The organism is Micromonospora sp. WMMD812 (assembly GCF_027497215.1).
Taxonomy (GTDB): Bacteria; Actinomycetota; Actinomycetes; order Mycobacteriales; family Micromonosporaceae; genus Micromonospora.
The window spans coordinates 5982501-6038962 of the sequence record NZ_CP114904.1 but is presented as its reverse complement, the minus strand read 5'-3'; the positions used below and the strand labels follow the sequence as shown (position 1 = coordinate 6038962).

Annotated in this window: 49 protein-coding genes, 2 rRNA genes and 3 pseudogenes (2 of these 54 cut by a window edge); 21 read left to right on the top strand and 33 right to left on the bottom strand. The window is 72.1% G+C overall.

Going from position 1 to position 56462, the window contains the following annotated elements:
* Together lepA and O7603_RS27970 are read right to left on the bottom strand one after the other, a co-directional pair.
* Positions 1 to 1298, bottom strand: partial view of a translation elongation factor 4 gene (gene lepA / locus O7603_RS27975; RefSeq protein ID WP_281572716.1) — the 5' portion only. Its footprint begins 580 nt before the window's first position; 1298 of the gene's 1878 nt are visible here — the first part of the coding sequence; it begins with the start codon at positions 1296 to 1298; the stop codon falls past the left edge of the window.
* Between the two features lie 87 nt (positions 1299 to 1385).
* Positions 1386 to 1922 (bottom strand): DUF4240 domain-containing protein, encoded by a 537-nt coding sequence (locus O7603_RS27970; protein WP_281572715.1) that lies wholly within the window; start codon positions 1920 to 1922, stop codon positions 1386 to 1388.
* Positions 1923 to 2061: 139 nt separating this feature from the next.
* Here O7603_RS27970 and O7603_RS27965 point away from each other — a divergent pair, with 139 nt between their 5' ends.
* Complete coding sequence (locus O7603_RS27965) at positions 2062 to 3054, top strand: phosphotransferase (protein ID WP_281572714.1); 993 nt, start codon at positions 2062 to 2064, stop codon at positions 3052 to 3054.
* Between the two features lie 160 nt (positions 3055 to 3214).
* Positions 3215 to 3481 (top strand): 30S ribosomal protein S20, encoded by a 267-nt coding sequence (gene rpsT, locus O7603_RS27960; protein WP_281572713.1) that lies wholly within the window; start codon positions 3215 to 3217, stop codon positions 3479 to 3481.
* A 336-nt stretch (positions 3482 to 3817) separates the two neighbouring features.
* Here the strand turns inward: rpsT and O7603_RS27955 are convergent, their stop codons facing one another.
* The 3 genes and pseudogenes from O7603_RS27955 to O7603_RS27945 form a co-directional block, all read right to left on the bottom strand.
* Positions 3818 to 4267 (bottom strand): hypothetical protein, encoded by a 450-nt coding sequence (locus O7603_RS27955; RefSeq protein ID WP_281572712.1) that lies wholly within the window; start codon positions 4265 to 4267, stop codon positions 3818 to 3820.
* Positions 4264 to 5247, bottom strand: coding sequence for a DNA polymerase III subunit delta (holA, locus tag O7603_RS27950; RefSeq protein ID WP_281572711.1), 984 nt, complete (start codon positions 5245 to 5247; stop codon positions 4264 to 4266). Before holA ends, O7603_RS27955 begins: the two co-directional genes overlap by 4 nt.
* A gap of 163 nt (positions 5248 to 5410) precedes the next feature.
* Positions 5411 to 7000, bottom strand: a pseudogene (locus O7603_RS27945) (ComEC/Rec2 family competence protein); the annotation flags it as partial.
* A 115-nt stretch (positions 7001 to 7115) separates the two neighbouring features.
* On the opposite strand from O7603_RS27945, the gene O7603_RS27940 reads away from it, so the two are divergent.
* From O7603_RS27940 to O7603_RS27925, 4 genes are read left to right on the top strand one after another with little or no spacing between them, the layout of a single operon-like run.
* Positions 7116 to 7688 carry a helix-turn-helix domain-containing protein gene (locus O7603_RS27940; RefSeq protein WP_281572710.1) on the top strand — a complete coding sequence of 191 codons (573 nt, stop codon included), beginning with the start codon at positions 7116 to 7118 and terminating at the stop codon, positions 7686 to 7688.
* Positions 7685 to 8020: a hypothetical protein gene (locus O7603_RS27935; RefSeq protein WP_281572709.1), complete on the top strand. Its 336-nt coding sequence runs from the start codon at positions 7685 to 7687 to the stop codon at positions 8018 to 8020. Before O7603_RS27940 ends, O7603_RS27935 begins: the two co-directional genes overlap by 4 nt.
* The gene (locus O7603_RS27930; RefSeq protein WP_281572708.1) at positions 8017 to 8826 is read left to right on the top strand and encodes an ABC transporter permease; all 810 of its coding nucleotides are present in this window, start codon (positions 8017 to 8019) and stop codon (positions 8824 to 8826) included. The genes O7603_RS27935 and O7603_RS27930 overlap by 4 nt, the downstream gene beginning before the upstream one ends.
* A gap of 3 nt (positions 8827 to 8829) precedes the next feature.
* Positions 8830 to 10593 carry a type IV secretory system conjugative DNA transfer family protein gene (locus tag O7603_RS27925; RefSeq protein WP_281572707.1) on the top strand — a complete coding sequence of 588 codons (1764 nt, stop codon included), beginning with the start codon at positions 8830 to 8832 and terminating at the stop codon, positions 10591 to 10593.
* A gap of 63 nt (positions 10594 to 10656) precedes the next feature.
* Here O7603_RS27925 and O7603_RS27920 read toward each other — a convergent pair whose 3' ends face one another.
* Positions 10657 to 10881, bottom strand: coding sequence for a hypothetical protein (locus tag O7603_RS27920; protein ID WP_281572706.1), 225 nt, complete (start codon positions 10879 to 10881; stop codon positions 10657 to 10659).
* Positions 10882 to 11511: 630 nt separating this feature from the next.
* On the opposite strand from O7603_RS27920, the gene O7603_RS27915 reads away from it, so the two are divergent.
* The 3 genes from O7603_RS27915 to O7603_RS27905 all read left to right on the top strand — a co-directional run bounded on the left by O7603_RS27915 (position 11512) and on the right by O7603_RS27905 (position 14876).
* Positions 11512 to 12606, top strand: a complete 1095-nt coding sequence (locus O7603_RS27915) for a hypothetical protein (RefSeq protein ID WP_281572705.1) — start codon at positions 11512 to 11514, stop codon at positions 12604 to 12606.
* 124 nt (positions 12607 to 12730) lie between these two features.
* Positions 12731 to 13288 carry a hypothetical protein gene (locus O7603_RS27910; RefSeq protein ID WP_281572704.1) on the top strand — a complete coding sequence of 186 codons (558 nt, stop codon included), beginning with the start codon at positions 12731 to 12733 and terminating at the stop codon, positions 13286 to 13288.
* Positions 13289 to 13367: 79 nt separating this feature from the next.
* Positions 13368 to 14876, top strand: coding sequence for a serine/threonine-protein kinase (locus tag O7603_RS27905; RefSeq protein WP_281572703.1), 1509 nt, complete (start codon positions 13368 to 13370; stop codon positions 14874 to 14876).
* Between the two features lie 78 nt (positions 14877 to 14954).
* Here the strand turns inward: O7603_RS27905 and O7603_RS27900 are convergent.
* From O7603_RS27900 to nadD, 6 genes and pseudogenes are all read right to left on the bottom strand, one after another.
* A pseudogene (locus O7603_RS27900) lies at positions 14955 to 15575 on the bottom strand (competence protein ComEC); the annotation flags it as partial.
* Between the two features lie 2 nt (positions 15576 to 15577).
* Positions 15578 to 16426: a helix-hairpin-helix domain-containing protein gene (locus tag O7603_RS27895; protein WP_281572702.1), complete on the bottom strand. Its 849-nt coding sequence runs from the start codon at positions 16424 to 16426 to the stop codon at positions 15578 to 15580.
* A 96-nt stretch (positions 16427 to 16522) separates the two neighbouring features.
* Positions 16523 to 17377 (bottom strand): DegV family protein, encoded by an 855-nt coding sequence (locus tag O7603_RS27890; RefSeq protein ID WP_281572701.1) that lies wholly within the window; start codon positions 17375 to 17377, stop codon positions 16523 to 16525.
* A gap of 43 nt (positions 17378 to 17420) precedes the next feature.
* Entirely contained in the window at positions 17421 to 18050 is a 630-nt protein-coding gene (locus tag O7603_RS27885; RefSeq protein ID WP_281572700.1) for a histidine phosphatase family protein, read from the bottom strand.
* Complete coding sequence (gene rsfS / locus O7603_RS27880) at positions 18047 to 18454, bottom strand: ribosome silencing factor (protein WP_281572699.1); 408 nt, start codon at positions 18452 to 18454, stop codon at positions 18047 to 18049. Before rsfS ends, O7603_RS27885 begins: the two co-directional genes overlap by 4 nt.
* 110 nt (positions 18455 to 18564) lie before the next feature.
* Entirely contained in the window at positions 18565 to 19161 is a 597-nt protein-coding gene (gene nadD / locus O7603_RS27875; RefSeq protein WP_281572698.1) for a nicotinate-nucleotide adenylyltransferase, read from the bottom strand.
* Positions 19162 to 19348: 187 nt separating this feature from the next.
* On the opposite strand from nadD, the gene O7603_RS27870 reads away from it, so the two are divergent.
* Together O7603_RS27870 and O7603_RS27865 are read left to right on the top strand one after the other, a co-directional pair.
* The gene (locus tag O7603_RS27870) at positions 19349 to 19996 is read left to right on the top strand and encodes a PadR family transcriptional regulator (RefSeq protein ID WP_281572697.1); all 648 of its coding nucleotides are present in this window, start codon (positions 19349 to 19351) and stop codon (positions 19994 to 19996) included.
* A gap of 161 nt (positions 19997 to 20157) precedes the next feature.
* Positions 20158 to 21363, top strand: a complete 1206-nt coding sequence (locus O7603_RS27865; RefSeq protein ID WP_281572696.1) for an NAD(P)/FAD-dependent oxidoreductase — start codon at positions 20158 to 20160, stop codon at positions 21361 to 21363.
* 114 nt (positions 21364 to 21477) lie between these two features.
* Here the strand turns inward: O7603_RS27865 and pepN are convergent, their stop codons facing one another.
* A complete protein-coding gene (pepN, locus tag O7603_RS27860) occupies positions 21478 to 23994 on the bottom strand; it encodes an aminopeptidase N (protein ID WP_281572695.1) in 2517 nt (838 codons plus the stop codon).
* 65 nt (positions 23995 to 24059) lie between these two features.
* Here pepN and O7603_RS27855 point away from each other — a divergent pair, with 65 nt between their 5' ends.
* Positions 24060 to 24278: a DUF397 domain-containing protein gene (locus tag O7603_RS27855; RefSeq protein ID WP_281572694.1), complete on the top strand. Its 219-nt coding sequence runs from the start codon at positions 24060 to 24062 to the stop codon at positions 24276 to 24278.
* Positions 24279 to 24384: 106 nt separating this feature from the next.
* On the opposite strand, the gene O7603_RS27850 is transcribed toward O7603_RS27855, so the two are convergent.
* Entirely contained in the window at positions 24385 to 24777 is a 393-nt protein-coding gene (locus O7603_RS27850; protein ID WP_281572693.1) for a hypothetical protein, read from the bottom strand.
* A gap of 283 nt (positions 24778 to 25060) precedes the next feature.
* Here O7603_RS27850 and O7603_RS27845 point away from each other — a divergent pair, with 283 nt between their 5' ends.
* A complete protein-coding gene (locus O7603_RS27845) occupies positions 25061 to 26308 on the top strand; it encodes a cytochrome P450 (protein WP_281572692.1) in 1248 nt (415 codons plus the stop codon).
* A gap of 112 nt (positions 26309 to 26420) precedes the next feature.
* Here O7603_RS27845 and O7603_RS27840 read toward each other — a convergent pair whose 3' ends face one another.
* Genes O7603_RS27840 through O7603_RS27830 form a run of 3 tightly spaced genes read right to left on the bottom strand, consistent with a single transcriptional unit; the run spans position 26421 to position 28334 of the window.
* Positions 26421 to 27071, bottom strand: a complete 651-nt coding sequence (locus tag O7603_RS27840; RefSeq protein ID WP_281572691.1) for a DUF3618 domain-containing protein — start codon at positions 27069 to 27071, stop codon at positions 26421 to 26423.
* On the bottom strand, positions 27068 to 27529 hold the full coding sequence (locus O7603_RS27835; RefSeq protein WP_281572690.1) for a phage holin family protein: 462 nt from the start codon (positions 27527 to 27529) through the stop codon (positions 27068 to 27070). Before O7603_RS27835 ends, O7603_RS27840 begins: the two co-directional genes overlap by 4 nt.
* 31 nt (positions 27530 to 27560) lie before the next feature.
* Positions 27561 to 28334 (bottom strand): hypothetical protein, encoded by a 774-nt coding sequence (locus O7603_RS27830; protein WP_281572689.1) that lies wholly within the window; start codon positions 28332 to 28334, stop codon positions 27561 to 27563.
* Between the two features lie 252 nt (positions 28335 to 28586).
* Here O7603_RS27830 and O7603_RS27825 point away from each other — a divergent pair, with 252 nt between their 5' ends.
* Both O7603_RS27825 and O7603_RS27820 read left to right on the top strand, forming a co-directional pair.
* Entirely contained in the window at positions 28587 to 29069 is a 483-nt protein-coding gene (locus O7603_RS27825) for a DUF4383 domain-containing protein (protein ID WP_281572688.1), read from the top strand.
* 121 nt (positions 29070 to 29190) lie between these two features.
* Positions 29191 to 29850: a DUF6766 family protein gene (locus O7603_RS27820; protein WP_281572687.1), complete on the top strand. Its 660-nt coding sequence runs from the start codon at positions 29191 to 29193 to the stop codon at positions 29848 to 29850.
* Positions 29851 to 29879: 29 nt separating this feature from the next.
* Here the strand turns inward: O7603_RS27820 and O7603_RS27815 are convergent, their stop codons facing one another.
* The 8 genes from O7603_RS27815 to O7603_RS27780 all read right to left on the bottom strand — a co-directional run bounded on the left by O7603_RS27815 (position 29880) and on the right by O7603_RS27780 (position 39307).
* Positions 29880 to 30329 (bottom strand): GNAT family N-acetyltransferase, encoded by a 450-nt coding sequence (locus O7603_RS27815; RefSeq protein WP_281572686.1) that lies wholly within the window; start codon positions 30327 to 30329, stop codon positions 29880 to 29882.
* A gap of 70 nt (positions 30330 to 30399) precedes the next feature.
* Entirely contained in the window at positions 30400 to 31920 is a 1521-nt protein-coding gene (obgE, locus tag O7603_RS27810) for a GTPase ObgE (RefSeq protein ID WP_281572685.1), read from the bottom strand.
* Positions 31921 to 32010: 90 nt separating this feature from the next.
* Positions 32011 to 32265 carry a 50S ribosomal protein L27 gene (rpmA, locus tag O7603_RS27805; protein WP_120678837.1) on the bottom strand — a complete coding sequence of 85 codons (255 nt, stop codon included), beginning with the start codon at positions 32263 to 32265 and terminating at the stop codon, positions 32011 to 32013.
* An 11-nt stretch (positions 32266 to 32276) separates the two neighbouring features.
* Positions 32277 to 32591 carry a 50S ribosomal protein L21 gene (gene rplU / locus O7603_RS27800; RefSeq protein WP_067312477.1) on the bottom strand — a complete coding sequence of 105 codons (315 nt, stop codon included), beginning with the start codon at positions 32589 to 32591 and terminating at the stop codon, positions 32277 to 32279.
* 166 nt (positions 32592 to 32757) lie between these two features.
* The gene (locus tag O7603_RS27795; protein ID WP_281572684.1) at positions 32758 to 33240 is read right to left on the bottom strand and encodes a hypothetical protein; all 483 of its coding nucleotides are present in this window, start codon (positions 33238 to 33240) and stop codon (positions 32758 to 32760) included.
* A 110-nt stretch (positions 33241 to 33350) separates the two neighbouring features.
* Positions 33351 to 36302 (bottom strand): Rne/Rng family ribonuclease, encoded by a 2952-nt coding sequence (locus tag O7603_RS27790; RefSeq protein WP_281572683.1) that lies wholly within the window; start codon positions 36300 to 36302, stop codon positions 33351 to 33353.
* 132 nt (positions 36303 to 36434) lie between these two features.
* Positions 36435 to 37154: a TIGR03936 family radical SAM-associated protein gene (locus tag O7603_RS27785; protein WP_281576838.1), complete on the bottom strand. Its 720-nt coding sequence runs from the start codon at positions 37152 to 37154 to the stop codon at positions 36435 to 36437.
* A gap of 167 nt (positions 37155 to 37321) precedes the next feature.
* Positions 37322 to 39307, bottom strand: a complete 1986-nt coding sequence (locus O7603_RS27780; RefSeq protein WP_281572682.1) for a TIGR03960 family B12-binding radical SAM protein — start codon at positions 39305 to 39307, stop codon at positions 37322 to 37324.
* A 227-nt stretch (positions 39308 to 39534) separates the two neighbouring features.
* Here O7603_RS27780 and O7603_RS27775 point away from each other — a divergent pair, with 227 nt between their 5' ends.
* On the top strand, positions 39535 to 41094 hold the full coding sequence (locus tag O7603_RS27775; RefSeq protein WP_281572681.1) for a hypothetical protein: 1560 nt from the start codon (positions 39535 to 39537) through the stop codon (positions 41092 to 41094).
* A gap of 67 nt (positions 41095 to 41161) precedes the next feature.
* On the top strand, positions 41162 to 42634 hold the full coding sequence (locus O7603_RS27770; protein WP_281572680.1) for a cryptochrome/photolyase family protein: 1473 nt from the start codon (positions 41162 to 41164) through the stop codon (positions 42632 to 42634).
* Between the two features lie 6 nt (positions 42635 to 42640).
* Here O7603_RS27770 and O7603_RS27765 read toward each other — a convergent pair whose 3' ends face one another.
* Positions 42641 to 43336: a lysophospholipid acyltransferase family protein gene (locus O7603_RS27765; protein WP_281572679.1), complete on the bottom strand. Its 696-nt coding sequence runs from the start codon at positions 43334 to 43336 to the stop codon at positions 42641 to 42643.
* 162 nt (positions 43337 to 43498) lie between these two features.
* Here O7603_RS27765 and O7603_RS27760 point away from each other — a divergent pair, with 162 nt between their 5' ends.
* Complete coding sequence (locus O7603_RS27760; protein WP_281572678.1) at positions 43499 to 44665, top strand: acyltransferase; 1167 nt, start codon at positions 43499 to 43501, stop codon at positions 44663 to 44665.
* 57 nt (positions 44666 to 44722) lie between these two features.
* Here O7603_RS27760 and O7603_RS27755 read toward each other — a convergent pair.
* A pseudogene (locus O7603_RS27755) lies at positions 44723 to 46231 on the bottom strand (alkaline phosphatase D family protein).
* Between the two features lie 191 nt (positions 46232 to 46422).
* Here O7603_RS27755 and O7603_RS27750 point away from each other — a divergent pair.
* Positions 46423 to 46863: a carboxymuconolactone decarboxylase family protein gene (locus O7603_RS27750; RefSeq protein WP_281572677.1), complete on the top strand. Its 441-nt coding sequence runs from the start codon at positions 46423 to 46425 to the stop codon at positions 46861 to 46863.
* A gap of 78 nt (positions 46864 to 46941) precedes the next feature.
* Here the strand turns inward: O7603_RS27750 and ndk are convergent, their stop codons facing one another.
* The gene (ndk, locus tag O7603_RS27745; protein ID WP_281572676.1) at positions 46942 to 47367 is read right to left on the bottom strand and encodes a nucleoside-diphosphate kinase; all 426 of its coding nucleotides are present in this window, start codon (positions 47365 to 47367) and stop codon (positions 46942 to 46944) included.
* A 143-nt stretch (positions 47368 to 47510) separates the two neighbouring features.
* On the opposite strand from ndk, the gene O7603_RS27740 reads away from it, so the two are divergent.
* Positions 47511 to 48863: a VOC family protein gene (locus tag O7603_RS27740; RefSeq protein WP_281572675.1), complete on the top strand. Its 1353-nt coding sequence runs from the start codon at positions 47511 to 47513 to the stop codon at positions 48861 to 48863.
* 63 nt (positions 48864 to 48926) lie between these two features.
* On the opposite strand, the gene O7603_RS27735 is transcribed toward O7603_RS27740, so the two are convergent.
* The 3 genes from O7603_RS27735 to O7603_RS27725 are packed head-to-tail and all read right to left on the bottom strand — an operon-like array spanning position 48927 to position 53376.
* Positions 48927 to 49430 carry a DUF4233 domain-containing protein gene (locus O7603_RS27735; protein WP_281572674.1) on the bottom strand — a complete coding sequence of 168 codons (504 nt, stop codon included), beginning with the start codon at positions 49428 to 49430 and terminating at the stop codon, positions 48927 to 48929.
* Entirely contained in the window at positions 49427 to 50761 is a 1335-nt protein-coding gene (locus tag O7603_RS27730; RefSeq protein WP_281572673.1) for a folylpolyglutamate synthase/dihydrofolate synthase family protein, read from the bottom strand. Before O7603_RS27730 ends, O7603_RS27735 begins: the two co-directional genes overlap by 4 nt.
* Entirely contained in the window at positions 50758 to 53376 is a 2619-nt protein-coding gene (locus tag O7603_RS27725) for a valine--tRNA ligase (RefSeq protein ID WP_281572672.1), read from the bottom strand. The genes O7603_RS27730 and O7603_RS27725 overlap by 4 nt, the downstream gene beginning before the upstream one ends.
* Before the next feature lie 70 nt (positions 53377 to 53446).
* Here O7603_RS27725 and O7603_RS27720 point away from each other — a divergent pair, with 70 nt between their 5' ends.
* Positions 53447 to 54136: a hypothetical protein gene (locus O7603_RS27720; RefSeq protein ID WP_281572671.1), complete on the top strand. Its 690-nt coding sequence runs from the start codon at positions 53447 to 53449 to the stop codon at positions 54134 to 54136.
* A gap of 237 nt (positions 54137 to 54373) precedes the next feature.
* Here O7603_RS27720 and rrf read toward each other — a convergent pair.
* Both rrf and O7603_RS27710 read right to left on the bottom strand, forming a co-directional pair.
* Positions 54374 to 54490 (bottom strand): 5S ribosomal RNA (gene rrf / locus O7603_RS27715).
* Between the two features lie 81 nt (positions 54491 to 54571).
* A 23S ribosomal RNA gene (locus O7603_RS27710) occupies positions 54572 to 56462 on the bottom strand; it runs 1219 nt beyond the window's last position.

The window sequence follows — 56462 nt, the reverse complement described above, 5'->3', positions numbered from 1 at the left end:
TAGTCGTTCGGGGTCAGCACGGTGGCCCGCACGGTCGGCTCGTACACCTCGGCGATCTTGCCGGTCGGGTACTCGCTCGGGTTGGTGACCACAACCTCCTCGCCGTCGTCCTGGATGGCTCGGTAGACCACGTTCGGCGCGGTGGAGATGAGGTCGAGGTTGAACTCGCGCTCCAGCCGCTCCCGAATGATCTCCAGGTGCAGCAGGCCGAGGAAGCCGCAGCGGAACCCGAAGCCGAGCGCGCCGGAGGTCTCCGGCTCGTACGTCAGCGCGGCGTCGTTCAGCTTGAGCTTGTCGAGCGCCTCACGGAGGTTGGGATAGTCGGACCCGTCGATCGGGTAGAGGCCCGAGTAGACCATCGGCTTCGGGTCCTTGTAGCCGCCGAGGGCCTCGGTCGCCGGCCGCGAGTTGATGGTGACCGTGTCACCGACCCGCGACTGGCGGACGTCCTTCACACCCGTGATGAGGTAGCCGACCTCGCCGACACCGAGCGCGTCCGCCTTCACCATCTCCGGCGAGATGACGCCGATCTCCAGCAGCTCGTGCACCGCGCCGGTGGACATCATCTTGATCCGGTCCCGGGCGTTGATGTGCCCGTCGATCACCCGGACGTAGGTCACCACGCCCCGGTAGACGTCGTACACCGAATCGAAGATCATCGCCCGGGCCGGCGCCTCGGCGTCGCCCACCGGGGGCTGGAACTGACGGACGATCTCGTCCAGCAGGTACGGCACGCCCTCGCCGGTCTTGCCGGAGACCTTGATGCAGTCGGCCGGGTCGCCGCCGATCAGGTGGGCCAGCTCCTCGGCGTACTTCTCCGGCTGCGCGGCCGGCAGGTCGATCTTGTTCAGCACCGGGATGATGTGCAGGTCGTTCTCGAGCGCCAGGTAGAGGTTGGCCAGGGTCTGCGCCTCGATGCCCTGCGCGGCGTCGACCAGCAGGATCGCGCCCTCACAGGCTGCCAGCGAGCGGGACACCTCGTAGGTGAAGTCGACGTGGCCGGGGGTGTCGATCATGTTCAGCACGGCCTGCTCGCCGGCCCGCTCGCCCTCGCGGATGGTCCACGGCATCCGGACGGCCTGGCTCTTGATCGTGATGCCGCGCTCGCGCTCGATGTCCATCCGGTCGAGGTACTGGGCACGCATCTGCCGGGGGTCGACCACGCCGGTGAGCTGCAGCATCCGGTCGGCCAGGGTCGACTTCCCGTGGTCGATGTGGGCGATGATGCAGAAGTTCCTGATGCGCGCCGGGTCGGTGGCACCAGGAGCGTTCGCGCCGGAATCGAGCGTCGGTGGCACAGCTGTCCGTTCTGGTCGGCTGACGTGAGCGGGCCGGCGCGACGCCGGCCCCCTCTATGCTCCCACGCCGCCGCGGGCGTGGTCGGATCACTCCTCCGGCGGCTCCACGAAGAGCGCCGCGAGCCGCGGCAGCCGGCGGCGCGCCTCCGCCTCGTCGTCGAAGTCCCAGAAGTCGTTGAGGTCCGGCGCCTGGACCGGGTCGCGGTCGGCCGGCAGGTCGGTCGCGGTCGCCTTCCGGTACGCCTCCCAGGGCACCGTGAGCATCTCCTCCGACTCGAACTCCTCGCCGGTGAGCGCGGCGGCCCGGATCCGGGGCAACTCGGCCAGCGAGTCCGGGTCGGCGACCGCCCGGGCGAAGACCTGCCGGCCCTGGGTCATCAGCCAGCCACGGAAGTACTCGAAGCCGTCGTCGGACGCGCCGCCGTTGATCAGGTAGGCCGCGCCCCAGAGATCGACCCGGTAGGAGGCGGCGAGCACCCGCTGCTGGTGGTGGGCGTAGCCGACGATGTCGGCGGGGTCGCGCTCGGCCAGCAGCGCCACCGCCCGCGCCGCCACCGGGCCGGCCTCACCACCACCGCCGGCCCGGGCCTGGTCGATCAACTGCCAGAAGTCGTCGGTCCTCATGGCCTGGCAGTCTCGCAGACGGCCCGCCGCGGGGGCAGCGGGAAGAGCGTGGCGCGGCGCGGGTGACCGGCCGGCGATCTCGGCCACGCCGTCCCGGTCCCACGCCGCCTCCGCGCTCCGGTCGCCGGGGTGCGACAGCATGGACGACGTGCCCGCCACGCCACCGTCGTACCAGGCGACCGCCCTGCGGCCCGCCTGGGCCGAGCTGCCGGCCGGTCTCCGGTCGGCGATCGCGGCGCGGCTCGGTGCGCCCGTCACGGCGGCCCGGGTCGCCGGGGCCGGCTTCACGCGGGGCTTCGCCGCCGTCCTGACGACCGCCGACGGCTCGTCCGCCTTCGTCAAGGCGGCCGCGCCGGCCGAACAGCCGAGGCTGGTCGACTGGTACGCCCGGGAGGCCGCGATCCTCGCCCGGCTCCCGGCGGGGCTGGCGGTCCCCCGGCTGCGCTGGACCCTCAGCGCGGCCGGCTGGTACGCGATCTGCCTGGACGCCGTCGACGGCCGCACGCCCGACCTGCCCTGGCCACCGGCGGAGCTCGACGCCACCCTCGCCGGGTACGCCGAGGTGGCCGCCGCGCTCGCCGAGCCGCCGGCCGGGCTGCTCGCCCTCGACCCGCCCCGGCTCGCCGACCTGGCCCGGGAGGACATCCTCTGGTGGGGCGAGGTGGCCGCCGGCCGGGAACCCGCGCCGGGGCTGCCCCCGGCGCTGGCGGGGCGCCTCCCCGAGCTGGCGGCGCTGGAGTCCCGGCTTCCGGCGTACGCCGCCGCCGGCCCGCCGGACGCCCTGATCCACGGCGACCTGCGGCTGGACAACGTGCTGATCGGTGCGGACGGCCGCGCCTGGTTCTGCGACTGGGCGTGGCTGTGCCGCGGCCCCGCCTGGTTCGACCTCGCCGGGCTGCTGATCACCGGGTACGCCAGCGGGCTGGACGGCGACCGGCTCTTCGCCGACCATCCCGCGGCCGCCGACGCCCCCGCGGACGCGCTGGACGCGACCCTCGCCGCGCTGGGCGGATACTTCCTCACCACCGCGGCCGCGACCCCGCCGACCGCCTCCCCGCAGATCCGGCGACACCACCGGTGGAGCGGCGAGCAGGCTCTGGCCTGGCTCGCCGCCCGACAGGGCTGGACGTGACGCATCACGCGCGGCGGCGGGTATTCTGGATCGGGCGCTTCGCCGGACCGTTTTGGCTCGTCCGGGGCGGACCTGCTAACCTGGCTTTTCGCGCGACGGTGACGCATGCTCGTTGCGCGGACAAGCTGACCAACCCGAGCTATCAAGACGAGGCTGTCGCGTGGCGAACATCAAGTCCCAGATCAAGCGCAACCGGCAGAACGAGAAGCGCCGGCTGCGTAACAAGTCGGTCAAGTCGTCGCTGAAGACCGCCATCCGCAAGTTCCACGAGGCCGCCGAGACCGGCGACGTCGAGCAGGCCAACGCCCTCATGCGGGACGCCTCCCGCAAGCTCGACAAGGCGGTCAGCAAGGGCGTGATCCACGCCAACCAGGCCGCGAACCGCAAGTCCGCGATCTCCAAGCGCGTGGGCTCGCTCTCCGCCTGACCCAGGCGGCGTCAGACTTCACCGGAAGCCCCCGGCACCGCCGGGGGCTTCCGGCTGTCTGCGTTCCCGGGGCCGGGCCGCGCGGGGCGGGGCTGTGCCGGACGGTCGACGGACGCCTGCCCCCGCCCGTCCTTTGGAGCTGATGTCGTGAGCGACTCAGCCGAGGACCACCCACGGAGGACAGCTCCCACAGGCCGAGCCGGCCGCGGCACGGCCCGGCGAGTCGTTCAGGTCATCAGCTCCAAAGGACGCCGAGTGGCGTATCTCGTCGTCGCTCCTGGACGCGTCCTGAGCCGCCGGCCCCGCCGGGCTCGCGCACGAGCCACGGCGGGCCGATCAGGAGGACGCGGCGGGGTTGCGACGGGCGGCGGGGTCCTCGGGGCGCTCGGTCGGGGCCGCGGGCTCGGCCGAGACGACGATCCCGGGCACGCTGTGCGTGATCCACTCCACCCGGGCCCGGCCGACCACCGGCTCCATCTGCCGACGGAAGCGGTCCCGCTCCTGCTCCGGCACGAGCGCCGCGGAGCGGACGACGACCGCGGCCACCATGTCGTTGAGCTTGACCATGACCGCCACGGCGGCCGGCAGGATCAGGACCGCCCACCAGCTGACCAGTTCGGCGAGGGCCAGCAGTACGGCCAGCGCGACCACGCCCTCGAAGAAGAGGAAGCAGAGCACGCCGCCCGGGTTGACGAACCGCAGCCCGAGGGCCCGGGCGTAGAGCGGGCGGTACTGCTCCTCGTCCGCAGCCAGCGTGGCCCACGCCGTACGGGTCGGTCCGCTCACCGGGCGCCGCCGCCCGCGCGGGCCGCCGCCATCGAGAAGACGGCGCGTTCCAGCGCGTACGCCCGGTCGTCCGAGCCGCCCTTGACCGCCGCGTTGCACTCGGCGGCGGCCCGCATGGCGGTCACCAGCCCCTCGGGCGTCCAGCCCCGGCCCTGCCGCTGCGCCCGCTCGATCTTCCACGCCGGCATGCCGAGGCTGCTCGCCAGCTGGTACGGGCTGCCCCGACCGGCGGACGCCACCCGGGCCACGGTGCGGACGCCGTCGGCGAGGGCATCGGCGATCGGCACCGGGTCGACCCCGACGTGCAGCGCCCAGCGCAGCGCCTCCAGCGCGGCCGGGACGTCGCCGACCATGGTCGCGTCGGCCACGGTGAAGCCGCTCACCTCCACCCGCCCGCGGTAGTAGCGCGACACCGTGTCGGCACCGATCCGCCCATCGGTGTCGGCGATCAGCTGTGAGCAGGCGGCGGCCAACTCGCGCAGGTCGTTGCCGACCGCGGCGATCAGCGCCTCGGCGGCGTCCTCGGTGCACTTGCCGCCGGCCCGACGGATCTCGTCCCGGACGAACGCGACCCGATCGCGGTGCCCCTTGAGCTTCGCCGCCGGCACCACCGTCGCTCCGGCCGCCTTGAGCCCGTCGGCGAACGCCTTGCCCTTGGCCGCGCCGAGGTGCAGCACGATCAGCTGCACCTCCGGGTCGGGGTTCTTCGCGTACGCCAGCAGCGCGGCCACCAGGTCCTTGCGGGCGTCCTGGCCGGAGCGCAGCACGAGCACCCGCCGGCCGCCGAACAGGGACGGGCTGAGCATCTCGGCGATCTCGCCCACGGTGAGCGCGCCGGCCTGGTATTCGCGGACGTCCACGTCGGGGTCGACGCTGCGTGCCTTCGCCACGGCTTCCGTCACCGCTCGCGTGGCGAGCAGCTCCTCGTCGCCGAGAACGAGCAGAATGGGGGCGAGGCTGGCGGGGGTCACGTCGCCCATATTCGCACGCCCTGCCGCGGGATCGTGCCTGCTCATCCGGGGCTCAGACGGCGGAGCCCGCACTCAGTGCAAATCCCGACATTTATGTCAATCCACCATGCAGCCGCTCAAGTCGTGCACTCGCCATGGACCGCGTGCCGCGCTCGGCCGCCTCGGGACCGGTTCACGGCTGCCGGCCGGGCGCGACGCCCCGGGCCACCACCGCCAGACCGGCGTTCCCGTACACCGCTGCCACGTCGCCGTCGGTGTCCGTGCGCAGCACCCGGACGCCGCCCCTCGCCAGCCGGGCGAGCAACGCCGGATGTGGGTGCCCGTAGGTGTTGCCGGCGCCCACCGGCACGAGCGCGACCGCCGGGCGGACCGCGTCCAGGAACGCCGGATCCTGATAGGCCGAGCCGTGGTGGGCCACCTTCAACACCTCGGCCCGCAGCGCGTCCGGCGGCATCCGATCCAGGAGGGCCCGCTGCTCCTCGGTCTCGGCATCGCCGGGGAGCAGGATCCGCACCCCCGCGACGGTGGCACGCAGCACCAGCGAGTTGTTGTTCGGGTCCGACCGGGTGCCGCGCATCGCGTACGGCGGGCCGAGGACGACCAGCGTCGCCGTCCCCGCCTGGTAGGCCCAGCCGGCCGGGGCGGTCAGCAGCCGCGCCCGCCCACCGGCCGCCGCCTCCCGCACCAGGTCCTGCCCGGTCTCCGGTTCCGTCCACGCCGGAATCAGCACGCCGCCCACCCGCCGCCCCCGGAACACTCCGGCGACCCCGCCCACGTGGTCGACGTGGAAGTGACTGACCACCAGCAACGGCACCTCACGGATCCCGAGCCGGCGCAGGCAGTTGTCCACCGCCGCCGGTTCCGGCCCGGCGTCGACCACCACCGCCCGGCCGGGCCCGACCGGAAGCACGATCGTGTCGCCCTGGCCGACCGCGCACGCCACCACCACCCAGCCGGCCGGCGGCCAGCCTCGGGCGACCAGCCGGACCGGCAGGGTGCCGAGCACCACCGCGACGGTCACGACCGCCACCAGCCGACGCACCACGGGCCGCCGGGTGGCCACCAGCAGCGCCACGGTCAACGCTGCCAACAGCAGGGCTCCCGGCACCCCGCCCGGCCAGGGCAGGGTGCCCGCGGGCAACGCGGCACCGTGGCGGGCCACCAGCACCAGCCACCACGCCGGCCAACTCGCCAGCCACGCGGCGAACTCCGCGCCGGCCGGCCAGAGCGGCGACACCGCCGCGGCCAGCACGCCGAGCACCGTGGCCGGGGCGATGGCCGGCACCGCCAGCAGATTCGCGGGCACCGCGACCAGACTGACCGTGCCGGAGAGCCCGGCGACGACGGGGCCGCACGCGAGCTGGGCGGCCGCCGGCACGGCCAGCGCCTCGGCCAGCCCGGCCGGCACGCGCCGCCGGCGCAGCGCGTCGCGCCATCGCGGAGCGAGCAGCAGCAGCCCGCCGGTGGCCAGCACGGAGAGCGCGAAACCCGGGTCGCCGGCCAACTCCGGGTCGACCAGCACCAGCACGGTGACCGCGGCGGCCAACGCGGGCAGCGCGGCGCGCGGACGACCTGCGGCCAGCGCGGCGAGCCCGATCGCGCCCATGGTGGCGGCGCGCACCACGCTCGGCGAGGGACGGACCAGGACGACGAAGCCCACCAGGGCGACTCCGCAGAGCCCGGCCGCGAGCCACGGCCCGGCCCGAGCCCAGCGGGCCACCAGCAGCACCGCGCCCACCACGATCGCCACATTGGAACCAGTGAACGTGAGTTAGGGAGGTGAGTCGACGAGAGAGGAACGGCCCCGGCAGGTGCTGGAACACCTGTTACCCGGGGCCTTGACGGACAACGGAGGTCCGCCCGCGATGAGTGTAGCTGTGAAGCAAGCCCTGCTTGCGACCAAGGATCTCGGCAAGAACGAGCGCGCCGTGGCCATCGCCATCGCCGCTCACACCAACCACGAGGGCAACGCCTGGCCCTCCGTCGCCACCCTCGCTGAGTACGCCGGCTGCTCTGAGCGGACCGTGCAGCGGGCGCTCGCCAAGCTGGTGCAGCTCGGCCGCCTGGTCGTCGCCAAGGTCGCCGGTATCGCCACTCGCGTCTACCGGCTGGTGACCGGCCAGGGGGTGACGAACAACGGCCTGGGGGTGACGAACCAGCCGGCGGAGGTGACGAATCAGCCCGCCGGGGGTGACAGCCAGGGTGACACCCGAAGTGCTGAAGACCAAGGGAAGTTGAAGACGGGCGCAAGCGCCCGCGACTGGCGTCGGTTCCTTCCCAAGAACAAGGGCAACAACCCCAGCGCCAACGGCTACCCGTACCCGGAGCGCAAGGGCGCTGCCCTTCCGATGACCGCCGGTGGCGACCGCTGCACCAAGCCGGGGCACGTCGGCCAGCCCGCCGGCCGATGCATCCCCTGCCGCTCTGAGGCGCTGGCGGGTGCCCGATGAACGGCACCGCCGCCTACGCGCTCGGCCTGATCCTCATCGGCGGACCGGTCTCGATGCTCGCCCCGTTCGCCATCGCTCGCCGGCTGGTCGAGCGGCACGCCGAGCGGCCGGTCGCTCCTCTCCCTGACGTTCCCTCCACCCTCGCCGCAGGAGAAGCAGTGCAGATCATCCAGGCGCGCACGGGTGCCCCGTGCGTCGTGCTCCCCCGCCGTCGTGTCATCGTCCTCGACCCCGCTCTCACCCGCGAGGCTGCCGCCCGGCTGATCCGGGCTGCGCTGCCGCAGGCCAGCACCGACGAGATCGCGCAGTGGGTGGGAGGGATCGCCCGATGAGCACCGCTACCGTCACCAGCGCCTACCCGCGTGCCGTCGCCGACCTACTCCCTGCCGTTCGGGACCTGGCCGACAGACTCGGCGAGATCCCCTCGCGCAACCAGATCATGCGCGAGTTCAGGGTGGGTGCGCCCAAGGCTCAGGCCGTGCGCCTGGCCCTGGTCGCCGAGCCCATCACCCCGCCCGACGAGACCGGGGCCGAGCCTGCCTCGGACCCGTGGCAGTACGCCGAGCCTGCCCCGGTCCCGCCGGCCCTGCCGGTCGACACCACCCCGGTTCCGCTAATCCTTCCGGCCGAGAAGGTCACCGAGCCGTCGCCGCTGGTCGAGCACGACGGACACCCGCAGGTCAGCACCGAGGCCACCCCAGGCAAGAGCAAGGTTCGCCGGCTCGCCGCGTGGCCGGTGGTGCTGATCGCGCTGCCCGCGTTCGTCGCTATCTGGTCCGGGTGGGTCGGGCTCGGCGGACTCACCGGGTTCGGGGTAGTCCACCCCCTGCCCGGAATCGCTGACGGGTTCAGCCTCAACACCGCCATCACGCTGCCGATCGGCGTTGAGGTCTACGCCGCCTACGCCCTGCGAGCCTGGCTGTCGGGCCTGGTTCCGCCCCGGGCTCGCCGGTTCGCCAAGTGGTCCGCCATCGGGTCTCTCATGGTTGGCGCCCTCGGTCAGGTGGCCTATCACCTCCTGGTCGCCGCCGGCATCACGTCGGCTCCGTGGTGGATCACCACCCTGGTTGCCTGCCTGCCGGTCGCCGTGCTCGGTATGGCCGCTGCCCTTGCCCACCTGTCCCATGAGGAGGGCTGACCGGTGACCGAGCTTGAGCGGGCTATCCGCCGACTGCGGCGCAAGCACACGGTGCCCCGGGTGGTCTACCGGTACCTGTCCGGCCGTCCTCTCGACGGCCGGCAGGGCTACCCCTACCGCCACCGGGGTCCGGGCCGGCTGGCCGGCTGGCAGCGTCAGGCATTCCGCCTCGGTGTGCCGGCTGCCGCCGGCCTGGCCGTGGCCTTCCCCAATCCCTCGCTCACTGCGGCCAGCAGCGCCGCCGTGGCTGCCGTCTGGCGCGGCCGGCAACGGCTGGTGCGGCGCCGGTTCCACCGGGAGTACATCGCCCCGACCCTGGCTGCTCTCGCTCCGGCGATGGGTCTACAGACCGGCGTGCGCCTGCATGTTGATCCCTCGTTGGGCAACCTCACGCCCCGGCTGGCCAAGCCGCTGAGCCCTGCCGAGAAGGCAGTACGAGCCTGGTACGGCGAGCACGTAGAGCCGATCATCCGGTGGCTTCCTGAGCGTGCTCAGCGGGCGGCATGGGCGGTGCAGCGCAAGGCAGAGCCGGTCACGTCCCGGCTGGCCGCGTTCCGCCGGCCGGTCGACGGCGAGCAGGGTCCGCGCATCGAGCTGGTCGCCGACACCCCGTACCTGACCAAGGAGCAACGGCACCTCGTCTCCTCCATCATCGGCAGCAAGATCCCGGTCTCTGACCTGGTCGAGTCCTGGCACCAGGTCGGTCCGCGGGTAACGGCGACGTGGACCGTGCGTAAGCGCCCGCCGGCTCGGGTTGGCGTCGACCAAGTCGCCGAGCACCTGCCCCGTCTGGCCGAGTGGGAGTTCTACATCGGGCAGGGCGCCGGCGACCGGCCGGTGACCCTGTCCCTGCGCGACGACTCCCCGCACATCGCGGTCAGCGCCGGCACGGGTGCCGGCAAGAGCGTACTCGCCGAGCTGGTCGCCGTGCAGGTTCTCGCCCGAGGCGGCCGGGTGGTCATCCTCGACCGCAAGGGCTCGCACCGCTGGGCCCTCGGCCTGGCCGGGGTCGACTACTGCACCAAGCCGGCGCAGGTGCATGACGCGCTCGTGCGCCTGGCCACGCTCGCCGACGAGCGCAACACCCTGGCCATGCACGAGGCCGAAGACTGGGACCCCGGTCCCCGCGTCCTGGTCATCGCCGAGGAGCTGAACGCCACCATCGGGCAGCTCGTCAACTTCTGGGTCGAAGCGCGCGGCAAGGGCGACCCGAAGCGGTCGCCGGCTGTCTCGGCTCTGGCAGACCTGCTCTTCATGGGCCGCAGCGCCAAGGTCAACGTACTGGCCATCGCGCAGATGCTCACCGCTCGCGCGATCGGAGGGCCCGAGGCGCGGGAGAACTTCGGCATCCGCTGCCTCGCCCGGTACACGGCGAACAACTGGAAGATGTTGGTTCCCGAGGCGGCCATGCCTCGCGCCTCGCGCACGCTCGGCCGGTGGCAGGTGGTCATCGGTGGGCAGGCGACTGAAACGCAGGTTGCCTACCTGACCGCTGCCGAGGCTCGCACGCTGGCATGTCCCCGGTCCCCGGAGACATCCCATGTCAACGGCCTATCAAGCCCTGCCGGGGACTTCATGACCCTGCGCGAGGCGGTCGAGACTGGCGTGGTGCCGTGGAAGCTCGACGCCGCGAAGAAGCGGCTACAGCGGCGAGTCGGCCAGGTGCCCGAAGCCAGGGGCAAGACTGGGAACGCGGACCTGTACGCGAGAGCAGACCTTGCCCGTTGGGCACAGGGCAGGACCGAGGACCCGATCACTTCCGCGTAGAAGCCGCACAGCCGAGCGGCTCCCCTCATCACGAGCGGAGCCGCCGGCTTGGCTACTGACCAGCTACTGCTTGGTGCGGGTCCGCCTCAGCAGCACCCACGCTCCACCGAGTCGCGTCGGGGGCATCCGGCGCCCCCGGACGACGGTGGCCTGGTACTCACCCCTCAGGGCCTGCCAGATGCCGGAGTAGCGGGCGTACTCACCCGGCTGCTGCGTCAGCCGGACCGACGACCGGACCTCCATCCGTCCCGCCGGCCTGCGCCTGCTGCCGCGCCATCTCTTACCCATGCCGTGCTCCTTTCGTCATCGCACAACGGAGCACCGCCGACACCCACCAGGGGACTAGTCGTCCCGAAGCTAAGGTTGGTAAGGTTGAGATCTACCGCGAATAGACCCAACGACCCGACGGTGCCACCCGGCTCCGCCGGGTTGTTGTGTTCCTAAAGGCTTCTTGCCTCCGGCAGTAGTCAACCACATTCCATTCAGGACCGCAACGATGCACCCCAAGGGGTAGTAGCATGCGGTCAAAATGACCACAACATGTTGTGGTTGAGGTGATCTTGAAGGGGGCTGGGAAGCCGACAGGGCAGAGTGCCAAGTGAGGGCCCGCCCGACCGGCTGCTAGAAGCGCCGCAGTCATGACATGGCTTCACATCACTGTACTGGCTCCCACCGACACAACCGGCCCGCCACGCCCGAGCGCGCGGGCCGCCCGCCGCACACGCTGGACCTAACGCCAGTCAGGCCGAAGTCGGCCATGCTCTCCACGATGGACCGCGCAACTCGCAGTCGGCCAGACACGTCCTTGCGGCCCGATAAGTGTGGAGTGCACCGAGTGCGAGAAGTTCTTGATCAGCGGTGAGTGTCACCCCTCTCGCCTAGCGTGGTCGCTCGACGCGAGATGGTCGGGAGAGAAGCATGAGCAACAGCCGCTACTACGGCTCGGGCACAGAGAAGGCTCTCTACATGCTGAGCCGTGGAACTTGCTACGCGCCGAAGTGCAAGACGCGCGTCCTTCGGATGACCGAGAGCGGAGCGCCAAGGGTCAACGTGCAGATCGCACACATCTGTGCCCTGGCCGAGGGCGAGGCGCGCTACGACTCCAAGATGAGCATCTCGCAACGGAACAGCTTCAAGAACCTCATCCTGCTATGCGCACCACATCACACCGAAGTCGACGACCTCAAGCTATGGGAAGAGCTATACCCAGCGTCCTTGCTGCACGAGTGGAAGAAGAAGCGGGAAGGGGACCTAGCCGCCACACTCGTGAAGCTGCCACCGCTCGACGATGAGCTACTTCAAGAGCGAATGGAACTCGCCGTCAACAAGACGAAAGAAGAGATAATCGATGCGATCGATCAGCTAAGGGACGTGAGCAACGAGACTCTGCAGTTGATCAAGTCCATGGTGAGTGCATCCTTCCACGAGCCCTACATGAGCGAAGAAGCCATCGCACGACTGGAGTTCTGTGCACGCGTCTTTTCCGATCTTGAAGACCAGACTTGGATGCTGCACGAGTCGGCGCAGGGCCTTCGCACGCTGGAGGACTTCGGTTCGATGTTGTATGAGTCAGCAAGCGGACTCCGGAACGCCCGGGAGTACGCGCCCATGCTTTATGAGGCCTCGCGAGGCCTCATAAACCTTCCGGATTACGTGGCACCGCTGCGAGAGGCGGCCGGGAGGTTCGAGCTGGTCAGCCTCAACGCGGAGAAGCTGTCGAACGCTGCGGATCGAATCGCCGGTGCCGGCCTCGACAACCTGGACAGCAAGATCTACGAGCTTGACAACGTCGCGGATCGCCTGCATCGGGCCATCGCTTCCGCGCAAGGGATGGGCGAGACCGCACGATCGATCGAACAGGCATCCGACAACTTCGCCCGGACCGCGGGTAGCGGTAATGGAGGGGGCGACTGGAGTTGGCGTGCCTTCAGGTGGGGCATGTTCTGGTGCGGCTTCGCGGTAGTAGCCGCGCTAGGTGCCTGGTCCTACATTCTCATCAAGCAGGGCGCCTGATCACGGTGCGGTCGAGGGCTGGCCACTAGACCAGTCTCCCCCTCGGCAGGAGCAACGCCCACCAGCCGTCGCCTCGCGGCACCTCCGCTCGGTAGAGAAGCAAGCCACCCAAGAGGAGGCAGGGATGAGCGCCGCCAAGAGAAGTCGTCGTGAGGAGCGTGCCGCAGCAGAGGAGGCGGCCCGCGAGGCGTGGATCCAGCGCCAACTCGCCAAGGCACCTCCACCGACATGGGAGCAGTGGGCGGCCGCCAACGCCTGCCTTGGCATCAAGGTCATTCCTCGCGAGAGTGGCGGCCCATCAGGCCAGCTACCGTCGAGGGCGGTGAGGGCCCGTTCTGTCGTCCAGCCGACAGTGCCAACACCATCAGCAGCGAATCCGACAAGATCCCCCGATAGGCCGATTAACGGGGAGGGATGCGTCATGCCGAAGGTGAGCCTGAGCGAGACGGCGATCAACTTGCTGGAGGCCGCCAACCAGGGCGATCTCGACCTGGGCGACAACGCCGGTCTGCACCGCCAGGCGCTCACATATGCGGTCCTCGCTGTGGCTGAGGAGCTGCGTCAGCTCAGGGGGGCTGTAAGCGGCGTTCAAGAGGTGCTGAGGGACCAGAACGGGATCGGCGCGGGTGACCACATGAGGTGGATCAACGACTGGCTCAAGGACATCGCTGAGAAGTCCTGATCTAGGTTCAACCGGTGTCTGACCCGTTGCGTAGTCTCGAATGATTGGCAGCGGTGAGTGCGATGAGGGGCGAGGCAGCGTGGGGCAGCGGTTGTTGCTCGCGAGCGAATGGACGCTCGGCGAGCAGGTAGGAGGAGGCGGCTTCGGGAGGGTACTGGAGGCAAGCTCCGACCAGGTCCCGAACGCCGTAGCGAAGCTCGTTCCGAAGGGGCCAGGAGCTGAGCGGGAGTTGTTGTTCGTAGACCTTGCCGGGGCCCGGAACGTTGTGCCGATCATCGATCGGGGCGAGACGGAGGACAACTGGGTCCTCGTCATGCCGAGGGCCGAGAAGTCGCTGCGGGAACACATTGAAAGCGCACAGGGCCGGCTCTCGCTGGCCGAGGCTCTGACCATCCTCACGGACATCGCAACCGCCCTGAGCGACTTGCACGGCCGAGTAGTTCACCGCGACCTCAAGCCCGAGAACGTCCTCCTGCTCGACGGACACTGGTGTCTGGCCGACTTCGGCATCTCCCGATACGCCGAGTCCTCGACGGCCCCGGACACTCGGAAGTACTCGATGACACCCCCGTACGCCGCGCCTGAACAGTGGCGCGGCATAAGGGCCACGTCTGCAACAGATGTCTACGCCCTTGGCGTGATCGCCTACGAGCTGCTCTCGGGGAACTGGCCCTTCGAGGGCCCAGAAGCCCACGACTTCCGTGAGCAGCACCTGCACCAGAACCCCGAACTGCTCAGCGGCGTTCCTCTGCCGATCGCTGCCATGATCGACGAGTGTCTCTACAAGGGGATGGATGCGAGGCCGACTCCCTCCAACCTGCTTGCCCGCTTGACGCGAGCCGTCGAGGCCACGCCGTCGGCTGGGTTGGCGCAGTTGCAGCAGGCGAACCTTGCTGAGGTGAACCGGATCCGGGAGGAGGAACGGGCAGCATCCGAAGCCCGCTCGGAGGAGGAGCGGAGAGAAGAGCTGGCGCAGTCAGCAAGCCGAGCCTTGACCAGGATGATGGACTACCTGAAGGACGCCATCCTGGCGAACGCTCCTGCAGCAACCTTCGCTCAGAGGCAGCCCGCGGCCGGACCCCAAGCACGGAGGTCCCGCGATGGTTGGACCATCAGCCTCAACGGGGCGAAGCTGGTCTTCGATGGCCCGCTTCAGGAACAACGGCACCCCTGGGGGCAGTCGAGAACTCCCATCGACGTTGTTGCTTCGGCTGGCCTGAGCCTCGTGGCACCTTCGAACTATCAGGGCTACGAAGGGAGAAGTCACTCCCTCTGGTACTGCGATGCGCAGACGGCGGGTGAGTACCACTGGTACGAGACGGCCTTCATGGATCAGCCGATGATGCGAGCAGGCGACCGTCCGCGCGATCCGTACGCGCTCAGCCCTGGATCCGACGCGGCGGAAGCCATCGGTCCCGGGCTCATGCGAGTGCAGGTGGCGTGGCCGTTCACTCCTCTATCGATCGATGCGATGGATGAGTTCGTCGACAGGTGGGCAGGCTGGCTTGCGCTGGCCTCCCAGGGCAAGCTGCAGCGGCCCATGATGATGCCCGAGAAGCAGCCGCAGGGGAGCTGGCGAGTTCGGTGAGGGTGACCCTGTTGGGGATCAACTTCGGGGCGAGCAGGCCGTGGGGTGCGGTCTCCCTCAAGGAGTACCGTGGTGGGCCGGTGGGCCGGCGACGGCCAGCACGGCGGCGGTGAGGTCGCCGCCCCGTGGCGCGCCGAGCCGGCCCTCCGCGCTGAGCCGCTGCCCGGGCAGCAGGCTCCGCCAGCTCGGGTCGGTGGCGAGCACCAGCACCCGGACCGGGGCGCTGATCCACCGGCCGTCCGGGCCGGACAGGCCGACCAGTTCCAGCGGCACGAGCAGGGTGGCCGGTCGGCCGGGGGCGCCCCGCACCGGACGGGGATCGTCCCGTACGACCAGCTCGGCGGTGACGCTCGCCCGCTGCTCGGCGAGGGCGCGCAGCGGAGCCGCGTCGCGTACGGCCAGCCGCGCGGCGGTGGTCGTGCCGCCGCAGACGACGCCGAGCCCCACCGCGACGGCGATCCAGCCGTCCCGCCGGACGACGGCCCGTGGCCGCCCGAGCAGACCGAGCAGGTGCAGCGCGCCGGCGACGGCGAGCACGGCCGCCGCCCCCGCGATCAGCAACGTGGTCGCGGCGTCGAGGTGCAGCCCGGCCAGGGCGGTGAGCCACGCCGCCACCGCCAGCCCGGCCAGCCGCAGATCCGGCCCGTACGCCGCCGGAGGCGTGCCGGCGTCGACCTGCTCCGGCCCGTCGGGTCGCAGGTTCACACCGTCACCAGGTCCTTGAGCTGTTCGTAGCGGGCGTCGCCGATCCCCTCGACCTGCCGGAGGTCGCCGACCGACCGGAAGCCGCCCTGCTGCTCGCGATGGGCGAGAATGCGCTGGGCGAGCACCGGGCCGACCCCGGGCAGCGCGTCGAGCTGGGCGAGGGTGGCGGTGTTGAGATTGACCCGCCCGCCGGGCGCGGCACCCGCGCCCGGGACGGCGCCCGCGCCGGGGGCAGCGGCCGGCGGGGCCGCGGCGTCGGGCGGTGGGATGACCCCGACCACGATCAGCTCACTGTCGACGACCTTGCGGGCCGGATTGAGCAGGGCCACGTCCACCCCGGGCAGCGCCCCACCGGCCGCCTCCACCGCGTCGGCCAGCCGGGCGCCGGCCGGCAGCCGCACCAGCCCGGGACGGCGCACCTTGCCGGCGACCGCCACCACCAGCTCGCCCGCCGGGCTCGCGCCGGTCTCGCCGGCGCCGTCCGCCATCGGCACGGCGGCGTTCGCAACCGGTCGGACCGGTTCCGCCCGTGGGCGGGAGCGCCAGGCCCAGAAGCCGGCGCCGAGCACCGCCACCGCCGCGACGGCGGCCAGCGCCCGTACGCCGCGGCGCCCGGGATCGAACGCCCCGGGACCCGGCAGCCGGCGGGCCACGCCGGTCTCGCCCTCCGACGGGGTGTCCAACGTGGACGGCTTGGCGACACCGGTCGACGGCACCGCCGGCGGGGCGCCGGGCGGGGAAGGGTCGGACAGCGACGAGCCGACTGCCGGTGCCGGCCGCGATGACGGCGGGGCCGCCAACCGCCACAGGCGCTGCCGTACCACGGTCTCGTCATCGTGTGACACGGCGTGACGCTAGGGCGACGGGCGGGCCCGGTGGGTCGCCCGGCTCGTCACCTGTGGACGGCGGAGCCGGCTGTGCAGAACGCCCTAATCATGCTGTCATCTGCTAGGGCGGCGGTGCACCACGACGCAGGCCAGCCCCGGACCGGCGTGCGCGGCGACCACGGCGCCGGCCTCCGACACGTACGTCTCGCGCACCCGGTCGTCGAGCCGCTCGACCAGCGCGGCGAGCAGCGCCGCGGCTCGCTCCGGCGCGGCGAGGTGATGGACGCCGAGGTCGACCTCGGCGTCACCGGCGGCCTCGACGGCGAGGTCGATCAGGCGCGCCACACCCCGGCTGGCGGTACGGACCTTGTCCCTCAGCACGATCGCGCCGTCGGGCATGTGCATGATCGGCTTGACCGACAGCGCGGTCCCGAGCAGCGCCTCGGCCGCGTTGATCCGGCCGCCGCGGCGGAGGAACTCCAACGTGTCGACGTAGAAGTAGATGGTGGTCCGGGCCACGGCGTCGACCGCGGCCCGGCGTACCTCGTCGAGGTCGGCGCCGCGGGCGGCGGCCTCGGCGGCCGCGATCACCGGGAAGCCCAGGCCCAGCCCGGTGGAGCGGCTGTCCACCACCTCGACCTGGCCGCCCAGCTCGTCGGCGGCCAGTCGGGCCGCCTCGACGGTGCCGGACAGCTCCGCCGACAGGTGCACCGACACCACCCCCGTCGCACCGGCGTCGAGCAACTCGCGGTACGTCCGCGCGAACTGCTCCGGGGAGGGCCGTGAGGTGGTCGCGGAGACCCGCCGACCGCGCAGCGCCCGCACCGCGTCGGCCGGGACGACCTCCTCCCCCTCCAGCCCCTCCGCGCCGTTCAGCACGACGGTCAGCGGCACCACGGTCAGCCGGTGCGCGCGCACCAGCTCGGGTGGGAGGTAGGCGGTGGAGTCGGTAACGACCGCGACGGGCATGCCCGGCACGCTAGCCGATGCGGGCCGGCCCGACGAGGCCGCGTCAGACGGCGTCGGCGACGGCCGGTGCGACCACCAGGCCGACGTTGTGGGCCCGCAGGTGCCAGCCCCGCACGTCGTCGTGTCGCAACTCGGTCCAGTGGCAGTTCTGCAACGAGCCGACGGTGCGCAGGACGCCGGGATCCCAGCCGAGCAGGTGCCCCACGCCCTGCCGGGCGCCGCCGCCGTGGGTGGCGACCACGACGGTGCCGCCGGGCACCGTTTCGGCGGCGTCGGCGAGGGCCGCGCCCACCCGCTTGCCCAGGTCGTCCAGGGTCTCGATCTCCGCCCCCGGATCCGGGTCGCCGGCGCGCCAGCGCGCGTACTCGGCGGGGAACTGCTCGGCGACCTCGGTCAGGGTGAGCCCCTGCCAGCGCCCGAAGTGGCGCTCACGCAGGCGGGCGTCCCTGCGGACCGGCAGCCCGGTCACCGCGGCGAGCGCGGCGGCGGTCTCGGCGGCCCGGCTGAGGTCACTGGCCACGAGGGCGTCCGGGCGCAGCGCGGCGAGCAGCGGAGCTGACGCGCGGGCCTGCTCCCGGCCCAGGTCGTTCAACGGAACGTCGGTCTGCCCCTGGACCCGGTTGGCGGCGTTCCAGTCGGTGTTGCCGTGCCGCCAGATGATCAGCCGGGTCATTCCGCGGCGGAGCCGGTGCCGGACTCGGCGTCGACCAGGTCACGGTCGACGAACGGGATCGTCGGGCAGTCCTTCCACAGCCGGTCGAGGGCGTAGAACTCCCGCTCCTCCGTGTGCTGGACGTGCACCACGATGTCGACGTAGTCGAGCAGCACCCAACGGCCGCCGCGCTCCCCCTCGCGCCGCACCGGCTTGGCCTTCTCGGGCAGCTCCAGCAGGCGCTCCTCGATGGCGTCGACGATGGCGAGCACCTGACGCTCGTTCGGGGCCGCGGCGAGCAGGAACGCGTCGGTGATGGCGAGCTGGTCGCCCACGTCGATGATGACGATGTCCTGCGCCTTCTTGTCCGCGGCGGCCTGCGCCGCGGCGATCGCCAGCTCGTGTGCGCGTTCGGAAACTGTCACCGTTCTCCTTCGATCAACCGTGCGACCCTCCAAGCGTCTCACACGCGGCGGCGTCCCGACTTGTCAGTTCTGGTCGACTACCCACCGGAACGGTGCCATACCGGGCGACATCACTGCTGGTAGAGCCGACGCTTGGCGATGTACTGGACCACACCGTCGGGCACCAGGTACCAGACCGGCTCGCCCCGGGCGACCCGGTCCCGACAGTCGGTCGAGGAGATGGCCATGGCGGGCACCTGCACCAGGCTCACCGTGTCGGCGGGCAGGTGCCGGTCGGTGAGCACGAACCCTGGCCGGGTGACCCCGATGAAGTGGGCCAGCTCGAAGATCTCGTCCAGGTCCTTCCAGGAGAGGATCTTCGCGAGGGCGTCGGCACCGGTGATGAAGTAGAGCTGGACCTTGGGGCCGTACTCGGCGTGCAGGTCGCGCAACGTGTCGACGGTGTAGGTCGGGCCGCCACGGTCGATGTCCACCCGGCTGACCTGGAAGCGGGGGTTGGAGGCGGTGGCGATCACCGTCATCAGGTAGCGATCCTCGGCCGGGCTGACCGGCTCGTCCACCTTCTGCCACGGTTTACCGGTGGGGACGAAGACGACCTCGTCCAGCCCGAACCGGTCCGCCACCTCGCTGGCCGCCACGAGGTGCCCGTGGTGGATCGGGTCGAAGGTGCCACCCATGATCCCGATCCGCCGGATATCTTCCTCCACCCGGTGATCGTAGGCCGGACCCTCCGCCGGACACCTCCGGCGGTGCCGTGGTCCTCACCACGCTCCGGTGACGCCGGACAACCGCTGCCGCCTGAACTTCTCCCGAAGAGGGGTCGCGTCGGTGATGCTCGCAGCCGTATACTCGCATGCAAGTAATCGCCCGCAACGACCACAGCCGGAGGTCGGCATGCCGAAGCAACGCAAGGTCGGCAACCTGCTGGCCCTGGCCGTGCTCTCCGCCCTGACCCAGCGCCCCATGCACCCGTACGAGATCGCCACCACCCTCCGCGCCTGGGGCAAGGAGCAGGACATGGAGATCAAGTGGGGGTCGTTCTACACGGTGATCCGGAACATGGACCGGCACGGCCTGATCGAGGCCGTGGAGAGCGTGCGCGCGGGCAGGCGCCCGGAGCGCACCGTCTACCGGATCACCGAGGCGGGCCGGGCGGAGCTGGTCGACTGGGCGCGCGAGCTGGTGTCCACGCCGGAGCCGGAGCATCCGCGCTTCCGCGCCGGGCTGTCCGTGCTCGCCGTCCTGCATCCCGACGAGGCGGCGGCGCTGCTGCGGCGGCGTCTGGAGCTGCTCGACGAGGGCATCCGGGCCGCGCGGGGCGTGCTGGCGGAGCACCTGCGGCAGCTGCCGCGGCTGTTCCTGGTCGAGTCGGAGTACGACGTGGCCATCCGCGAGGCCGAGGCGGCCTGGGTCCGCGCCCTGCTGGCCGAGCTCACCGACGGCACCTACCCCGGGCTCGACCAGTGGCGGGCCTTCCACGAGACCGGCGAGCTGCCGCCGGAGCTGTCCGATCCGACCGAGAGGAGCGGCTCCACGCAGTGACGGACGGCCCCGGCGCGGTGCGCCAACACCGCACCGGGGCCCTTACCTCGGTACCGCACCTGGGAAGGTGCTCCGGCCCGAAGCGGCAACCACGAGGATAGCCGGGCTCCCTCCCAGGTCGGTGCCGCGCACGCGCACCCACGACCAGGGAGAGGACGACCATGAGCACAGTGAGGACGGCCATCGTCATCGGTGGCGGCATCGCGGGCCCGGTGACCGGGCTGGCGCTGCGCCGGGCGGGCATCGCCGCCACGGTGTACGAGGCGTACCCGAGCACCGCCGACGGCATCGGCGGCACCCTCGCGCTCGCCCCCAACGGCGTCGCCGCGCTGCGCGCCGTCGGCGCGGACCGCGCCGTGACCGCGATCGCCACCCCCATCCGCCGCACCGCGATGGCCATCGGACGCAAGCGCTTCACCCTGCCGAGCCTGGCCGACGTGCCGCCGCTGCAGGTGGTGCACCGCGCCGACCTGCACCGCGCGCTGCACGACCGGGCCGTCGCCGGCGGCGTGGTGATCGAGCACGGCCGGCGCCTGATCGACGTACGTGAGAGCGCCGACGGTGTCACCGCCCACTTCGCCGACGGCAGCACCGTCACGGCCGACGTCCTGGTCGGCGCCGACGGGATCCGCTCGACGGTCCGTACGCTGATCGACCCGGCCGCGCCGGGCCCGCGATACACCGGGCTGCTCGGCTTCGAGGCGGTGGCCCGGCACGAGGTGGACGTCGAGCCGGGCACCATGACGTTCGCCTTCGGCCGGCGCGGCTACTACCTCTACTGGCCGGAGCCCGGCGGCGGCACCCGGTGGGGGGTCAACCTGCCGCAGGAGCGGCCGATGACCCTCACCGAGGCCCGGGCCGTGCCCGCCGCCGAGTGGCTCCGGACGCTGCGCGAGGCGTACGGCGACGACGACCCCGGCCGTCAGCTCATGGCGACCAGCAGCGCCGACGAGCTGCAGGTGGTGGGCTCGCTCATGATCATGCCGCCGGTGCCGCGCTGGCACCGGGGGCGGATGGTTCTGGTCGGCGACGCGGCGCACGCCCCGTCGAACAGCTCCGGCCAGGGCGCGTCGCTGGCGATCGAGAGCGCCGTCCAGCTCGCCCGCTGCCTGCGCGACCTGCCCGACGTGGGGTCCGCGTTCGCCGCGTACGAGCGGCTGCGGCGGGACCGGGTCGAGAAGGTCGCCGCACGGGCCGCACGGATCAACCGGGCCAAGGCGCCGGGCGCCGTGGCCCGGGCGCTGATGCCGCTGCTCATGCCGCTGTTCCTGAAGACGGTGATGGACCCGGAGAAGACGATGGGCCACGAGCAGCGCTACGTCATCGACTGGGACGCTCCGGTGAACGCCACGCCCGCGATGCGCTGACCTCCACCCCCTCGCCCCGCCGATCTTGCCTTTCGGCCCCTGATTCGCGGCGATTGTCCGTGATGCCGGGGCACAAAGTGCAAGATCGCGGGGATGGGGGCGGGGGCTCGGGGGTCAGGCTGTGGCGGCGGCTACCGCGGTGCGGGCGACGAGCGCTCGGCGCAGGTCGTCGTCGGCGTCGGTGACCACCCGCCGCAGCCCCGGCGTCAGGTCGTCACGGGCCAGCAGCGCCGCGGCCGCCTCCCGCGTCGGCTGGGTCACGGCGTAGCGCGGGAAGGCCAGGCCGGCGACGCGGTCGGCTGTCCAGGGGGTGCGCAGCCGCGCCGCCGCCGGCATGTCGGCGAAGTACCGGCCGACGTAGGCAGCGGTCAGCTCGGCCTGCTCGGGCTGCCAGAAGCCCTCCGCGGTCGCCTCGACCAGCCGGTTGGAGAGGTCGGTGTTGCTGACGATGATCTCCCAGGCCGCCCGCTTGGCCGCCGTCTCGGGCAGCGCCGCCCGGCAACGCGCGGCCCGCTCCTGGCCCGCCGCGCTCGGGTCCGCCGCCGCCTCCGCGGCGATCTCCGGTTCGCCGGCGGCGCCGAGCACCACCAGCCGGCGCAGCACCGCCCAGCGCAGCTCGGCGTCGACGGCCAGCCCGGCGGGCACGCCCCGGCCGGCCAGCCAGCCGGTCAGCAGGTCGGCGTCGCTGGTCGCGGCGATCAGCGCGCGGGCCCCGGCCAGCTGCAACGACCCGCCGGCCGGTGCGCCGTCGAGCAGCCGGCCACAGGCCTCGGCGATCCGCGCCAGCGCCGCCTCCCGGGCCGCGGGGTCGAGGTAGCGGTCCACCAGCGACCGGCTCAACGTCAACACGTCCTCGGCGATGATCACCTCGGTCTCCGCGGGCAACGCGGCAGCGATCAGACCCACCACGCCGGCCACCGGCCGCTCACCGTCGGTCGCCGCGTCGAGCGCCTCGCCCCAGAGCAGCGCCCGGGCCAGCGGGTCGGCCAGACCGGGCAACACGAGCGGTACGGCGTCCGCCGACGCCGGGTCGAGGCGCACCTTCGCGAAGGTCAGGTCGCCGTCGTTGGGCAGCAGCAGCCGGGCGGCCGGCGCTCCGGCCAGCTCGTCGAGCACGGTGCGGCCACCGTCGGCGTCGGGGTCCAGGTCGACCTCCGTCCGGTCGACCGTGCCGTCGGTGGCGTACCGGCCGACGCCGATCCGGTGGGGGCGCAGCACCGGGTGGGACTCCGGCGCGGTCTGCACCAGCGCGACCTCCTGGTAGCGCCCGTCGGAGTCGACGGTCACCTCGGCGCGCACCGTGTTCACCTGCGCCTCGCGCAGCCACCGCCGCGCCCAGCCGGTCAGGTCCCGACCGCTGGCCGCCGACAGGCTGCCGAGCAGGTCGGCCAGCGTGGCGTTGCCGAACCGGTGCGCCGCGAAGTGCGCGTTCAGCCCGGCCAGGAACGCCTCGTCGCCGAGCCAGGCGACCAACTGCCGCAGCACGCTGGCGCCCTTGGCGTACGAGATGCCGTCGAAGTTCAGCAGCGCCTGCGCGGCGTCGGCCACCTCCTCCGGCGCGACCGGGTGCGTGGAGGGGCGCTGGTCGGCGGCGTACCCCCACGCCTTGCGACGCAGCGCGAACGTGGTCCACGCCCGGTCGAACCGCGTCGCCTCGGCGGTCACCCGGGTGCCCAGGTACTCGGCGAAGGACTCGTTCAGCCACAGGTCGTCCCACCAGCGCATGGTGACCAGGTCACCGAACCACATGTGCGCCATCTCGTGCGCGATGGTGGTGGCCCGCAGCTCCCGCTGGGTGTCGGTCACCGCGGAGCGGAACACGTAGTCGTCCCGCAGGGTGACCAGGCCCGGATTCTCCATCGCCCCGGCGTTGAACTCCGGCACGAACGCCTGGTCGTACTTGCCGAACGGGTAGCGCTCGGCGAAGAGCTGGTGGAACCGGTCGAGGCACTGCCGGGTGACCGTGAAGATCTCCTCGGCGTCGGCGTCCAGGTGCTCGGCGAGCGAGCGGCGGCAGTAGATGCCGAGCGGGATCCCGTCGTGCTCGCCCCGCCGGACGTGGTACGGCCCGGCGATCAGCGAGAAGAAGTACGTGGCGAGCGGGACGGTCGGGGCGAACTCCCAGCGCCCCGGGCGCGGGTTGGCCGCGACCTGGCCGTTCGCCGCGACCGTCCACTCCGGAGGCGCGGTGACGCTGAGGGTGACCGGCGCCTTCAGGTCGGGCTGGTCGAACGCGGCGAAGATGCGCTGCACGTCATCGAGGAAGGACATGGCGTAGAGATAGGTCTCGCCGTCGGCCGGGTCGACGAAGCGGTGCATCCCCTCGCCGGTGTTCGAGTAGGCCATCTCCGCCTCGACGGCGAGCGTGTTCCGCTCGCGCAGGCCGGTGAGCGGCAGCCGGTTGTCGTCGAGCGTGTCGGGGTCGAGGTCGGCGTCGTTGAGGCGTACCGCGAGCAGTTTCGCGGGTTTGACCTCGGCGAAGGTCGCGGCGCCGGGGGTGGACCGGAACCGGACGGTGACGTGGGAGCGGAACAGGTCGCCGCCGCCGGTCAGGTCGAGGTCCACCTGATAGGACTCGACGGTAATCGCCGCGCCACGCGCGGTCGCCTCTACACGGGTCAGGCTCGGCATCCGCTTATCCTGCCCGATGGGGATCCGGACGCGTTCCCCCGACATGTAGCAGTGGAGGAATCACCATGGCTCTGCACCCCAAGGGCGACTTCGACCTGTCCCGGGCGGTCTGGCAGCGGGCCGACGGCGACACCTCCGAGAGCGCCGTGGAGGTCGCCTTCGTCGACGACCTCATCGGCATGCGCAACTCGGCCGAGCCCGACGGACCGGTCCTGGTCTTCACCCAGGCCGAGTGGGACGCGTTCGTCGCCGGCGCCCAGGACGGCGAGTTCGACCTCGACTGACGCGGCCCGCCCGGGACCATCGCCGGCCCGGGCCGACCGCCACGGGTCGCCGAGGTCACGGCGCCGGCGGGCCCGGGACACCGCGACCTCGGCGACGGCGAGCCGCTCACGAGTCGCCGTCGCCCCAGCCCAGGCCGCCGGGACCGGCGGCGTGATGAAAACCGGGGTGGTCCGCGACGTCGACGCAGCGCTCGCCGTCGGGGCCGACCGCACCGCAGAACAGCCGCTCGGCCCGGTGCCAGGCGTCCGCGGGCGACAGCGCGGCCGCGCCGAGCGCCACCTCGGGTCGGAGCAGGCACAGCGCCTCGGCGTAGCACACCGCCAGCTCCCGGGCGTCGGTCGCGCCGGCCGCCGTGAAGCCCAGGTGCACCGTGAAGAACCGGGGTGGCCGGTCGGAGCGCCGGGGCGGCGCGATCAGCGGCGCGTCCACACCGCCCGGCGCCGCGCCGAGCTCTCCGATCGTCCCCCGCCGCCAGTGCGGCGAGCTGTTGCCCCGCATCCGCCCTCCCCGTGGTCCGTGGTCGCGCCCTTGCCCGGCCCAGGCCCGGCCGGCCCGCCGGCCGCCGGCCGCGTCGGGCCGCTCCTCGCACTGAACCAGGTTCCCGGGCTCCTGGGAGGGGCCAGCGGACGGTGCGGTCCGCTGGCCCCCTCCCCCATCGCCGTGGTCGCCGAACCGGGGAGCCGGGTCCGGCCGGCGGCGGGATTCACGAGGCCTGGCCTGGGTAGTCCCGCGATGGAGGAGATCGGGCGGCGACGGCCGCCACCCGGCGTCAGGAGGCCCGATGGCGACGATCCCGGTCGACCGCAGCCCGGACAGCACCCTCGCGCTGCTCCGCGACGGCTACCGCTTCATCGGCGAGCGTTGCGACCGGTACGGCGTGGACGTCTTCCAGACCCGCCTGCTGCTGAGACCGACCGTCTGCCTGCGCGGCCGGCCCGCCGCGGTGCTCTTCTACGACCCCGACCGCTTCCAGCGCGCGGGCGCCACGCCGTTGCGGGTGCAGCGGACCCTCACCGGGCGCGGCGGGGTACAGGGGCTGGACGGCCCGGCCCACCTCGACCGCAAGGGCATGCTCCTGTCGCTCATGACGCCGACCGCCATCCGGCAGCTGGGCCAACTCTTCGACGACGAGTGGCGGGCCCGCGTCCCGGTCTGGGAGAGGGCGGGACCGGTCGTGCTCTACGGGGAGCTGGGCCGGATGCTCACCCGGGCGGTGTGCGCCTGGGCCGGGGTGCCGCTGGCCGAGTCGCAGGTCGACCGGCGCGCCGCCGACCTGCACGCGATGATCAAGAGCGGCGCGGTGGTCGGGCCGGTGCACTGGCGAGGACTGCTGGCCCGCCGACGGGCCGAACGCTGGCTCGTGGACCTCATCGACCGGACCCGGGCCGGCGCCCTGCCCGCGCCGGCCGGCAGCGCGTTGCAGGTGATCGCCGAGCACCGGGACATCCAGGGAAGGCCGCTCCCGCGCCGGATCGCCGCGGTCGAACTGCTCAACGTGTTGCGGCCGACCGTCGCGGTCGACCGGTTCATCGTCTTCGCCGCGCTCGCCCTGCACGACCACCCGGCCTGGCGGCAGCGGGTCCGCGGGGACGACGACGCGGCCGAGACCTTCGTGCAGGAGGTCCGGCGGTACTACCCGTTCTTCCCGGTCGCCGCGGCCCGGGTACGACGCTCCTTCGACTGGCAGGGCTACCACTTCCCCCGCGGCCGGCGGGTGCTGCTCGACCTCTACGGCACCAACCACGATCCGCGGCTGTGGCCGGAGCCGGAGCGGTTCCGTCCGGAGCGGTTCACCGGCTGGCGGGCGGACCCCTTCGGGCTGGTCCCGCAGGGCGGCGGGGAGCACACCACCGGACACCGCTGCGCCGGGGAGTGGATCACCATCGACCTGATGAAGCGGGCGGTGGCGAACCTGACCGGCACCATGCGGTACGACGTACCGCCGCAGGACCTGGCGGTCAGCACCCGCCGGATGCCGACCCTGCTCCCGAGCGGCTTCATGATCATCAACGTCCGCCGCACCGCCTGACCCGCGCCAGCTCCCCGCGATCGTGCGGTTTCCGCCCCGGCACCTCCGGCGAAAAGCCGAGAACCAGGGGCCGGAACCGCCCGATCGCGGGGGCTGGCGGACGACGGGTCGGTCAGTAGGTCGCCTGCTGGCGGGACTGCTGCGCCTGATCCTTCACGTCCTGCGCGGCGGACCGGGTGTCGTCCTTGACGGCGTCCACCGCGTCCTGGGCGGTCGCCTTCACCGAGCGGGTGGCATGCTGCGCCGGCTCCCGCAGCTCCTCCTTCAGCTCACCGGCCACCTCGGTCAGCTTCTCCCTGACCGCGCCGCCGTGCTCGCTGGCCTTCTCCTTGACCTGCGTCGCCACCTGCTGCTCGCGGCGGGTGGCCGGGATCAGCGAGGACGCGAGCCAGCCCACGCCGAACGCGATCAGGCCGGCAGCGAGCGGGTTGCCCTCGGACTTCTGCCGGATGACGTGCGGCGCGCGGTGCGCCGCGTCGCTCACCGTCGACGCCGCCGAGTGCGCGGCGTCGCTCACCGTGGAGGCCGCCGACGAGGCCCGGTCGCCCACCGAGTGGGCGGCGTGGCCGGTGCCGTGGCCGAGGTCCGACGCGGTTCCCATGACCTTGTCCCTCACATTCTGCAACGCGGTACGGGCCCGCCGCTTGCGATCGTCGACGATGCGGCTCGGGCTGACCTTGTACGCCAGCGCGTCCACATCGGAGCTGAGGCTGTTACGGGTGGCTTCGATCTCCCGGCGGATCTGGTCGGGATCGGTGCTCATCGGGTCACTCCCTCCGGGTGGGGCTTCAGCGCGTCGGGGATCCGCTGCACGCTGTCGTTGGTCTGCGTGAGGCCGCGTACGCGCCGCGCGTTCTTCTTGGCCATCGAGTAGAGGACCGCGGCGATCGCGGCCCACAGGACGGCCACGACCAGCGCCGCCCAGCCGGCGTCCATCACGTTGGACAGCCCGGCCCAGAGGGCCAGCGAGAGGAAGAGGGCCACCATGTATCCGCCGAAGCCGGCGCCGCCGAAGAGCCCGGCGGCCTTGCCCGCCTTCCGGCCCTCCTGGCGGATCTCGGCCTTGGCCAGGTCCACCTCCTGCCGCAGCAGGGTGGACAGGTCGGTGGTGACCTGACGCATCAGTTCACCGATGGAGCTTCCCCTGACCTCCGCCGCGGTGTGCGGGGCGTCCGCGGCGTGCCCGGAGTCGAGGCCGGGCCCCTGCGTCGGCATGCTCATGCCGCCGCCTCCCTTCGAATCGTCCGGTCGCTCACGGGCGCACGGTCCCGCTGGACCGCACGCCGGGCAGCGGGTCTGTCCGGGTCACCGGGGGCAGCGGCTGGCCGGTGCCGCCCGCGGGGTCGGCGTAGCCGGTGGTGGTCTGCGGGTCGGCGTACGCACCCGGGGTCGGATCGAGGTGGCCGCCCGGCGGCACCTGGTCGGGGGCCTGCCGCGCGGCCGGCGGCGTGGGGGTGGGGAGGACGGCGGTCCGGTCCGGGTCGGCGTACGCCCCGTGGGCGTGCTGGCCCGGGCCGGAGTCGTCGCCGGAAGCGAGGTTGCGGGTCAGCCGGCCGGCGAGCACGCCGAGGACGGCCGCTCCGACCAGGAAGGTGCCCGGGTTGCGCCGTGCGTAGTCGCGCACCTCGGTGATCAGGTCGCCGGGCTCGCGCGCCTCCAGCCAGCCGGCGACGCCGTGCACCCGGTCGGCGGCCTGGCGGGCCAGCTCGCTCACCGGGCCGGCCTGGCCGCCCTGCTCGGCCATGGTGCGCATCTCGTCGGCCAGTGACCGGAGACCGCCGGCGGCCCGGCGCTGCTGCTCGCCGGTCTGGGCGGCGAGCTGCGTACGGGCCTCGCCGTACAGGTTGCGCGCCTGCCGTGCGGCCTCCCGGCCGACCTCCTTGCCCTGCTCCTTGGCGGTCTCGGCTACCGCGCCGCCGGCGTGGGCGGCCTCCGACCCGACCTGGCGGGCCTGGTCGCGGACGCCGCCGCCGTTCGTCGGCTCCTGGCCGTACGGCGTCGGTGTGGGTGACAGATCGTAGGTCATGATGTCCCTTCCGCTCAGAAAGTCGTCGCGGTCGTACGGGGGATTCCGGTGGCGAAACGCACCACCGACGCCGAATCACCTACCCTCCGTCGCCACGTCCATACCTGTTCGCTCATTTCTCTGCGCCGACGCCGGCCTCGACTTCAAAATGGGCTGCGTGACGTCACCGCTGCGGACAGTGAGGTAAACGGGACTCGCGACCAGGGCCCGGACGGTACCGGCGGGCGGGACGGATCCACGGAGGTGGCATCGATGGCACGGGGCGCGCGGGGTGGCCGACCGGCGGGGCCGAAGCCGCTGGTCCAACTGGCCGCCGCGGCGGTGGGCCTGGTCTTCCTCCTGATCGGCGTGCTGGGCTTCGTCCCCGGCGTCACCACCAACTACGACGAGTTGCAGGCCGCCACCCACCACTCGGACGCCCGGCTGCTCGGCGTCTTCCAGGTGTCGATCCTGCACAACGCGGTGCACCTGTTCTTCGGCCTGCTCGGCCTGGCGATGGCCCGCACCATCGCGGGCGCCCGGGTCTTCCTCGGCGCGGGCGGCGCGGCCTATCTCGGCCTCTGGCTGTACGGGTTCGTGATCCACAAGGAGAGCGTGGTCAACTTCCTGCCGCTGAACCACGCCGACGACTGGCTGCACCTGGGCCTCGGCTTCGGCATGCTCTCGCTCGGCCTGCTCCTCTCCAACCAGGTCGGCACCGGCGGGCGGCTGGACACCCCTGTCGACCGCCCCTGACCCCCGGGGACGACGTCCCGGAGCCCGCGGGCGGGCGACCCGCGCCACACCGACCGGCGTTTGCGGCCCGGTTGACCTGGGCAACGGAGAGTCACCGGGTCACGAACGGGAGGGGGCCGCGATGCCGCGCTGGTTGCGAGACAACGCGTTGGCCGTCGCGATGTTCGGCGCGTTCGTCGTCTTCCTAACCTTGCAGAGCGTGTTCGGCTGGCAGACGCACAACGAGGAGCTGGTCGAGTTCGGGGCCGACCCGATCGGGTGGCCGGCGTACCTGGCCAGCGGGCACTTCGCCGAGGCGGTCTTCGAGAACTGGGAGTCCGAGTTCCTCCAGATGGGCGGCTACGTCCTGCTGACCGCGTACCTGGTGCAGCGGGGGTCGGCCGAGTCGAAGCCGGAGGGCCAGACCGACCGGCCGGAGGACGACGAACGCCGAGCGACCCGGGAGTCGCCCTGGCCGGTCCGGGTCGGCGGCCTCCCGCTGGTGATCTACCGGAACAGCCTCTCCCTCGCGCTCCTGCTGATCTTCGCGGGCTCGTTCGTCGGGCACCTGTTCGCCGGGGCCGCCGAATACAACGCCGAGCAGGCGCTGCAGAGCGGAGCGCCGCCGATCAGCACGCTGCAGTTCCTGGGCACAAGCGACTTCTGGTTCCAGTCGATGCAGAACTGGCAGAGCGAGTTCCTCGCGGTCGGCACGCTGGTCGTGCTCAGCATCGTCCTGCGCCAGCACGCCTCACCGGAGTCGAAGCCGGTCACCGTCGCGCACGCCGAAACCGGCGCCTGACCCGTTCGCGGATCCCGGGCCCGGCCGGTTCAGGCCGGGACGGGCAGCCGCTTGGCGAAGCAGACGCGGGACGGGTTGTCCACGTACTCGCCGTAGACCGGGATCCGGTCGTACCCGGACGAGGTGCAGAGCGCGATCGCGGCCGGCAGGTAGGTCCCGGTCTCCAGGCAGACCACCGCGTGCCCGGACTGGAAGGCCAACTCCTCCAGCGCGGCGAGCAGCTGGCGGGCGATCCCCCGCCCCCGGTACGACGGCCGCACGTACATGCGCTTGACCTCGCCGGTGTGCTCGTCGAGTGCCTGGATCCCGCCGCAGGCGACCGCCCGACCGTTCACCACCACCGCGAGGTAGCGGATGCCGTCGTGGGTGAGGGTCGCCTGCCCGTCCAGCCCGCCGTCGGCCTCGCGCAGCTCCCGCTGCTGGGCCGTGACCAGAGCGGCGATCTCCGGGTCGGTGGCCACACGCACCTCGATCAACATCGCATCAAGGTATGCCGGACGGATTTCATCCAGGTTTCCGCAGAACGACCCGATCACGGACGGAACGGAGCTATTGGGCGTCGTCGACGTCCTCGGCCGTCGCGCCCGCCTCGATCTCGATCTCGGTCTCGGTCTCGGTCTCGGTCTCGGTCTCGGTCTCGGTCTCGCCAGCCTCGATCTCGTCCGCCGGTCGCTGCCGCCGTGCCTTGCGGGCGGCCAGCCGCTCGGCCGCGTTGGCCCGGGTCGACTTCTCCTCCAGGCGAATGTCGGTGCCCCGGTTGCCCGGAACGAAGTCGACACCGGCGTAGAGCGTGGGCTGCCAGTCGAACTCACGCTCGCCGATCCGCACGAGGTCACCGGGCTGCGCGCCGGACTTGGCCAGCTTCTCCTCGACGCCGAGCCGGGCCAGCCGGTCGGCCAGGTAGCCGACCGCCTCGTCGTTGTCGAAGTTCGTCTGCCGGACCCAGCGCTCCGGACGTACGCCACGCACGGTGTACGAGCCGTCCGGCTCCGCCTCGATGGTGAACCCGGCGTCGTCCACCGCGGTGGGCCGGATCACGATCCGGGTCGGCTCGGCCGGCGGGGCCGCCGCACGGGCCGCCTCGACCAGCTCCGCCATCGCGTACGTGAGCTCCTTCAGCCCCTCCCGGGTGGCGGCGGAGACCTCGAACACCCGGAAGCCGCGCGCCTCGAGGTCGGGCCGGACGATCTCGGCCAGGTCCCGGCCGTCCGGTACGTCGACCTTGTTGAGCGCCACCAGCCGGGGCCGGTCGGCCAGGCCGCCGTACTCGTTCAGCTCCGCCTCGATGGTGTCGATGTCGGCCAGCGGGTCCCGGTCGAGTTCCAGCGTCGCGGTGTCGATGACGTGCACCAGCACCGCGCAGCGCTCGATGTGCCGGAGGAACTCCAGGCCCAGGCCCTTGCCGCTGGCCGCGCCGGGAATCAGACCGGGCACGTCGGCGACGGTGAAGGTGTGGTTGTCCACCCGGACCACGCCGAGGTTGGGCACCAGGGTGGTGAACGGGTAGTCGGCGATCTTCGGCTTGGCGGCGGAGATCACCGAGATCAGCGACGACTTGCCGGCCGACGGATAGCCGACCAGGCCGACGTCGGCGACGCTCTTCAGCTCCAGCACCACGTCCAGCTTGTCGCCGGGTTCGCCGAGCTCGGCGAAGCCGGGCGCCTTGCGCCGGGCGTTGGCGAGCGACGCGTTGCCGCGACCACCGCGCCCGCCCCGGGCCGCCTCGAAGGTGGTGCCCGCGCCGACCATGTCGGCCAGGACCGTGCCGTCGAGGGTCTGCACCACGGTGCCGTTCGGCACCTTGATGACCAGGTCATGGCCGTTCGCGCCGTCCCGGTTCGAGCCGGCGCCGCCCTTGCCGTTCTCGGCCTTCATGTGCGGACGGAAGTGGAAGTCCAGCAGTGTGGTCACCTGCGGGTCGACGACCAGCGAGACGCTGCCGCCGTGCCCGCCGTTGCCGCCGTCCGGGCCGCCGAAGGGCTTGAACTTCTCCCGGTGGATCGAGACACAGCCGTGCCCGCCGTCGCCGGCCAGCATGTGCAGGACGACCCGGTCAACGAACGTCGTCACGACGTCAATCCTTCCAGCGGGGATCGCCCCGCGCGAGAAAAAACGAAGCGGGCCGGGACCCGGAGGTCCGCGGCCCGCAACGCCTTCGAGCTACTGCTGCGGCACGATGCTGACGGTCTTGCGACCCCGCTTGGTGCCGAACTGGACCGCACCGGCGGACAGCGCGAAGAGCGTGTCGTCGCCGCCACGGCCGACCAGGTCACCGGGGTGGAACTTGGTGCCACGCTGCCGGACGATGATCTCGCCGGCGCTGACGACCTGACCACCGAAGCGCTTCACGCCGAGCCGCTGGGCCGCGGAGTCACGGCCGTTACGCGAGCTGGACGCACCCTTTTTGTGAGCCATTGGAGGACGACCTACTTCCCGCTGGAGATGCCGGTCACCTTGACCTGGGTCAGCGGCTGGCGGTGACCCTGGCGCTTGTGGTAGCCGGTCTTGTTCTTGAACTTGTGGATCCGGATCTTCGGGCCCTTGGTGTGCGCGGCGATCTCGCCGGACACCGCGACCTTGGCAAGCTTCGCCGCGTCGGTCACCAGGTCGTCACCGTCGACGAGGAGCACCGCGGTGAGCTTCACCGCGTCACCGGGGGCACCGGTGAGCTTCTCGACCTCGATCACGTCGCCCTCGGCGACCTTGTACTGCTTGCCGCCGGTCTTGACGATCGCGTACATCGGAGGCGGACTCCCTGTCGTTGAGGCTGCTGGCGGTCGTCCCCGCGGCGGCTCGCCGGGTAGCAGTGGCACCGGTGGCGCGGGCACGCGGGAACTCGGCACACCAAAGTGCGCCACCGGCAAGAGTACGCCATGCCCCGCCCGCTGCCCAAACCGACCCGGACGGTCAGCGCGGGCACAGCTGGTCGAGGCGTTGCTGGAGGCGGTCCAGCTCGGTCTCGTCGATCGCGGCGACGTCGGCGCCCATCGCGTCGACCTCGGTGCTCATGTCGCTGAGCAGCGTCCTCAGCTCCGGGTCGGTGGCCTCGGCCGACTGCTGCCGCAGCGCGCTCCGCCAGCCGACGAGCGCGGCCTCGGCCCGCTGCCGGGCGGCCTCCGCGGTGGCGCTGTCGTTCGCGCCGACCGCCGCGACCATCCTGCCCACTTCCTCGACGTACGTCCGGATTCCTGTCGCGCCGGCCTCCTGCGCGGCGGCGCAGACCGCCGGGGTGTTCCCACCGCCGGCCGTGCCCGCCCCCGCCGTGGTGGCGGTGCCGGCCGCGCTCGGCGTGGTGGTCTCCGGCACATCGGCGCCCGGCGGGTCACCCGCGCAGCCGGCCGCCGACCAGAGCCCGGCCACCAGCACGCCGGTGGCGAGCAGACGACGCATCTTCTCCTCCTGACCGGGTGACCGGTCCCCCATCGCCGGTACGGGGCAGGGCCCCACTCCGGTCACCTTGCCGGAGTGGGGCCCTGCGAAACACCTGCCTGGTCAGCCCGTCACGGACGGGTACGCCGCCGGGCGCCGCCGCGGCGGGACCGACGTCGGCCGACGGCCCCCTCGGCCTCCTCCTCGGCCTCGTCGCCGAGTGCGTCCGGGTCGTCCGCGGCGGCCAGCCGGGCCGACTCGCCCTCCTGGCTGTCGGCGACGGCCGGCGCGGCCGCGGTGTCCGCCTCGTAGCGGGACAGGTCGTAGCCCATCGTGTCGTAGTAGTCGGTGTCGGCGCCGGGTTCCGTCCCGGTCTCGGTGACCTCGGCCACCGTCCGCTCGGCCGGGGCGCTCTTGCGCGCCCGGCGCCGCGACCCGCCGCCGGTCTCGGCGGCCGGGCTGGCGACGGCCGAGGCGACCGCCTTGACCTTCTCCCCCGCCCCACCGGCACGCGGCTTCTCCGGAACCGGCTCGGTGTGGATGATCACGCCGCGGCCCTTGCAGCACTCGCAGGTCTCGCTGAACGCCTCCAGCAGGCCGGCGCCGATCCGCTTGCGGGTCATCTGCACCAGGCCGAGCGAGGTGATCTCGGTGACTTGGTGCTTGGTGCGGTCCCGACCGAGGCACTCGGTCAGCCGGCGCAGCACCAGCTCGCGGTTCGACTCCAGCACCATGTCGATGAAGTCGATCACCACGATGCCACCGATGTCGCGCAGCCGGAGCTGGCGGACGATCTCCTCGGCGGCCTCGAGATTGTTCCGGGTGACCGTCTCCTCCAGGTTGCCCCCGGCACCGGTGTACTTACCGGTGTTGACGTCGACCACGGTCATCGCCTCGGTCCGGTCGATCACGAGCGATCCGCCCGAGGGCAGGAAGACCTTCCGGTCCAGGCCCTTGATGATCTGCTCGTCGATCCGGTACTCGGCGAACACGTCGGTGGTGCCGACGTGCCGGCGCAGCCGGGCGACCAGGTCGGGCGAGACGTGCGACAGGTACGACTCGACCATGTCGTAGGACTGCTCGCCCTCGATGACCAGCTCGCGGAAGTCCTCGTTGAAGAGGTCCCGGACCACCCGGATGACCAGGTCGGGCTCCTCGTAGAGCAGCACCGGGGCACCGCCCTCGGCCGCCTTGGCCTGGATGTCTTCCCACTGCGCCTGGAGCCGCTTGACGTCCCGGGCCAGCTCGTCCTCGCTGGCGCCCTCGGCGGCCGTCCGGACGATCACGCCCGCGCCGTCCGGGACCAGCTTCTTCAGCACGTCTCGCAGCCGCTTGCGCTCGGTGTCCGGCAGCTTGCGGCTGATCCCGGACGCGTTGCCGTTCGGCACGTAGACCAGGTGCCGGCCGGAGAGCGCGATGTGGCTGGTCAGCCGGGCGCCCTTGTGCCCGATCGGGTCCTTGGTGACCTGCACCAGCACCGAGTCGCCGGACTTGAGGGCCTGCTCGATCGAGCGGGCGCGCCCCTCCAGGCCGGTTGTGTCCCAGTTGACCTCGCCGGCGTAGAGCACCGCGTTGCGGCCCCGGCCGACGTCGACGAACGCCGCCTCCATGCTGGGCAGCACGTTCTGCACCTTGCCCAGGTAGACGTTGCCGGCCATGGTGCCGGACGAGTTGCGGGTGACGTAGTGCTCGACCAGCACGCCGTCCTCGAGCACCGCGATCTGGGTGCGGTCGCCGCGCTGCCGGACCGCCATCACCCGGTCGACCGCCTCGCGGCGGGCCAGGAACTCCGACTCGCTGAGGATCGGCGGCCGCGTACGCCGCTGCTCCCGGCCGTCCCGGCGGCGCTGGCGCTTGGCCTCCAGCCGCGTCGAGCCGGAGACGCCCTGTACCTCGTCGACGGTCCGGCGCGGCTCGCGGATCTTCACCACGGTGGGGACACCGTCGTCCGCGCCCGCCTCGACGTCGCCGGCACCCCGGCGGCGGCGCCGGCGGCGACGACGGGTCATCCCGTCCCCGCCCTCGGCCTCCTCGTCCTCGTCGCCCTCGGCCTCGGACTCGGCCTCGGCCTCGGCCTCGGCCTGCGCCGCCTCCTCGGACTCCTCGTCCTCGGCCTCGTCGGCGCCGCCCTTGCCCCGGCCCCGGCCACGACGGCCGCGCCGGCGCCGGCGCCGAGCCGCGAGGGTGTCCTCGTCCTCGTCTTCCGCCTCGGCGGCCTCCTCGACCTCCTCGGTCGGCTCCTCCTCCGCCTCGACCGCCTCGACCGGCTCCACCGGCTCGGCGTCGCGGCGGCCGCGCCGGCGGCGGCGGGACGGCTCGGCCGGCTCCTCGGCCGCCGGCTCCTCCGCGGCCGGGGCGGGAGCGGGCTCGACCACCCGGGCGACCGGCACGGCCTCCGCCTGCGGGGCCATGAACAGCACGGTGGGCGCGGAGAGCGCCGCCCGCCGCCGGCGGGTACGCGGCTGCTCCGGCTCGGCGGCCTCCGCCGGCTCGGTCAACTGCTCGGTGGTCCCGGCCACGGCCGCCCCGGGCGGGACCTCGCCGGACACGTCCTCGGCGCCGCTGGTGCGGGCCGGTTCGCCGGTCGCGGCCTCGGCCGGCGACTCCGCGGCCGGCTCAGCCGCCGCGGCGGTGGTCTTCTTCCGCCGGGTACGGGTCACCTTGACCGGCGGGACGACCTCCGGGGAGGCCTCCTCGGCCTCCGCCGCGACCAACGGCTCCTCGGCGGCCCTCGCGGCGGTCGCCTTACGCCGGCGACGCGGGGTCTTCGGGGCGCCGTCGAGGTCGCCGGAGATCGGGGCGAACACCTCCGCCTGCGGGGACTCCGCGCTGCCGGCGCCCGCGGCGGGCGCCTCGACCGGCGCATCCGTCTGCTCCGGCTGGTTGGCCGGGGCGGCCCGGCGGCGGGTCGCCCGGGCCCGCTTGGTCGGAGTGGGCTCGGCGGCGTCGCCGCCCGTCAGGTCGGCCGTGCCGACCGCGCCCTCCGCGCCACCCCCGTCGACGGGGTTGTGCTGCTGCTCGGCGGTCTCCCCGGCCGGCTGTGAGCCGGTCCGTTCGCCGCCCTCGGGCTCGTTCTCGAGCATGGACGTTCTCCAGTTCTGGCTACCCCGGGCGCGGGTGAGCGCTGCCACGCAGGGTCGCCGCAAAAGTGTTTCCGCCCGGTGCGCGCGGTGCGCGACCGGCCGAAGTCTGCCTACCAGAACGCTGACCGTCGGTCAGCGTTCACCGATGGTTGCCCCGTCGCGGTCCGCATCCAACGGATCCACGATCTCGCCTTGCGCGGTCAGCGTGCCCTGAGCCAGCCGGGTCACCCGTGGCGGAACCGGCGGCTCCAGGTCGGCCACCACGCGGAGGCCGGAAAGGACGTCATCGGGCCGTACGGACGGGGTGACCTGCCGCACGACCACTTCGAGTATCGCACACGGTACGGCCGGTCCCCCGGAAGGCGTCGCCGCCGGTGCCGCCACATCGACGGCGATGACCGCACCGCGGGCGTCGAAGGTACGCCGCCCCTGCTTGGTCATCCGCTCGACCAGCACCTCGCCGGCGGCGGTGAAGGCGTCCACCGCGCTCCGGAGCGCCGTCGGGTCGACCTCTGGCAGCTCGATCCGCCAGGAGGACGCCTCGATCCGGTCGGCCAGGCTGCCGCCGGTCGCCACCACCGCCTCCAGCACGTCCAGTCCGGGCGAGAGCGCGGCGTCCAGCGCGGCGCACAGCGCGGGCGGGTCGACCGGCGCCTGAAGTCCGATCTCCAGGTACTCCGCCTCGCTCGCCACCCCGGTCGGCGCGGCGCTGGCGTACGAGATCTTGGGGTGCGGGGTGAAGCCCTGCGAGTACGCGATCGGTACGCCGGCCCGCCGTACGGCCCGCTCGAAGGCCCGGGCGAAGTCCCGGTGCGAGGTGAACCGCAGCGGTCCGCGCTTGGCGTACCGGATCCGGACACGCTGGACGACGGGCGCCTGCCCGCCCTCCGGCTGTGGTCTCTTACTGATCGTCGTGCTCCTCGGATGTCAGAACCGGTAGATCATGACGTTTCGTCCCGCCCGGGGGGATCGTCACGACCGGCCGGCGCCTCCGCGCCTCAGGCGCGGGGGACGGGGGGTCACGGCTGGACGGCGCTGGAAACCTTCAGACCCTTGATCGGGGTGAGCGGGAGCAGCTTCTTCCCGGTCGGGCCGATCTGGATCTCCGTGTCCATCGACGGACAGACGCCGCAGTCGAAACACGGGGTCCACCGGCAGTCATCCTGTTCGTACTCGGACATGGCGTCCTGCCAGTCCTGCCAGAGCCAGTCCTTGTCCAGCCCGGAGTCCAGGTGGTCCCAGGGCAGCACCTCGAGCTGGTCCCGCTCGCGGGTCGTGTACCAGTCGAGATCCACCCCGAACGCCGGCAGCACCTCGGCCGCGGCGTCCACCCAGCGCTGGTAGGAGAAGTGCTCGCTCCAGCCGTCGAACCGGCCGCCGTTCTCCCAGGCCCGGCGGATCACCGCGCCCACCCGCCGGTCGCCGCGGCTCAGCAGGCCCTCGATCAGCGAGGGCTCACCGTCGTGGTAGCGGTAGCCGATCGCCCGGCCCAGCGAACGGTCCGCGTTGATCGCCTGCTTGAGCAGCCGGAGCCGGTTGTCGATCACCTCCGGCCGCTCCATCGCGGCCCACTGGAACGGGGTGTGCGGCTTCGGCACGAACCCGCCGATGGACACCGTGCAGCGGATGTCCTTCGACCCGGTGGCGGCCCGCCCGGCCTTGATCACCTCGTGGGCCATCCGGGCGATCTGGAGCACGTCGTCGTCGGTCTCGGTGGGCAGGCCGCACATGAAGTAGAGCTTCACCTGCCGCCAGCCGTTGGTGTACGCGGTGACGACGGTGCGGATGAGATCCTCCTCCGACACCATCTTGTTGATCACCTTGCGGATCCGCTCCGACCCGCCCTCCGGGGCGAAGGTCAGGCCGGTCCGCCGCCCGTTGCGGGACAGCTCCTGCGCCAGGTCGATGTTGAAGGCGTCTACCCGGGTCGACGGCAGCGACAGCGAGACGTTAGTGCCCTCGTACTGCTGGGCCAGGCCCGAGCACATGTCGCCGATCTCGGAGTGGTCGGCGGAGGAGAGCGAGAGCAGGCCCACCTCGTGGAAGCCGGAGAACTCCAGCCCCTCCTGCACCATCTGCCCCACGGTGGTGATGGAGCGTTCCCGCACCGGCCGGGTGATCATGCCCGCCTGGCAGAAGCGGCAACCGCGGGTGCAGCCCCGGAAGATCTCCACCGCGTAGCGCTCGTGGACCGTCTCGGCCAGCGGAACCAGCGGCTTCTTCGGGTACGGCCAGGCGTCCAGGTCCATCGTCGTACGCTTGTGCACCCGGAACGGCACGTCCGGCCGGTTCGGCACGACCCGCTGGATCCGGCCGTCCGGGAGGTAGTCCACGTCGTAGAAGCGCGGCACGTAGACGCTCTCGGTGCGGGCCAGCCGCAGCAGCAGCTCGTCCCGGCCGCCCGGGGAGCCCTCGGCCTTCCACTCCCGGACGATCGTGCTGATCTCCAGGACCGCCTCCTCGCCGTCGCCGAGCACGGCGGCGTCGACGAAGTCGGCGATCGGCTCCGGGTTGAACGCGGCGTGCCCGCCGGCCACGATCACCGGGTCGGCGTCGGTGCGGTCGGCCGCGAGCAGCGGGATGCCGGCCAGGTCGATGGCGGTGAGCAGGTTGGTGTAGCCCAGCTCGGTCGCGAACGAGATGCCGAAGACGTCGAAGTCGCGCACCGGGCGGTGGGCGTCGACGGTGAACTGCGGCACGCCGTGGGCGCGCATCAGGTTCTCCAGGTCCGGCCAGACCGCGTACGTCCGCTCGGCCAGCACGTCGGGCAGCTCGTTGAGCACCTCGTAGAGGATCTGCACGCCCTGGTTGGGCAGGCCGACCTCGTACGCGTCGGGGTACATCAACGCCCAGCGCACGGTGGCCACGTCCCAGTCCTTGACGACCGCGCCCAACTCGCCGCCGACGTACTGGATCGGCTTGGTCACCTGGGGCAGCAGCGGCTCCAGCCGGGGCCACACGGAGTTGGCCGCGACAGGGCGCGGAGTGGTGGACGGGACGCTCATGATGCCCAAGGGTACGCGCTCGCCCGCCGGCTGCCGCGCGCACGCCGGTGCCACGCCGTCGCGCCGGACCGGTCCGCCGGGAAGTCCCGCCGCCCCGGGTCGCGGCCCTGGTCAGCCGCCGCCGACCGGCGTTGGGCGCCTCAGCGTACGCCGGCGGCCGGTGGGCGGATCGCCGGCGGTGGCACATCGGTACTAACCTCGGACCGGCGCGAGAGGAGATTGCCGCGATGCCGGAGCCGCAGCCGGGGGCAGACCGGCCGGCCGACGGGAGCACCCCGGGCACGGGGCCGGACCGCGATCCGGCCGTCGCCGGGGACACGACCTCCTCCCCCGTACCGCCGGAGGGCGCCTCCCGCCCGGACCCGGCGGCCCCGCCGGAGCCCGAAGCCGACGAACCCGCACCGCCCCGGGTCGCGACCGACCCGGCGGCCCCGCCCGGGCCCTCGGCGGGCGGACCGCGGGCGACCACCGCCCCCGCCGACGAGAGCGACACCGCCGTGGCCGAGCCACCGGGCAACGGCCCGGACGGCACCCGCCGGCTGGCGGATCCGGCGTCCGGCGACGCCGACGACAGCGCGACGCCCGCCGACGCCGACGACAGCGCGACGCTCGTCGACGCCGACGACGAGCCGCCGGCCGGCGACGATCCGACGCCGGGCGCCGACGGGCCGTCCGGCACCCGCTGGCTGCCGGCCGGCGAGGCCGATCCCCCGCCGGCCCGCTGGAGCGGCTCCGCCTCGGTGCCGCCGCCGCTGCCCCGGCGGCGTGCCTGGGGCGAGTCGGCCGAGCCGACGCCGGTGCCACCCGCGCCGCAGGAGCTTCCCGAGCACCGGGCGCCGGTCGATCCGTGGGCCGGGGCGGACACCGGCGGTTGGGACCTGCCCTCGGCCGAGCTGCCGGCGCTCCCGCCGACGCTGCCCTACCCGGCGCCGCCGCCGACCCGCCCCTATGCCGGTCCGCCCGCGCCGCCTCCGCTCTCGCCGGCGCACCCGGCGCCACCACCGCCGGTCGCGTATCCGGCGCCACCGCACCCGGCGCCACCGCACCCGGCGCCGCCACCGATGTCGCCGCCGGCGTCCCGCCCGCCGGTCACGGCCCGCCCGGCACCGCCCGCGCCACCACCGGCGCCGCCGAAGCAGCGCCGGTCGAAGAAGAAGCGGTCGTCCACGCCGCCGCCGGCCGCGCCACCGGCCGGCTGGCGGGCCCCCCGGGGGTACGTCCCGGTCCCGGTCCGCAAGCGGCGCCGCTGGCCGTGGCTGCTGCTGCTCACACTCGCCTGCTGCTGCGGCTGCCCCGCCTACTACGGCAAACCGATCTGGACGCAGTACCCGGCCAACGCCAGCCTTCCGGCGCAGGTGGACGACCTGTCGCTGCGCGACGACAGCCGCAGCGAGCAGGCCGTCCGGCAGCTGGAGACGGATGTCCGCAAGGCGCACTGGCTGGCCGAGGACACGTTCGCCGGCGTCTACGCCACTCCGGACGGCAAGCGGGTCACCGTCTTCGGCGGGACCGGCTTCCGGCTGACCCCCGAGGCGGACGCGGACGCCGAGATCGCGCGGCTCTCCCAGCAGTACCGGCTCGACTCCGTGGAGGACGTCGACACCGGCGTACGGGGGCGCTACGCGCGCTGCGCGGTGGGCCGCACCGACGGCGGCGGCGTGGTGGTCTGCACCTCGGTCGACCACGGCAGCATCGCCACCGGCGTGTTCACCCGGCTCGACGTGGCGGACAGCGCCGCTCTGCTTCACGACCTGCGCGAGCAGATCGTCACCGCGGACCAGAACTGAGGCGACACACCTTTCGAATTCACCTTTTGGTCCCGGCGCAAGCCACCGCAAGGGCGACAATAGGGGCATGTCGCGGCGGTGGCTCTTCGCCGACCAGCTGGGGCCGCACTTCCTCGACGACCGCCGCCAACCGGTGCTGCTGATCGAGTCGAAGGCGGTCTTCCGGCGCCGCGCCTTCCACCGGCAGAAGGCGCACCTGCTCCTGTCCGCCCTGCGGCACCGCGCCGCGGAACTCGGCGACCAGGCGATCCACCTCCGCAGCGAGACCTACCGCGAGGCGCTACGAAAGGTCCGCGAGCCGCTCGAGGTGTGCCACCCGACCTCGCGGGCGGCACTGCGGTTCGTCCGTGGGCTCGACCAGGTGACCGTGCTGCCGCCGCGCGGCTTCGTCACCGCGATCGACGACTTCTCCGAGTGGGCCGACGACCGGCGGGGGGCGCTGCGGATGGAGGCCTTCTACCGCTTCGCCCGCCAGCACCACCGGGTGCTCGTCGAGGGGGACGAGCCGGTCGGCGGCCGGTGGAGCCTGGACCCGGAGAACCGGGAGCCGCCGCCGAAGGGGGTCGAGCGCCTCGAGGTGCCCCCGCCCCCGATGCCGAAGGAGGACGACATCGACGCCGAGGTCCGGGCGGACCTCGACCGGTGGGAACGGGACGGCATCCGGTTCGTCGGCCGGGACGGTCCCCGCCGCTTTCCGGCCACCACCGGGGAGGCCCGGGCCCGGCTGCGGCACTTCCTCCGGCACCGGCTGGCGCAGTTCGGGCCGTACGAGGACGCGATGCTCTCCGCCGATCCGTGGATGGCGCACAGCCTGCTCTCCTCCTCGTTCAACCTGGGCCTGCTCGACCCGATGGAGGCTGTCCGGGGCGCCGAGCAGGCCTACCGCCGGCAGGGCGCGCCGCTGCCCAGCGTGGAGGGGTTCATCCGGCAGATCATCGGCTGGCGCGACTACATCTGGAACCTGTACTGGTACTTCGAACCCGGCTACCAGGGCGCCAACCAGCTCGCCGCGCGCCGGTCGGTACCGGACTGGTTCCGTGACCTGGACGCCGACGCCGTCGAGGCGCACTGCCTCGCCGACGTCCTGACCGACCTGCGCGACCACGGCTGGGTGCACCACATCCCCCGGCTCATGGTGCTCGGCAACTACGCGCTGCAACGCGGCTGGCGGCCCGCCGAGATGGTGGACTTCTTCCACCGCAGCTTCGTCGACGGCTACGCCTGGGTGATGACGGTGAACGTCGTCGGCATGAGCCAGTACGCCGACCTCGGCCGGATGACCACCAAGCCGTACGTCGCCGGCGGGTCGTACATCAACCGGATGAGCGACTACTGCGGTGGCTGCCGGTACGACCCGAAGCAGCGCCTCGGCGAGAAGGGCTGCCCGTACACCGCCGGCTACTGGGCCTTCCTGGCCCGGAACCAGGACCGGATCCCGAAGAACGCCCGGATGGCCCGGCAACTGGCCCAGCTCAACCGGCTACCGGACATGGACGCGGTCGTCGACCAGGAGAAACGGCGCGGCAACGCGCCGCCGTGAGGCCGGTCAGACCGGGCCGTCGCGGACCGGGTCCGGGTGCGCGCGCGGCGGGGCGTACCGGGCGACGTACTCCTGGCCGGTGAGCTTCTGGATCTCGGCCATCAACTCGTCGGTCATCGCGCGCAGCGAGGTGCGGTCGTCCGGTCGGCCGGTGAAGTCCAGCGGCTTGCCGAACCGGACGATGACCTTGCCGGAGCCCGGGCGGGGCACCCGCGCGCCGATCGGCTGCACCTTCTCGGTGCCGATCATGCCGACAGGGATGATCGGCACGCCGGCGGAGATGGCCAACCGGACCGCGCCGGTGCGACCCCGGTAGAGCCGCCCGTCGGGCGACCGGGTCCCCTCCGGGTAGACCACCACCAGGTCGCCACCCTTGAGCGCCGGGATGGCCGCGTCGAACGCGGTGAGCGCGGCCCGACCGCCGGCCCGCTCGACCGGGATGGCGCCGAGCCCGGTGAGGACGAATTTGGAGAACGCGCCCTTCAGCCCGGTGCCCTTGAAGTACTCGGACTTGGCCCAGAACGCCAGGTGCCGCGGCACCACCGTGCCGACGAACAGCTCGTCGGCCACCGAGAGGTGGTTGCCGGCGAGGATCGCGCCACCGGTCTCCGGCACGTGCTCCAGCCCCTCCACGGTCGGGCGGAACGCCAACCGCAGCGTGGGCGCCACGGTGAGCTTGCCGATGGTGTAGAGCAGCGGCACTGGTCCTCCGGCGGTTCGTGTGCGAAGCAGGCGGTGTCACGGTAGCGGACGCGGCCACCTTCCCTGACGGGTGTGCCCGCCACCCTCCTCCCACGGGTGTGCCCGTATCCGGCCCCATCCATGCGGCTTGACCCCGCTGGCCCGCTCGCGCAGACTTCGCCGGTGCGTTCGCTGCGGTGGGACGAGTTCCAGGCCATGCGTCGATTTCCCGCCCTGGACGGCCTGCGGGCGCTAGCCGCGATCATGGTCTTCGCCTTCCACTACGGCGGGCCGCACTGGACGTGGCTGTCCGGCTGGATCGGCGTACACCTGTTCTTCGTGCTCTCCGGCTTCCTGATCACGACGCTGCTGCTGCGCGAGGAGGACCGGCACGGCAAGGTCTCGCTGCGCGCCTTCTACCTGCGTCGGTTCTTCCGGATCATGCCGGTCTACCTGCTGGTGCTCTTCCTGACCTGGGCGCTCGCGCGACTCGACGGCGGCGCCGGCACGATCGAACGCCTGCTGAGGTACTACCTGCTCCTCCTCAACGAATTCCTGCCGTCGAGCGCGCCGTACCTGCACTCCTGGACGATCGGGATCGAACAGAAGTTCTATTTGTTCTGGCCCGCCGTCGCGTTCGTGGTGGTGACCGCCGCGTTCCGCCGACGGCTGGCGGTGACGGTCGGCCTGCTCGCGCTCTTCATCGCGCTGACTCCGCCGGACGTGGGCTGGCTGAGCTGGCCGGTCCACTACGTCGCCATCCTGCTCGGCTGCCTGACGGCGGTGGTCATGCACCACCCCCGGGGCTTCGCCCTGGTCCGGCCGCTGACCCACCCGGTGACCGCCACCGTGGCCATCGTCGCCTTCGTCGCGGTGCACGTGTCCGTGCAGCTCTGGCCGGCCCGGCTCGGTCAGGAACTGCTGATCGGCGGCTACGCCGCCGCCGCGGCGCTGCTGCTGCCGGCCCTGCTCTCCCGCAGCGCGCTGGCACGCGGACTGGGCCTGCGCCCACTGGCCTTCGTGGGTGAGCGGTCGTACTCGATGTATCTGATCCAGACCATCGCCGCGCGGACGGCGGCCGGGCTGGTCCCGGCGATCGGGCACCGCGGCACCGGCCTGTTCCTGGGCGCCCTGGTGGTGGGACTGCTCGGCGCGGACGTGCTGTACCGGTGGATCGAGCTACCCATGATCAACGTAGGGCGCCGGCTGGCCGCACGGGTACCGCGCCCCGGCCCGACGGACGCCACCGACGGCGCCGACGCCACCGGCGGCACCGGCACGTCCGGCGCGATCGCCGGACCTTCCCGGCCGCGCGAGGTGCTGGTGGACGGCGGCCCGGCGGCCCGCTGACCGCGACGCCGCCGGAACGCCGTCCACCACACCTGCGCTGTCGGCCGGGCGCAGCGGTCAGCGGGTCGGGGCCGGGAGAGTCGTGCTCCAGAGGGAGACGCCGTCCCGGTCCCGCAGGTGGACCGTGAACGCGCCGGTCGCCCCGTCGACGCCCACCTCGCCGAAGTGCTGGAAACCCTCCGCCGGGGACGTGTTCGCCCGCGGCGGGGCGTGCACGAAGACGGCCCGCGGACCGAACGTGCCGTCCAGCGCGTTCGGGCCGAAGGCTCCGGCGTGCGCCGGCCCGGAGACGAACTCCCAGAACGGGGTGAAGTCGGCGACCGCGGCCCGGGCCGGGTCGTAGTGGTGCGCGGCGGTGTAGTGCACGTCGGCGGTGAGGAAGACGATCCCGGTCACCCCGGCTCGGTGCGCCGCCCCGAGCACCTGGGCGAATTCCAGCTCACGGCCGGCCGGTACGCCCGGGTCGCCCTGGGCCACGCCCTCCTGGGCGCCGGGGCCGTCCGGCACGACCAGCCCCAGCGGCAGGTCGGCGGCGATCACCTTCCAGGTGGCCCGGGACCGGGTCAGTTCCCGGATCAGCCACTCCCGCTGTGCCCGGCCGAGCAGACCGCGGCGGGGGTCGGCGTAGGTGTTGCCGTCGTTCGCGTCCTTCCAGGTCCGCATGTCCAGCACGAAGACGTCCAGCCGCCGCCCGTACGACAGCCGCCGGTACAGCCGTCCGTCGAGCGGTCCCGGTACCCACTCGCCGAACGCCTGCCGCGCCCGGGCGGCGAGCACGTCGACGCGGCGCTCGGTGTACCGCTCGTCGGTCAGCACCTCGCCCGGGTACCAGTTGTTGGTCACCTCGTGGTCGTCCCACTGGTTGACCTGCGGCACCTCGGCGACGAACCGGTGCAGGTGCTCGTCGAGCAGGTTGTACGCGTACTGGCCCCGGTACTCGGTCAGCGTCTCGGCGACCTTGCTCTTCTCCGGGGTGACCAGGTTGCGCCAGATCCGGCCGTCCGGCACGGGTCACGCTCTCGCCGATCGGGCCGTCGGCGTAGATCGTGTCGCCGCTGCACAGGTAGAAGTCGGGACGGGTGGCGCGCATGGCCCGGAAGATCGACATGCCGCCGAAGTCCGGGGCGATCCCCCAGCCCTGCCCGGCGATGTCGCCGGTCCAGACGAACCGGACGTCCCGCCGGTCGTGCGGGTCGGGCGCGGTGGTCAGCACGCCGCGCAACGGCTCGCTGGCCAGCCCGTGCCGGTCCAGGCTCTCCACCCGGACCCGGTAGTGCAGACGCTCGCCGGCGGGCAGGCCGCGCAGCCGCACCCGCGCGCCCCGGAAGTCGGATCGGCGGCTCACCTCCACCAGCATCCGCCCGGGGCGGTCGGCGCGCGTCCACACAGCGCCGAGTCCGCCGTCGCCTCGCCGCTCTGCACGCCGTGGGTCAGCACCGGCCGCCCGGCCGGCCGCCACCCCGGTGCGGCCGGCGCGGCACCCGCGCCGAGAAGGCCACCACCGGCGACACCCGCGCCGGCCACCAGGCCGGCACGCAGCAACGTACGTCGATCAAGCTCCGTCATCGTTCCTCCCGGATCGGGGACTGACTGACCCCGTCGGTCTACCGGGCGGACATGACCGGTGGCGGCGCTCCGAGTGGCGACGGCCGGAACGTCCGCTGACCGGTCATGACCGGCGTCACAGGCCGTGGCTGTCACGCCGCACCCCGATCGCGCCGTCATAGCGGTGTCACACCGATCAGGGAGGATTTCAGATGCAGCGGATGAACGCGGCCGAGGTGGCGCCGGAGGCCTACCAGGCGGTGCTGGGGCTGGAGAAGTACGTCCGGGCGAACGTCGACCACACCGTGCTCGAGCTGGTGAAGCTGCGGGCGTCGATGCTGAACGGCTGCGCGTACTGCGTCGACATGCACAGCACGGACGCGCTGCGGGCCGGCGAGTCGAGCCGGCGGCTCTTCGCCGTCGCGGCCTGGCGGGAGTCGCCGTTCTTCGACGAGCGGGAACGGACGGCGCTGGCGCTCACCGACGCGGTCACCCACCTCGGCGAGCACGGCGTACCGGACGAGGTCTGGGACGCCGCCGCGAAGCAGTGGTCGGAGAAGGAGCTGGCCGACCTGGTTATGGCGATCGCGACGATCAACGTGTGGAACCGGATCGCGGTGACCACGCGGACGCAGCCGCCGACGGAGGCGTGAGCCTCCTCGGATGGTGACCCCCGGCCGGTGCGCGACGCGCACCGGCCGCGGTCGTCAGCCAAGGAGCCGGCTGAGGTGTCAGCCCAGCTCGGGGAACCAGAGCGCGATCTCGCGCTTCGCGCTGTCCGCCGAGTCGGAGGCGTGCACCAGGTTCTCCCGGTTGGACAGGGAGAAGTCGCCGCGGATGGTGCCGGCGGCGGCCCGGCGTCCGTCGGTGGCGCCGACCAGCCCGCGGACCACCTCGATGACCTGGTCGCCGGAGAGCACCAGGGCCACCAGCGGCCCACCGGTCATGAAGGTCTTCAGCGGCGGGTAGAACGGCTTGTCCACGTGCTCGGCGTAGTGCTCGTCGGCCAGGGCGGCGTCCATCGTCCGGATCACCATGGCGTCGATCCGCAGCCCCTTGCGCTCGAAGCGGGAGATGACCTCGCCGACCAGCCCGCGGCGGACCGCGTCCGGCTTGATCAGTACGAGGCTGCGCTCATCGGGGGTGCTGCTGGACACGCTGGGTTCCTCCTGTGCGCGGAAGGCGGTCGGGCTGGGTACGGTCAGCCTAGCGATCCGGTCCCGGCGCCGGCGCGGCGGCTGGCCTTTCCCCCGGCAGCCCCTCCGGCCTAGCCTGGCCCTTGACCCCCGGGAGGTCCACTGTGGCGAATGGCGGGAGCCGACCCATCGCGCCGGTACGCAAGCTGATCGCCGCGGTGCTCGGCACCGTGGCCACCTTCGTGATCCTCTTCGGCCTCGGCATGACCAGCTGGGCCATCGTGGCGCTCGGGGTCGCCCTGCTGGTGCTCGCGATCGCGCTGGCCACGGTGCGGGCCGGCGGGCGCACCTGGGTGATCGGCGAGGGCCACGTGCACAGCGCGTCGGAGCCGCCCACCCAGTACGCGTTCGGCCGGTGCGAGCTGCAACTGGTCATCGACGCACCGGGGCTGCCGCCGCGGAGCAAGAAGATCATCGAGCCGCGGGTGCCGGTCTCGAAGTGGCCGTCGCTCGGGCAGACCCTGCCGATCCGGGTCGCCCTCGACGACCAGCGGCACGTCCGGGTGCTCTGGGACGAGGTGCCCACGCACGCCGAGACCGCCGCCGCGGCGACCGCCGACCTGCCACCCGAGTACGCCGGGCCCGAGCCGCTGGACGAGGTGCTGATCGAGCAGGACGCGCCGCCGTGGGCGGGCCGCTCCGCCGAGGACGACTTCCGGGACGACCTCCGCGACCCCCTCGCCCCCGACCCGCTCGCCTCCGACCCGCTGCGCGACGACCCGGGCGTCCCGCCCGAGGAGCGCGAGCCCGTGGTGGTGCACCAGCGTCCGGGCGGCCCGGTGGTGCTGGAGGGGACGCTGGTCGAGCCGTCGGTGGTCAACCCACTGCCACGCCGAGCCACCCCGGCCCCCCGTACCCCGGCGGAGGAGCGGTTCGACGCCCGCGACGCGGCCGCCGGCGCCGCACCGCCGGCACCGCCCCGCACGGTGGATCCGCTCGACCCCCTCGACCTGCCGCTGGACGACCCCGCGCCGCCCCGCGAGCCGGCACGCGACGAAGAGGTCACCCCGGCGGAGCTGGACGAGGCCATCTTCGGGTACGAGCCGGAGGCCGCCGAGGTCGATCCGATCGAGGACGACGCCCCGATCAGCGGGGTCGGGCTGACGCTGCTGGTCACCGACCTGTCCCGTTCGCTCGACTTCTACCGGGACGTGCTCGGGTTCGCCGAGCTCGACCGCGGGTCCGGCAACGCGGTGCTCGCGTCCGGGGCGACCCGCCTGGTGCTGCGCGAGGTGACCGAGGCCGCGCCGGTCAGCCGCCGGCTGGTGCACGTCAACCTCGAGGTCGGCGACATCCAGGCGGCGTACGCGCGGCTGCGCGGCTCCGGCGTCCGCTTCACGTACGCGCCACGCGTGGTCAACCGGGGCACGAAGCTGGAGGTGTGGGCGGCCGCCTTCCGCGACCCCGACGGCCACGGCATCGCCCTCACCCAGTGGCGGGAACGCGCCGACGCCTGACCCCGACCGGGAAAGAGGGCACCCGTTCCGTGAACGAGTGCCCTCCCGCTGCGGTGCGGTGGGTCAACCGAGGATGACGCGGCGGACGTGCAGGGCGTAGGCCCACGCCAGAGCGAAGATCACGCCGAGCGCCAGCAGCGACCAGTGCAGCAGGCCGCCGAGAATCAGCAACCCCTGCAGGACGGTGCCCGCGTGCCAGGCCCACGGCCGGCGCATCATCCCGGCCAGGACCACCGCCGCCACGGCCAGTGCCACCACCGCGCCGATCGCCGGGCCGCCCAGGTCTGCCCCCACCGCCCGGATCGGCTGGATGGCGAGCAGCAGCACCAGCGCCTCGATGCCCAGCGCGCCGGCGCCGAGACTCCGGACCGCCCGCTCCGGGTCCCGCAGCCCCGACCGGCGCGGCTCCTCCGCCCCGGTAGCCGGCTGCTCCCCCGGCCCGGTGGCCGGCTGCTCCCCCGGCCCGGTGGCCGGCTGCGCGGGCCCGGTGGCCGGCGCCGGCCGCTCCGGCCCGGCAGCCGACCGCTGCTCCGGCCCGCCGGTCGTCGGCTGCTCCGGCCCGGTCATCGCTTCAGCAGCCGGCGGGCGTCGGCCACGGTCACCACCGATCCGGTGATCAGCACGCCCACCCCGCTCAGCTCGCCGGGCACGTCCTCCTCGGCCAGCGCCACCGCCGTCTCGATGGCGTCGGGCATCTCCTCGGCCACCTCGACCCGCTCCGGGCCGAACAGCTCGGCGGCCATCGCGGCCAGCTCCCGCGCCGGCAACGCCCGCGGCGAGCTGTTCCGGGTGACCACCACCTGGTCGACGACGGGCTCCAGCAGCTCCAGCAGGGCCGGCGCGTCCTTGTCGCCGAGCACCCCGACGACCGCGACCAGCTTGCTGAACGCGAACTCCTCCTGGAGCGCGGCGACGGTGGCGGCCATCCCGTGCGGGTTGTGCGCGCCGTCGAGCAGGATGGTCGGCGCGCTGCGTACCCGCTCCAGCCGGCCCGGCGAGCTGGCCGTGGCGAAGCCCTCGCGGACGGCCTCGATGTCGAGCTGGCGCCGGGCGCCGGCGCCGAGGAACGCCTCGACCGCCGCGAGGGCCACGGCCGCGTTCTGCGCCTGGTGGGCGCCGTGCAGCGGGATGAACACCTCCTCGTAGACGCCGCCGAGCCCCTGCAGGGTGAGCACCTGCCCGCCGACGGCGACCGCCCGCCGCAGTACGCCGAACTCCGAGCCCTCGCGGGCGATGGTCGCGCCGACCTCGGCGCAGCGCTCCAGGATCGGGCGGGCCGCCTCCTCCTCCTGCGCCGCCGAGATGACCGTCGCGCCCTTGTGGATGATGCCCGCCTTGTGCAGGGCGATGTCCTCGATCGTGTCGCCGAGCCACTCGGTGTGGTCGAGGCCGATCGGGGTGATCACCGCTACCCCCGCCTGGATCACGTTGGTCGAGTCCTCGGCGCCGCCGAGACCCACCTCCACCACGGCGACGTCGACCGGAGCGTCGGCGAAGGTGGCGAAGGCCAGCGCCGTGGTCATGTCGAAGTACGTCAGCGGCTCCGCCGACCGCTCGTCGACCAGCCGGGCCAGCGGGGCGATCTCCCGGTGGGTGGCCGCGAACCGCTCCTCGCTGACCGGCTCGCCGTCCAGGCTGATCCGCTCCCGGACGGTCTCCAGGTGCGGGCTGGTGTAGCGGCCGGTGTGCAGCCCGAACGCCCGCAGCAGCGAGTCGATCATCCGGGCGGTCGAGGTCTTGCCATTGGTGCCGGTCAGGTGGATCGACGGGTACGCCCGCTGCGGACTGCCGAGCAGGTCGAGCAGGGACTCGATCCGGTCCAGCTCGAAGACCATGCGGGTGAAGCCGCGGCCGGCCAGCTCGGCCTCGACCTCGGCGAAGGACTGGTGATCGGTCACGAGGAAAGCGCCTCCAGCGCCGCGTCGATGCGGACGAGGTCGGCCTCGGCGGTGGCGAGCCGGTCCCGGATCTTGGCGACCACCGGCTCCGGCGCCTTGCCGACGAACGCCGGATTGTCCAACTTGGCCCGGGCCTGCGCGACCTCCTTCTCGGCCGCCGCGCGGTCCTTGGTGAGCCGGGCACGCTCGGCTGCCACGTCGATCGTGCCGCGGGTGTCCAGTGCCACGGACACCTCGCCCGGCATGGCCAGCGTCGCGCTGGCCTGGAACCCGTCCTCGGCCGGGTCGAGCCGGGCCAGGGAGCGGATCAGCGACTCGTGCGCCGCGACCCCGGCCCCGGCGAGGCCGTCCAGCCGGGCCGCGACCCGCTGGGTGGGGCGAAGACCCTGGTCGGAGCGGAACCGCCGGACCTCGGTCACCACCCGCTGCACCGTGCCGACCTCCGCCTCCGCGGCGTCGTCGATCAGGGAACGGTCCGCGACCGGCCAGGCGGCCCGCATCACGGTCTCGCCGCCGGTGAGCGCGGTCCAGAGCTCCTCGGTGACGAACGGGACGATCGGGTGCAGCAGCCGGAGCAGGTGGTCGAGCACGTGGCCGAGCACCCGGCGGGTGACCTCGGCCGCCGGGCCGCCCTCGGCGAGCACCGGCTTGGTCAGCTCGACGTACCAGTCGCAGACGTCGTCCCAGGCGAAGTGGTAGAGCAGGTCGCAGACCTTCGCGAACTCGTACGCCTCGAACTGCCCATCCACCTCGGCGGTGACGTGCGCCAGCCGGGACAGGATCCACCGGTCGACGGTCGACAGCTGCTCGGCGACCGGCAGCGGCCCCTCGGTGTGCGCGCCGTTCATCAGCGCGAACCGGGTGGCGTTCCAGAGCTTGTTGCAGAAATTGCGGGAGCCCTGGCACCAGTCCTCGCTGACCGGCACGTCCTGACCCGGGTTGGCGCCGCGCGCCAGCGTGAAGCGGGTGGCGTCGGCACCGAACCGGTCGATCCAGTCCAGCGGGTCGACCACGTTGCCGAACGACTTGGACATCTTCTTGCCGTGCTCGTCGCGGACCATGCCGTGCAGGGCGACCACGTCGAACGGCTGCACCCCGTCCATCGCGTACAGGCCGAACATCATCATCCGGGCGACCCAGAAGAACAAGATGTCGTACCCGGTGACCAGCACGCTGGTCGGATAGAACTTGGCCAGGTCCGGGGTCTTCTCCGGCCAGCCGAGGGTGGAGAACGGCCACAGCCCGCTGGAGAACCAGGTGTCCAGGACGTCCTCGTCCTGCCGCCAGCCCTCGCCGGTCGGCGGCTGCTCGTCCGGGCCGACGCAGACGATCTCGCCGTCCGGGCCGTACCAGACCGGGATGCGGTGGCCCCACCAGAGCTGCCGGGAGATGCACCAGTCGTGCATGTTGTCGACCCAGGCGAAGTAGCGCTTGGCCAGCTCGGCCGGCTCGATCTTCACCCGGCCGTCCCGCACCGCATCACCGGCGGCCTTCGCCAGCGGCGCGGTGTTCACGAACCACTGGAGCGACAGGCGCGGTTCGACGGTGGTCTTGCACCGCGAGCAGTGGCCGACCGCGTGCACGTACGGCCGCTTCTCCGAGACGATCCGGCCCTGCTCGCGCAGCGCGGCGACGATGGCCGGCCGCGCCTCGAACCGGTCCAGCCCCTCGAACGGCCCCGGCACGGTGATCACGCCACGCTCGTCCATCACGGTCAGCGAGGGCAGGTCGTGCCGCTGGCCGATCTCGAAGTCGTTGGGGTCGTGCGCCGGGGTCACCTTGACCATGCCGGTGCCGAAGCTCGGGTCGACGTGCTCGTCCGCGACGATCGGGATCCGTCGGCCGGTGAGCGGCAGCTCGACCTCGGTGCCCACCAGGTGCTTGTACCGCTCGTCGTCCGGGTGCACCGCGACGGCGGTGTCGCCGAGCATCGTCTCGGCCCGGGTGGTGGCCACCACCACCTCGTCGCTGTACCGGATCGAGATCAGCTCGCCCTCGTCGTCGGTGTGCTCGACCTCGATGTCGGAGAGCGCGGTGAGGCAGCGCGGGCACCAGTTGATGATCCGGTTGGCCCGGTAGATGAGCCCGTCGTCGAAGAGCTTCTTGAACATGGTCTGGACGGCCCGCGACAGGCCCTCGTCCATGGTGAAGCGCTCGCGGTCCCAGTCGACCGCGTCGCCGAGGCGGCGCATCTGGCCGAGGATGGCGCCGCCGGACTCGGCCTTCCACTGCCAGACCCGTTCGACGAACTTCTCGCGGCCCAGGTCGTGCCGGGACAGCCCCTCGCCGGCGAGCTGCCGCTCGACCAGGTTCTGGGTGGCGATGCCGGCGTGGTCCATGCCGGGCAGCCACAGGGCCTCGTAGCCCTGCATCCGCTTACGCCGGTTCAGCGCGTCCATCAGGGTGTGCTCGAACGCGTGGCCCATGTGCAGCGAACCGGTGACGTTCGGCGGCGGGATGACGATGGTGAAGGGCGGCTTGTCGCTCTCCGCCGACGCCCGGAAGTGGCCGGCGGTTACCCACTGCTCGTACCGTCGCTGCTCTACCTCACCCGGCTGGTACTGGCCGGGCAGGGTGGGGGCGTCGGGGCGTCGGGCATCCAGTCTCTCGGTCACCCGAGAAAGTCTACGGAGGGCTTCCGCGGACCTGACGTGCGCCACCGGCCATTCGCGTACGGTGTCGGCTATGTCCGACGCACATCTCACCGAACGCCAGCTCGGCGACGGGCCCGAGCCCGAGCCTGTCGAGCTGACCGAGGAACCCATCCGGCTGAGCAACCGGGAGCACGCTGACGGCCCCGAGCCGCGGGCGGCCCATTCACGGCGGCGACGGATCGGGTGGGCGGTGGCGCTCGCGATCGGGCTCGCGGGGGCCGGCACCCTGGGGGTTGCCGGTTGGCGGGTGGCACAGCAGAAGGACACCCGGCTGGCCAGCCCGGAGCAGGTGGCCGGGCTGACCCGCGACGACAGTGAACGGGCCCGCAGCACCGCGGACTACCTCCGCAGCGGCTTCGCCGCCGACATCGAGCTGGACCGCAGCTTCGGCAACGTCTACCGGGACCCGGCCGACGACAAGCGCTCGGTGCTCATCTTCGGCGGCACCACGCTGCTCTGGCAGCCGGAGCGCGACCTGGACAGCCTCTTCGGCCTGATGTCCGACGAGACCGGCAAGGTCAACGGGCTGCGTGAGGTGGCCGCCGGCGACCTGGGCGGCACGATGAAGTGCGGCACCACGAGCGGTGAGGGCGGCGACTTCGCCATCTGCGGGTGGGCCGACCACGGCAGCGTCGTCATGGCCATGTTCCCGGGCCGCACCGTCGACGCCGCGAGCGCGCTCTTCCGCGACCTCCGCGCGGGCATCCAGACCCGCGGCTGACGACCCACCGCCCGCTCGCCCGTTCCGGGGACCCGGGTGGATCAGCCGACAGTGGCCTTGATCGGCACCATGTGGCCGACGTGGCGGGGTCCGACGTGTCCGCCGCGCGGTTGCCGCCGTCACCGGCACCGCCGCCCTGCCCATGCCAGCGCCCGGACCGCGTCCGGGTCGCCCCGGATACGGGGTGGGAAACGCGTCAGGGCCACCCTCGAAGAGGGTGGCCCTGACGGGAAGATTGTCCGGCGGTGTCCTACTCTCCCACACCCTCCCGAGTGCAGTACCATCGGCGCTGGAGGGCTTAGCTTCCGGGTTCGGAATGTGACCGGGCGTTTCCCCTCCGCCATGACCGCCGTAACTCTATCGACATATCAAACAACACCCAACGGGTCTGTTGTTCGTTTGTCGGGAGTTGCACAGTGGACGCGTAGCAGCTTAGTAGTCAAGTCCTCGGCCTATTAGTACCGGTCAACTGAACCCGTTACCGGGCTTACATTTCCGGCCTATCAACCCAGTCGTCTAGCTGGGGGCCTTACCCCACAATGTGGGTGGGATACCTCATCTTGAAGCGAGCTTCCCGCTTAGATGCTTTCAGCGGTTATCCCTTCCGAACGTAGCTAACCAGCCGTGCCCCTGGCGGGACAACTGGCACACCAGAGGTTCGTCCGTCCCGGTCCTCTCGTACTAGGGACAGCCCTTCTCAAGTATCCTACGCGCACGGCGGATAGGGACCGAACTGTCTCACGACGTTCTAAACCCAGCTCGCGTACCGCTTTAATGGGCGAACAGCCCAACCCTTGGGACCTGCTACAGCCCCAGGATGCGACGAGCCGACATCGAGGTGCCAAACCATCCCGTCGATATGGACTCTTGGGGAAGATCAGCCTGTTATCCCCGGGGTACCTTTTATCCGTTGAGCGACACCGCTTCCACACGCAAGTGCCGGATCACTAGTCCCGACTTTCGTCCCTGCTCGACCTGTCAGTCTCACAGTCAAGCTCCCTTGTGTACTTGCACTCAACACCTGATTGCCAACCAGGCTGAGGGAACCTTTGGGCGCCTCCGTTACCTTTTAGGAGGCAACCGCCCCAGTTAAACTACCCACCAGACACTGTCCCTGAACCGGATAACGGTCCGAAGTTAGATACCCAAATCAACCAGAGTGGTATTTCAAGATTGCCTCCACCCATACTGGCGTATGGACTTCACCGGCTCCCACCTATCCTACACAAGCTAATTCGGATACCAATGTCAAGCTATAGTAAAGGTCCCGGGGTCTTTCCGTCCTGCCGCGCGTAACGAGCATCTTTACTCGTAATGCAATTTCGCCGGGCCTGTGGTTGAGACAGTGGGGAAGTCGTTACGCCATTCGTGCAGGTCGGAACTTACCCGACAAGGAATTTCGCTACCTTAGGATGGTTATAGTTACCACCGCCGTTTACTGGCGCTTAAGTTCTCCGCTTCGCCCCCGAAAGAGCTAACAGGTCCCCTTAACGTTCCAGCACCGGGCAGGCGTCAGTCCATATACATCGAATTACTTCTTCGCATGGACCTGTGTTTTTAGTAAACAGTCGCTTCCCCCTGCTCTCTGCGGCCATACAACGCTCCACCCGCGCGGGGCTTCACGTCTCCGGCCCCCCTTCTCCCTAAGTTACGGGGGCAATTTGCCGAGTTCCTTAACCACAGTTCGCCCGATCGCCTCGGTATTCTCTACCTGACCACCTGTGTCGGTTTGGGGTACGGGCCGCTCGGAACTCGCTAGAGGCTTTTCTCGACAGCATAGGATCACTGACTTCGCCTGAATCGGCTCGGCATCACGTCTCAGCCTTCATGTGCCACGGATTTGCCTATGACACGGCCTACACGCTTACCCCGGCACAACCACCGGCCGGGCTCAGCTACCTTCCTGCGTCACCCCATCGCTTGACTACTACCCGCCAGGTTCCCACGCTCCCCACCATTGACCCGAAGGTCGCCGGCAGTTCGGGTGGTTAGCACAACGAGGTTCATCAGGGTCGCTCCTTCGCGGGTACGGGAATATCAACCCGTTGTCCATCGACTACGCCTCTCGGCCTCGCCTTAGGTCCCGACTCACCCAGGGCGGATTAGCCTGGCCCTGGAACCCTTGGTCATCCGGCGGAAGGGTTTCTCACCCTTCTTTCGCTACTCATGCCTGCATTCTCACTCGTGCCGCGTCCACAACTGGGTCACCCCGCTGCTTCACCCCCGGCACGACGCTCCCCTACCCATCCACACACCTGCACAAGGAATCACGTCCAAGCGAGGTAAAAATGTGAATGCCACAGCTTCGGCGGTGTGCTTGAGCCCC

What these genes read in the sequence shown, in the direction of transcription:
- O7603_RS27790 (WP_281572683.1), bottom strand. Translation starts at nt 36,302, where the DNA reads ATGCTCGAGAACGAGCCCGAGGGCGGCGAACGGACCGGCTCACAGCCG.
- O7603_RS27850 (WP_281572693.1), bottom strand. Translation starts at nt 24,777, where the DNA reads ATGCGGGGCAACAGCTCGCCGCACTGGCGGCGGGGGACGATCGGAGAG.
- O7603_RS27820 (WP_281572687.1), top strand. Translation starts at nt 29,191, where the DNA reads ATGCCGCGCTGGTTGCGAGACAACGCGTTGGCCGTCGCGATGTTCGGC.
- O7603_RS27915 (WP_281572705.1), top strand. Translation starts at nt 11,512, where the DNA reads ATGAGCAACAGCCGCTACTACGGCTCGGGCACAGAGAAGGCTCTCTAC.
- pepN (WP_281572695.1), bottom strand. Translation starts at nt 23,994, where the DNA reads ATGCCGAGCCTGACCCGTGTAGAGGCGACCGCGCGTGGCGCGGCGATT.
- O7603_RS27720 (WP_281572671.1), top strand. Translation starts at nt 53,447, where the DNA reads ATGTCCGACGCACATCTCACCGAACGCCAGCTCGGCGACGGGCCCGAG.
- rpmA (WP_120678837.1), bottom strand. Translation starts at nt 32,265, where the DNA reads ATGGCTCACAAAAAGGGTGCGTCCAGCTCGCGTAACGGCCGTGACTCC.
- O7603_RS27775 (WP_281572681.1), top strand. Translation starts at nt 39,535, where the DNA reads ATGCCGGAGCCGCAGCCGGGGGCAGACCGGCCGGCCGACGGGAGCACC.
- O7603_RS27930 (WP_281572708.1), top strand. Translation starts at nt 8,017, where the DNA reads ATGAGCACCGCTACCGTCACCAGCGCCTACCCGCGTGCCGTCGCCGAC.
- O7603_RS27780 (WP_281572682.1), bottom strand. Translation starts at nt 39,307, where the DNA reads ATGAGCGTCCCGTCCACCACTCCGCGCCCTGTCGCGGCCAACTCCGTG.
- O7603_RS27935 (WP_281572709.1), top strand. Translation starts at nt 7,685, where the DNA reads ATGAACGGCACCGCCGCCTACGCGCTCGGCCTGATCCTCATCGGCGGA.
- O7603_RS27855 (WP_281572694.1), top strand. Translation starts at nt 24,060, where the DNA reads ATGGCTCTGCACCCCAAGGGCGACTTCGACCTGTCCCGGGCGGTCTGG.
- O7603_RS27770 (WP_281572680.1), top strand. Translation starts at nt 41,162, where the DNA reads ATGTCGCGGCGGTGGCTCTTCGCCGACCAGCTGGGGCCGCACTTCCTC.
- O7603_RS27910 (WP_281572704.1), top strand. Translation starts at nt 12,731, where the DNA reads ATGAGCGCCGCCAAGAGAAGTCGTCGTGAGGAGCGTGCCGCAGCAGAG.
- holA (WP_281572711.1), bottom strand. Translation starts at nt 5,247, where the DNA reads ATGGGCGACGTGACCCCCGCCAGCCTCGCCCCCATTCTGCTCGTTCTC.
- O7603_RS27795 (WP_281572684.1), bottom strand. Translation starts at nt 33,240, where the DNA reads ATGCGTCGTCTGCTCGCCACCGGCGTGCTGGTGGCCGGGCTCTGGTCG.
- O7603_RS27735 (WP_281572674.1), bottom strand. Translation starts at nt 49,430, where the DNA reads ATGACCGGGCCGGAGCAGCCGACGACCGGCGGGCCGGAGCAGCGGTCG.
- O7603_RS27890 (WP_281572701.1), bottom strand. Translation starts at nt 17,377, where the DNA reads ATGCCCGTCGCGGTCGTTACCGACTCCACCGCCTACCTCCCACCCGAG.
- O7603_RS27920 (WP_281572706.1), bottom strand. Translation starts at nt 10,881, where the DNA reads ATGGGTAAGAGATGGCGCGGCAGCAGGCGCAGGCCGGCGGGACGGATG.
- rplU (WP_067312477.1), bottom strand. Translation starts at nt 32,591, where the DNA reads ATGTACGCGATCGTCAAGACCGGCGGCAAGCAGTACAAGGTCGCCGAG.
- O7603_RS27840 (WP_281572691.1), bottom strand. Translation starts at nt 27,071, where the DNA reads ATGAGCACCGATCCCGACCAGATCCGCCGGGAGATCGAAGCCACCCGT.
- O7603_RS27815 (WP_281572686.1), bottom strand. Translation starts at nt 30,329, where the DNA reads ATGTTGATCGAGGTGCGTGTGGCCACCGACCCGGAGATCGCCGCTCTG.
- O7603_RS27970 (WP_281572715.1), bottom strand. Translation starts at nt 1,922, where the DNA reads ATGAGGACCGACGACTTCTGGCAGTTGATCGACCAGGCCCGGGCCGGC.
- O7603_RS27825 (WP_281572688.1), top strand. Translation starts at nt 28,587, where the DNA reads ATGGCACGGGGCGCGCGGGGTGGCCGACCGGCGGGGCCGAAGCCGCTG.
- O7603_RS27870 (WP_281572697.1), top strand. Translation starts at nt 19,349, where the DNA reads ATGCCGAAGCAACGCAAGGTCGGCAACCTGCTGGCCCTGGCCGTGCTC.
- O7603_RS27830 (WP_281572689.1), bottom strand. Translation starts at nt 28,334, where the DNA reads ATGACCTACGATCTGTCACCCACACCGACGCCGTACGGCCAGGAGCCG.
- O7603_RS27885 (WP_281572700.1), bottom strand. Translation starts at nt 18,050, where the DNA reads ATGACCCGGCTGATCATCTGGCGGCACGGCAACACCGACTGGAACGCC.
- O7603_RS27750 (WP_281572677.1), top strand. Translation starts at nt 46,423, where the DNA reads ATGCAGCGGATGAACGCGGCCGAGGTGGCGCCGGAGGCCTACCAGGCG.
- O7603_RS27865 (WP_281572696.1), top strand. Translation starts at nt 20,158, where the DNA reads ATGAGCACAGTGAGGACGGCCATCGTCATCGGTGGCGGCATCGCGGGC.
- O7603_RS27845 (WP_281572692.1), top strand. Translation starts at nt 25,061, where the DNA reads ATGGCGACGATCCCGGTCGACCGCAGCCCGGACAGCACCCTCGCGCTG.
- O7603_RS27965 (WP_281572714.1), top strand. Translation starts at nt 2,062, where the DNA reads ATGGACGACGTGCCCGCCACGCCACCGTCGTACCAGGCGACCGCCCTG.
- O7603_RS27835 (WP_281572690.1), bottom strand. Translation starts at nt 27,529, where the DNA reads ATGAGCATGCCGACGCAGGGGCCCGGCCTCGACTCCGGGCACGCCGCG.